Here is a 55,839-nt window from a genome sequence, read left to right on the forward strand (position 1 = left end):
GAGAGTGACAGGGCCGGCCACGCCGTCAAAACAACCTACGGTCGCGGGCCGGTGGCGCCCCTCCGCGGAACGCTTCCTCCGCCGTCGTCGTTCCCCGCTTGGCCCGGCCCGGAAACCCTGTCACCAGCATCGATTGCTCCGTACTTGTCGTTATGGGCGGCCTAAACGACAACTACGGAGCAATCGATGGGGTGAACCGGGTTAGAGGGTGGCGGCGCTGAAGGTGTCGCACTGCTTGATGTCCCCGGACTGGTAGCCGCGGGAGAACCAACGCTGCCGTTCTTCGCTGGAGCCGTGGGTCCAGCCTTCGGGGGAGACCCGCCCGGTGGCCGCCTTCTGGATCCGGTCGTCACCCACGGATGCTGCCGCAGACAACGCGTCGTTCACATCCTGCTGGGTGAGGGGCTCCAGGTAGGGCTTCCCGGTGGCGGGATCCGGAGTGGTGGAGGCGTACTTGGCCCAAAGGCCCGCGTAGCAGTCAGCCTGCAGCTCGGTGCGCACGGAGCCGGACTCGGGCCCCTGCGGATCCTGCTGCGCCCGCTGCAGGTCCCCCAGCAGGTTCTGGACGTGGTGGCCAAACTCGTGTGCCACCACGTACTCCTGGGCCAGCGGGCCGCCCGAGGAGCCGAACCGGTCCACGAGTTCCTGGAAGAAGCCGGGATCAAAGTAGGCGGTGGTGTCCGTGGGGCAGTAGAAGGGCCCCACCTCAGAAGTCGCGGCCCCGCACCCCGTATTGGTGCTGCCGCTGAAGATGACTGCCTCCGGGCGCGGGTACTGGACGTTGTACTGCTTCAGGTAGCCGGGCCAGAACGCGTTGAGGCTGTTCACGGTGCCGGTGATCCGGCAGTCGAGGCGGGCATCCGCATCCGCTCCCGTACTGCAGGCCGGCGCCGTGCCCTGCGACTGTCCGCCGGAACCGTTCTCCACCAGGCCGCCAAGCATGTTGGGGTTGATGCCCAGCAGGAGCGCAACGAGCAGCACCAGGCCGCCGCCGATGCCGCCGCCGACTTTCAGCCCCGTACCCATGCCCCGGCGGTCCTGGACCTGGCTGGGATCAAGCTGCACGTTGTCATTGAAACTCATAACGTCACAATACCCGCGGGCCGCCGGCTCAATCCGTGCCGGCCGGTAAAGTTGGTCCGTGCCTTTCCTCAACAGAATCCAGCGCTGGGCGGACATGCGGCCGCACCACACCGCCGTGGTCATCGCGGGGCAGCGACTGGACTGGGAGGAACTGCGGGATTCGGCCGCTGCGCTGGTGCCGGAGACGAAATCGGTCACCACCCTCTGCGAGTCCAACTCCGCGGCCTTCGCGGTGCAATTCACCGCCGCGGTGGCGGGAGCCCGGCAGTGCGCGGTCCTGGATCCGGCATGGCCCGTGCAGCTGCAGGAGGACATTGTCCGCCGGGTGGAGGCCTGCGCCGAAGCGGCCGCAGCCTCACCGGACGACGCCCTGGTGGACGGGCCGCCGGATTCCAGCTTCCTCATCGGACTCACCTCCGGGACCACATCCGTTCCCAAGGCCTTCACCCGCTCGCGGCAGTCCTGGCAGCGGTCCTTCGACGCCTCGATCGAATTCTTTGGGCTCCGCCAGGACGATGTCACCCTTGCCCCGGGGCCGCTGGCGGCGAGCCTCAACCTCTACGCCCTGGCCGAATGCCTGTACGCCGGATCCGAATTCCAGACGCTGGAAACGTTCGACGTCGGCGCCGTTCATGCGGCGATCACGCACGACCGGGTGACCCGGCTGGTGCTGGTACCCACCATGCTGCGGATGCTCAGCGAACGCGGAATGACCGGATGCGTCGATGCCTCCGGCGTCCGCACCATCATCTGCGCCGGATCAAAGCTGGACGCCCGGACCCTGGAGGCGGCCCGGCGCTGGGCACCGAACGCCACCATCTATGAGTACTACGGCGCCTCCGAACTGAGCTTCGTCTCCGGGCTGGGCCTGGCACCCGGCCAGGGAGCCACCGCAGGCGGCACCGGAATCGGCCGGCCCTTTCCCGGCGTCGACGTCCGCATCCTGGATGACCGGGGCAGGCAGGTCCCCGACGGCGGGTACGGCAACATCTGCGTCCGCAGCGGCATGGTCAGCAACGGCTACCTCTGGGGCGACGACGGCGAAGCGCTGCGCTCCTTCGGCCCCTGGTACTCGGTGGGGGACCAGGGGTTCCTGACGGACGGCGAGCTGCACATCCTGGGCCGGCGGGCGGACATGATCCTCACGGCCGGACGCAACGTCTATCCGCACGAGGTGGAACTGGCCCTCGCGGCAGTTCCCGGCGTCGCGGCAGCAGTCGCCGCGGGCATGCCGGACGACCTCCGCGGCCAGCGCGTGGTGGCCGGCGTGGTGCCCTCGCACGGCGGCCTCACAGCCACCCAACTGCGGGCGGGCCTGGAGGACATCCTGTCGCGGCACAAACGCCCGCTGCAGTACTACCTGCTGTCCGAGCTCCCCGCCACGGACCGTGGCAAGGTCAGCCGGAACCTGCTGCTGGATTGGATCGAAGCCCGGGACCCGAGGGTGCGTTCCCTTGGCGGATGAGCTGCTGCCGCCCGGACGCCAGCCGGTGATCATCGCCGCGCGCCGGACCCCGGTGTGCCCTGTTAACGGCGCCCTGCGGAGCCTGCGGGCCCATGAACTGCTGGCGCCGGTGCTGGGGGCGCTTGTTGACGGGCTGGAACTGGATCCGGCGTCCGTTGCCGACGTCGTCATTGGCAACGCGGTGGGTGGCGGCGGAAACGTGGCGAGGCTCTCCCTGCTGGAGGCGGGACTGCCGGCCGACGTGCCCGGCATCACGGTGGACCGGCAGTGCGGCTCGGGCCTGGATGCCATTGCGCTGGCCGCGCGGCTGGTGGCGGCCGGGGGCAGCGAGGTGTACCTGGCCGGGGGAGTGGAAAGCACCAGCACCGCTCCCGTGCGGGCGAACAGGACGGAGGACGGCGGCCTGGAGTTTTACCGCCGCGCCCAGTTTGTACCGGCGGACTTTGGGGATCCGGACATGGGTGTTGCCGCCGAAACGGTGGCAGGGGAGTACGGCGTGGGCCGGGACCGCCAGGACGAATTCGCCCTCGCCAGCCACAAGAAAGCCCTCACGGCCATCCGGGAGGGGCGCTTCGAGGCCGAGCTGGTGCCCATGGACACCGCAGCCGGCCCCGTCTCCGTTGATGCCGGGCCGAGGAGTGGCCTGACCCCGGCCATCATGGCCCGCTTTCCCGCCGCCTTCGTACCCGGAGGAACTGTCACCGCCGGAAACTCCTGCTTCGACGCTGACGGCGCCTCCGCCGTCGTCATCACCTCCCTGCAGCGGGCGCGCGAACTCGGGGCCCCTGACGGACTGCTGGTTCGGGGTACGGCGACCGCGGGGGTCGATCCGCAGCTGCTGGGGATCGGGGCTGTCCCGGCGGCACGCCAGGTGCTGGCCGGCGCCGGAGTATCAGCCGGCGACGTGGAGCTGGTGGAGTTCAACGAGGCGTTCGCGTCGCAGACACTAGCCTGCCTGGACCAGCTGGCCGTTGACCCCGCCAGGGTGAACCTTGACGGCGGTGCCCTCGCGCTGGGCCACGCCTACGGCGCCTCCGGGGCGGTCCTGGTCACCCGGCTCCTGGCACAGGCCCGGAGAACCGCGAATCCAGGGGCCCTGGCGCTGGCGATGATCAGCATGGCGGGCGGCATGGGAACCGCGGCGCTGCTGGAGTACCGGTTGCTGGCGGACGCCTGACCATCGGCGCATTCGTCCCCGGAATGCGTCGGCCCCTTCCGCGCTTCACTCCTCTGGTTCGCCCAGCCCGCGGGCTGCGAGCGCCTCACCGGTCTGGCGGGCGTAGGCAACAGACGCGATGAAGACCGGCAGGACCAGCGCCCGCGGATTCCGTTCCAGGCCGCGCGCCCTGGCCGAATCACGGACATCGGCGAAGGTTCCCGCGATGAAGGGGATGCTCCTGAGCATGATGCCGATGGTGAGGGCGAAACGCTCGGGATCGGCCCCAAACCTCGCGAAGGGACGGGATACCTGCACCACGCCATCCAGCAGCCGCTGCACCGGTGTGGTGGCCGTCAGCAGCGACGCCGCCGCGACGCAGACCAGGATGTTCAGGACAATGCGGGCGGCGGTCGGGCCGCCCAGCTGCCACCACTGGAACAGTCCGATGACCAGCAGTACCGGCACCAGGGGCCGCACGGCCCGCCAGAGCCGCTTCACCCCGGCGCCGCTTGCCAGGAACAGGCCGGTAAGGATGGCCAGGACGGCCGCGGAGATGCGCCAGTCAATAACGACGAAGGACACCAGGCCGCAGGCAAGCACCAGGATGAACTTCAGTGCCAGCGGCGCACGGTGCACCAGGGAGTCACCCGGCACATAGTTGGCCAGGAGGAACCCGTGGCCCCTCATTGCGTGTCCCGTCCTGCCGGGTCGAAAGACTGCAGGCACCACGCCCGGTACGCCGCCACCGCCTCGGCCGGGGCGCCGTCGAACGCCACCCGGCCCTCCTGGATGACCAGGACACGGTCCATCTCCAGGGCAAGGTCAAGGTCGTGGGTGGACATGATGATTTGCTGGTCCAGGTTTGCCAGGGTCCTGCGGAGCAGCTCGCGGTTGCGCAGGTCCAGCAGGGTGGAGGGCTCATCGAGAACCAGCACTGACGGGTTGACCGCGAGCACGGCGGCCAGTGCCATCAGCTGCCGTTCGCCCCCGGACAGCTCGTAGATGCTTTGGTCCGCCAAGTGCAGGAGGCCGAGGCGCTCCAGCGCCGCGTCGGCCTTGCTGCGCCGTTCGCTCCCGTTCCGGACCGAACGGCGCAGGGACAGTTCCACATCCTCCCGGCCGGTGGGCATCACCAGTTGGGAGAGGGGATCGGTGAACACGAAGCCAACCCTGCGCCTGACTTTGCGGACGGCACGCACTGTGTCGTCGCCGTCGACCGTGACCGTGCCGCTGGTGGGCTGGACGAGCCCATTGACCAGGCGCAGCAGGGTGGATTTACCGGAACCATTCGCCCCAATCACGCCGACGCGTGCTTCCGCCAGCCGGAGGCTGACGCCCTCAAGGAGGACTTTGGGGCGGCCGGAGTCTTCCCGTTCGACGGCGACGGCCACCTGGTCAAAAGCTACAGCTGGCATGGCGGGTTCCTAGGCGCTTTCAGCCGCTACGCCGCGGCGGCGTACCCGGCGCACCAGGACGTCCGGGAAGGCGCGGTGGAGGGCGACGGCAATTGCGGCGGCGAGAAGGTTCTTGATGATGTCGCCCGGGTAGAAAACCAGGTCGCTCAGGAAGGCCTGCTCCACAGTGGCCTTGGAGTTCAGCGCAATGCCAAGGATGCCCAGCGTGTGCACCACCACGATGCTGGTCAACGTGGCAGCCAGGAAGAACCAGAGCGCCCGGGCCTTCGTGGTGCGCCTGATGACGATGGTCGCGAGCCAACCCACCACGCCTGCGGCAATGGGGAAGGCGATGATGTAGCCGGCGGAGGGCCCGGCAAGGATGCCCAGGCCGCTGCGGCCCTGGCTGAAGATGGGCAGGCCGGCCAGGCCAAGGATCGTGTAAAGCCCGACGGCGGCGAACCCGCGGGCGGGGCCCAGCACCAGCCCGGTGAGCATGACCGCGAGGGTCTGGAAGGTGATGGGGACGCCGAAGCCGTTCAGTGCCAGTCCCGGCACCAGGGCTGCACCGGCAACGAGGGCGGCGAAAACGGCGATCAGCCCGAGGTCGGTGCCGTTCCAGTGGCGGCGCTCCGCCCGTGGGGTGTTCTTGGAAGTGGTGCCGGTGTTGCTCATGATGGTCCTGTCGGGGTTGTACAAGCGGAATCTAATGTACAGCCGACGCTACCGGGGCGGAACGGGTGCCATTTTGTAGGGGATCCACTAAAGCGGCGCCGGGCTGCGTTGGGCTGGGCACAACCGGCTTCTTCCGGTGGCGTGAAGGGGGCTGTAGCGTGATCGGGTGATCGTCCCCGATATCTCCTTGAGTGCCGTGGCGGTCGCGGACCACTACGACGAGCTTGATCCGGTTTACCGCAGGGTGTGGGGCGACCACGTCCACCACGGGCTGTGGGTGACCGGCCGGGAAACAGCCCGCGAGGCTGTCCAGGCGCTGATCGACACTGTCGGCGACCGGCTGGAACTGACGCCCGGGCAGGCATGCGTCGACATAGGCTGCGGCTACGGCTCCACCGCGCGACGGCTGGCGGAGAAACGCGGGGTCCGTGTAACTGGCTTCACGCTTTCGCAGGAACAGGCCCATTACGCCGCTGCCCGTCCATTACCAGGGGTGGACATCAAAGCCCGCGACTGGCTCGACAACGGGCTGGACGATGCCTCCGCCGATGCGGCCTGGGCGATCGAGTCGAGCGAACATATGGTCGATAAACCCAGGTTCTTCGCGGAGGCGAACCGGGTGCTGTCGCCTGGCGGCCGCTTCGTCGTCTGCGCCTGGCTGGCGGCGGATGATGCCACCGGGTGGAAGGTCCGCCACCTGCTCGAGCCCATCTGCCGTGAAGGGCGCCTGCCCTCGATGGGCACGCGTGCGGAATATGAGGCGATGGCGGCGGCGGCCGGCCTTACCGTCACCGGCTATGAGGATGCAAGCCGCCGTGTGGCACGGACATGGACGATCTGCGCCGGCCGGCTGCTGAAATCCTTGGTGGTCGATCAGGAAACGCGCCGCCTCGCCCGGACCGCACGTAACCGCATCTTCGTCCTGAGCATTCCGCGCCTGATCCTGGCCTACCGGACCGGTGCCATGCGGTACGGAATCTTCGTCCTGTCCAAAGAGGATGGGCCGGCCTTGGGTGCCCCGCCGCAGCCGCCTTGGTAACGTGTGCCGCATGCCCATCAAACTGGAAAACGTCGGTATTGCAGTCCGGGACCTGGAGGAGGCTATTTCCTTCTTCACCGACCTGGGGCTTACCGTCCTGGGCCGTGAGACGGTCAGCGGAGAGTGGGCGGACACCGCCGTAGGCCTCGACGGGAACCACGCCAGGATCGCGTTGCTTCAAACGCCCGACGGCAACGGCCGGCTCGAACTCTTCGAATACATCCACCCGGACGCAATCGAAACTTCCCCCACCCTGCCCAACGAAATCGGCATGCACCGCGTGGCCTTCTCCGTTGACGACATCGACGAGGCACTTGTAATCGCTGCGAGGCACGGCTGCCACCCCCTCCGGGGAGTCGCGACCTACGGCGACGTCTACAAGCTCAGCTATGTCCGCGGCCCCAGCGGCATCATTGTGATGTTCGCCGAGGAACTGAAGAAGGGCTGAGCCTGCGGGCGGGCTGCAATATACTCCGAACATGCCCATCACGCACCCTTCCCTCGATACCCAACGCTCCGGCCACAAGCTCCGTGGGGTTCAACTGTGAGCGGCGGCCTCGTCGCCCTGCTGGATGACGTCGCGGCGCTCGCCCGCATCGCTGCCGCTTCGGTGGATGACGTCGCGGCCGGCGCCGCCAAGGCCGGGGCCAAGGCTGCCGGCGTCGTGATCGACGATGCAGCGGTCACGCCGCAGTACGTCTCGGGTGCGGACCCGTCACGGGAACTGCCCATGATCAAGAAGATCTTCTGGGGCTCCATCCGCAACAAGCTCCTGGTCATCCTCCCGGCCCTGCTGCTGATCAGCGCCTTCGTTCCGGGGATCATTCCGTTCATCCTGATGCTGGGCGGCACGTACCTCTGCTATGAAGGCGCGGAAAAGGTGTGGCACAAGTTCCGCGGCGGCCACCATGAGGAGGACGAGGCACCCGCGGTGGAGCGGGGACCCGACGCAGAGGCAAAGGTGGTCAAGGGTGCCATCACCACCGACTTCATCCTGTCCTGCGAAATCATGGTCATCTCCATGAACGAGGTGTCGGCCGAATCGATCTGGGTCCGCGCATTCATCCTGGTCCTGGTGGCGTTCGCCATCACGGTGCTCGTGTACGGTGCCGTCGGGCTGATCGTCAAGATGGACGACATCGGCGTGCACCTGGCCGCCAAGGAGTCGGCCCGTTCCCAGCGTCTCGGGTCACTGCTGGTGCGGGGAATGCCGGCCGTGCTGGCCGCGATCACCTTCGTTGGAACCATCGCCATGCTGTGGGTCGGTGGGCACATCATGGTGCAGGGCGCGCACGACCTCGGCTGGCATGCGCCGTATGACCTGATCCATGCCATCGAACACCCGGTTGCGGAGGTCGCGGTGGTTGGCGGTCTCCTGGCCTGGCTGGTCGACACGCTGTGCTCCTCGGTCGTGGGCCTCGCCTGGGGCCTCGTTGTCCTTGCGGTCGTGGGCCCGCTCCTGAAAGTGCTGCCGTTCGGCAAGTCGAAGGGCGGGCATCAGGAAACCGCCGAGCCGGCCGGGAACGCCGGACATGGGAGCGAAGAGCAGAGGCACTGACGGTGCCGCGCCGCTGTGCGCTTCAGAACGCGTAGCGGATGCGGCAGTACGGGGTGATGTCCTCGATGAGCCGGGTCAGCTGCCGGATGTAGCCGGCCTTGGCGCGCGACCGGTAGCGCACGTTGTTGAAGCCGTTCTCTGAGGTCTTTGATTCCTGCAGTCCGGGCCGCCACAGGACTTCCTCCGCCTGCGGATGCCAGCCAAGATTGACCTCGTGCAGCTGCTCGTTGTGGGTCAGGAAAATGACCTCGGCCGCGAGCTGGGCCTTCGCCGCGGGGGTCAGCGTTGCGTCGAGCCGGCGGAGCAGCTCCTCCCAGTCGGCAAGCCAGGTGTCGGTGATGATGACAGGGGAGAAGTTCACGTGCACTTCGTAACCGGCGGCAACGAAATCATTGATGGCCGCCATGCGTTCCGCTACGGGTGACGTCCGGATATCGATGGATTTTGCCAGACCGGCAGGCATCAGGGAAAAACGGATCCGGGTATGGCCCCCGTGGTCCCAGGCCAGTATGGCCGGGTTGACGAACTTGGTGGCAAAGGACAGCTTGGCGTTGGGCAGTTCTCGAAAGAGCCCCACAAGTTCCTCGACATTGTCACTGATCAGTGCATCCACGGAGCAGTCGCTGTTTTCGCCGATGTCGTAGACCCAGAGTTCGGGGTCGCACTGGTTGGGCTCCAGCTTCAACCCCTGCCGGGCCGCGTGCCGTTCGAGCGTCCCGGCGATCTGGTCGATATTGGCGAAAACGGTCACCGGATTGCTGTATCCCTTGTGCCGTGGGACGTAGCAGTACGCGCAGGCCATGGCGCAACCGTTGGCGGTGGAGGGTGCAATGAAGTCCGCCGAGCGGCCATTGGGCTTGACGGCCAGCGACTTCTTCACGCCCAGGACCAGCGCTTCCGTCTTGATCCGGGACCAGCGCGGCACGTTGGTCTCGTCACCATGCAGGTCCGGGATGTTCCAGTGGTTGTCCACCAGCACCACCTCGGCATCCGGCCAGCGTGCGGCGATCTCCCGGCCGCGCGGCAGTTCCAGTGCGGCCGGCTGCGCGTAGATACGCCGGATCTGGAGCAGCCGATCAAATTCCATCACCCTATTCTGCTTGAACGTCCGGCCGGCAGGCGGCAGTTAAGCCCACGGCACCATGCTTGGCTGCCGCACGTCGTCACTGCTGGGACTGCCGCGGTCCACTGGACGGTAGACTGGATTGTGCCGTTCTCCGGCCACTCTGCCCGGCGTCCCTTCGCACCCAGTGCGCGGACCGTGGCGTTCCCTGTTGTGAAAGGCCTTACCTGCTGTGATTACTGTCCAGGATCTTGAACTGCGCGCCGGTGCCCGGCTCCTCATGGACCAGGTGAGCTTCCGCATCGACAAAGGGGACAAGATCGGCCTGGTGGGCCGGAACGGTGCCGGCAAGACGACGCTGACCCGTGTACTCGCAGGGGAAGGCCTGCCCGCCGCCGGCAAGGTGACGCGCAGCGGCGAAATCGGCTACCTCCCACAGGATCCGCGCACCCCTGACATGGAGCAGCTGGCGCGGGACCGCATCCTGTCCGCCCGGGGCCTGGACATCGTCGTCGGAAAACTCCGCAAGGCCCACGATGAGATGGCCAGCACAGACCCCGAAACCCAGCGCAAGGCCATGAACCGCTACGACCGGCTGGAATCCGAATTCCTGGCCGCCGGCGGTTACGCCGCCGAAGCCGAGGCAGCATCCATCTGTTCCAACCTGGCACTTCCGGACCGCCTGCTGAACCAGCCGCTCAAGACGCTCTCCGGCGGCCAGCGGCGCCGTGTGGAGCTGGCCCGCATCCTCTACTCCGATGCCGAAACCATGCTCCTGGACGAACCCACCAACCACCTCGATGCCGATTCCATCGCCTGGCTGCGTGACTTCCTGAAGAACCACCAGGGCGGCCTGATCGTGATCAGCCACGACACGGACCTGCTCGAAGCCACCGTCAACAAGGTGTTCCTGCTGGATGCGAACCGGGCCCAGATCGACTTCTACAACATGGACTGGAAGCGCTACCTGCTGCAGCGCGAAACAGATGAGCGTGCCCGGAAGCGTGAACGGGCCAACGCCGAGAAGAAGGCCCAGGTCCTCATGGACCAGGCCAACAAGATGCGTGCCAAGGCCACCAAGGCCGTCGCCGCACAGAACATGGCCAAGCGCGCCGAGCGGCTGCTCAGCGGACTGGAAGCCGTCCGCGAGCAGGACCGCGTGGCAGCGCTGCGTTTCCCGGACCCGGCGCCCTGCGGCAGGACTCCGCTCACGGCCGATGGGCTCAGCAAGTCCTACGGTTCCCTGGAGATCTTCACCGATGTGGACCTGGCCATCGACCGCGGCTCCAAAGTGGTCATCCTGGGCCTGAACGGTGCAGGCAAGACCACGCTCCTGCGCATGCTCGCCGGCGTGGACGCTCCCGACACCGGCGAGGTCATCCCGGGCCATGGGCTTAAGGTCGGCTACTACGCCCAGGAGCACGAGACCCTGGACCACGACCGCACCGTGCTCGAGAACATGCGCTCCGCCGCACCCGACATGAAGGACGCGGAGGTCCGTGGCATCCTGGGCTCGTTCCTGTTCTCCGGGGATGACGTCGACAAGCCCGCAGGAGTGCTCTCCGGCGGTGAGAAGACCCGCCTGGCCCTGGCCACCATCGTGGCCTCCAGCGCAAACGTCCTGCTCCTGGACGAGCCCACCAACAACCTGGACCCCGCCAGCCGCGCCGAAATCCTGGGTGCGCTCCGCAACTACACCGGCGCCGTCGTCCTGGTCAGCCACGACGAGGGCGCGGTTGAGGCCCTCAACCCCGAACGCGTGGTCATGCTTCCCGACGGCGTGGAAGACCTCTGGAACGAGGACTACCTGGACCTGATCACCCTCGCCTGATCCTCGTCGGTGCTTCCTTCACTTCGCGACGCAGGCGATTCCCGCGTGCTGGCTCGTTCCCCGCCTTTGACGCACGCTCCATGAATCGCCCACGCCGCTTCGCTTGTGCCTTTGTCGCCTCTGCGTCAGCGGACCTGTAGTTCCAGTGCGCCCGTGATTCTGCGCAGTTCGGTGTAGCTGATACTGAACATCGAGTGGTGGTCACCCGCTCCTGCCCACAGCAGCCCGTGGGCCTGCAGGGACTCGTCCAGCAGCGTCCTGATCTTTTTAGGGTGGCCTACCGGGGCTACGCCGCCCACCTCCTGGCCCGTGTGTTCCAGGACGAAGCCCGGGGTGGCACGGCGGATTTTGCCGGTGCAGAGCTGCGCTGCCACCAGCGCAGTGTCCACCCTGGCGGCGCCGCTGGCGAGGATCAGCAGAGGCTCTCCGCTGAGGTCAAAGATGAGGCTGTTGGTGATGGCGGCAAGATCGCATTCCAGCGCCTGGGCTGCTGCGGCCGCTGTGGGTACCCCGGCCGGAAAACTCCGCACGGTGTCGCCGACGCCAGCCGCCACCAGGGCTGAGCGCACCAGGGCGACCGGGCCGCCGTCGTACTCCGTCACGTCTCAGTACCCCTGCGCGTCCAGGAGGGCATCTTCCTCCTCCTCGGCGGTCGCCTTCTTCCGCCTGCGCGGTTCCGGGCGGCGGCGGGCGGCCGGAACGGCGGAGTGCACGGTGCCGTCCGGCAGCGCCTCTTCCTCGTCCTCGGCGTCGATTGCAGCGTTGCGCGCCTGCTGCCGGGCCGCGTAGCCGAAGCCCACGAACATGAGCACGCCGAAGGCGAACCACTGCAGCGAATACGACAGGTGTGTCCCTTCGTCCGTCGAAGGCTTGGGGAACGCGACGGGCATCTCCGCCGCCGGTGGCGTCTCCGAGGCGAGCTGGCCGTAGGCGCCGGTCAGCAGGGGGTACCCAAGCTGCGCGGCGTAGGTTGGAAGGTCGATGGACGCCAGCTGCCCTTCAGGCGCCCCGCGCTGAAGTTCCGGCTCGCCGTGCTTCAGGCGCACGACGGCGGTCACCTCACCGGAAGGAGGGGCCGGCACGGAGTCGGGACTGCCCGGATTCCTGTTGCCGATGGGCAACCAGCCACGGTCGATCACGACGGTTTCGCCCGTGGTGAGGCGGAAGGGGACCACTACCTCGTACCCGGGCTGCCCGTTGAGCGGGCGGTTGCGGACGATCCTCTGGCCGGTGGCATCGTAGGAGCCCTGCAGCTCAACCTGCGTCCACTCCTTGGCCGGGTCCAGCTGGCTGAACTGGTCCCGTGCCTGCGCGAAGGGGATGGGCGTTGCCGAGTAGTTGCTCACCACACGGTTGATTTCCGCGAGGGTCTCGGCCCGGCGGTCCATCTGCCAGCGGCCCAGGAAAACGCATGCGGTGGCAAAGATGGCGGCCAGCAGGAGATAGCCCAGCCACTTGCTGGAAAAAAGAAAACGGTACATTCAGATGTCCTGCTCCACGGTATCTGCGCCGCCGTGGTCCAGGGCGCGGGTCTCCTTCCACAGGCCGCGGGTCTGCAGGTAGTCTTCCAGCCACCCACGGTGCTCGGGGCAGGCCAGCCAGCTCTTGCGCCGCTCGGGGGAGTGGATCTTGGGATTGTTCCAGAGGAGCTCCCAGGATGCCTGCGCGCGGCACGCCTTCCGTGAGCAGATGGCGCCGGTTTCCGATGCCAGGTCCGAACCTGCTGCAAAATCGAAGATGCTCATGGCGCCTGCCGCTCCTCTTCCGGCTCTGTTTCCTCATCCTTGACCAGCTCGCCCTGCAGCACGGCGCTTCCCGGTTCGTCGTCGCCGGTGTCTTGTTGGACGGGGCTTTCAATTTCAGCCAGGGGAGCGGAATCCAGGAGGAGGTCGCTGGGTGTTTCCGCCTTGTCACTGCCGTTGGCGATCACCACGGCGATCCAGGGCAGGAAGACGGCGCCGGCCACCGCAATAATCTTGAACCAGCCGTCAACCACGAAGATCATGATCAGGCACACCATGCGGATGCCCATCGCCAGGGCGTATTTGATCATCCGCTGGCGCATGTCTTCCGAGTGCGCGCCTGCAGCGTCCGTAATGCTGTGGACCTCGGTGTCGCCCGAGAACCGGCCCGGTTCTTCGGACGCGGAATGTCCCGCATGGTTTTCAAGGGTCACGGTGATTGATCACGCTCCAAAGGCTTCCCTTAATTCTCGCACCATCGGCAGTGCCGCCCAAACCCGCTGTACGGCTGCGGCCAAGGTTGTGCCGCTGCCGCTAAGATCGGAGGCAGCCCAAACCACACCCTTCCTACCGCGGCGCAGCCTGCCGCAGAACAATGGAGCCCTTCTATGACTGAAACAGCTTCCGCACCCCGCAGCGTCCTGGTTACCGGCGGCAACCGCGGAATCGGCCTGGCCATCGCGGAGGCGTTCCTTGCCAACGGCGACAAGGTGGCGGTCACCTACCGCAGCGCGGCGCAGCTCCCCGAGGGAATCCTCGGCGTCAAGGCGGATGTCACCGACGAAGCTTCCATCGACGCCGCGTTCAAGGAAGTGGAAGCTGCCCACGGCCCCGTTGAAGTCCTGGTGGCCAACGCTGGCATCACCAAGGACACCCTGCTGCTGCGCATGAGCGAGGACGACTTCACCTCCGTCATCGACACCAACCTCACCGGCGCCTTCCGCGTCATCAAGCGGGCCTCGAAAGGAATGATCCGGCTCCGCAAGGGCCGCGTGGTCCTCATCTCATCGGTTTCCGGCCTCTACGGCGCACCGGGCCAGATCAACTACTCAGCCTCAAAGGCCGGCCTGGTGGGCATCGCCCGCTCGCTGACCCGCGAACTGGGCTCCCGAGGCATCACCGCCAACGTGGTGGCCCCGGGATTCATCAACACCGACATGACCGCCGAACTCCCGGAAGCCACCCAAAAGGACTACCTGTCCAGCATCCCCGCCGGCCGCTTCGCCGAAGCCTCCGAGGTAGCCAATGTGGTCCGCTGGGTCGCCAGCGACGAGGCCGCCTACATCTCCGGAGCCGTCATCCCGGTGGACGGTGGCCTGGGCATGGGCCACTGACCACTGCCGCCGCGAACCTGCAGCGAACTAGCAGCCGGATCCTTATTTGTGGACGTTGGACAAAGGATTCGGCAATGCCCGCTGGCATGATGGACTGCAGGCCATACCGATTTAGACGTTTCGAACAAAGGAAGCATGCATGGGACTGCTGGACAACAAGACCGCCATTGTCACCGGATCCTCCCGGGGCATCGGCGCGGACGTAGCAAAGATCCTCGCCGCAGAGGGCGCCGCCGTCGTGGTGAACTACCGCCAGAAGGCGCCCCGCGCCAACAAGGTGGTCCAGGGCATCGAAGCTGCCGGCGGACGCGCCGTTGCCGTCGGCGCCGACCTCACCACCCAGGAGGGCGTGCAGGCGCTGGCCAGCGCCGCCATGGAGAACTTCGGATCCCTGGACCTCCTGGTCCTGAACGCCTCCGGCGGCATGGAGACCGGAATGGGCGAGGATTACGCCCTCAAGCTGAACCGCGACGCGCAGATCAACATGCTCAACGCAGCCGTTCCGCTGATGAAGGAAGGTTCCCGCGTGGTGTTCGTCACCAGCCACCAGGCCCACTTCATCAACACCGTTCCCACCATGCCGGCCTACGAGCCGGTGGCCCGCAGCAAGCGCGCCGGTGAGGACGCCCTGCGCGAACTCATCCCCAACCTGGCGGAGAAGGGCATCTCCCTGGTGGTGGTGTCCGGCGACATGATCGAGGGCACGGTCACGGCCACGCTGCTGGACCGCTCCACCCCGGGAGCCATCGAGGCCCGCCGTGCCGAAGCCGGCAAGCTGTACTCCGTGGAGGAATTCGCCCAGGTGGTGGCGGGCATGGCCACGGCCGACGTCGAGTCCGGCCACACCGAATACGCCGGCGGAGCCGACTACTTCGGCAAGGGCGCCCAGGAGTCGTCCAACTGAGATTCGCCCACGAATTGGCAGTTCGCGGCAATGTTCCTTTTCGGGACACTGCCGCGAACTGCCATTTCGCGGTTAAGGGGCGGTGCGGGCTCAGACCCCGGCGACGTGGCGGACCGCGTCCAGGTACGGCATGTTCAGCGCGGCGTCGGCCACGGCGCGTACGGCAGGCTTGGCGTTGAACGCCACCCCGATGCCCGCGGCGCCCAGCATGTCCAGGTCGTTGGCGCCGTCGCCCACGGCAATGGTGTGCTCAAGCGCAATGCCCTCGGCGGCGGCCCACTCCCGCAGGTACTTTTCCTTGGCAGCCCTGTCCACGACGGCGCCCAGCACCTTGCCGGTCAGAGCACCGTCGACGATTTCCAGTTCATTGGCCTGCCAGTAGTCCAGGGCCAGGTCCGCGGCGATCGGTTCAAGGATCTGGTTGAAGCCGCCGGAGACCACCGCCACGGCGTGCCCTGCGGCCTTGAAGGCGGCTACCAGCTCATCGGCCCCTTCGCTGAGCTTCACTTCCTGGCGCACGGAATGGACGACGTCGGCCGGCAGCCCCGCGAGCACCGCTACCCGGGCGTGCAGGCTCTGCGCGAAGTCCAGTTCCCCCCGCATGGCCGCTTCCGTAACGGCGGCCACTTCCTCCCGCTTCCCGGCATAGGCGGCCAGGAGTTCGATGACCTCCTGCTGGATCAGGGTGGAGTCCACATCCATGATCAGCAGCTTCCGGGACGCCGCCCGAAGCGCGGCCGGAACAAGGGCGGTATCAAAGCCGGGATCCGCCGCTTCCGCCACGGCATGACGGAGCGCGGCCAGTCCGGCCGCGGTTGCGTCCTGAAGGGCCAGGTCAAGGACCCGGACCTGGTACCGGTCGTCACCGGAAGCGGACTCGGACAGCACCTGCGCGCCATGGGCTGCAAGGGTGGAACGCAGCTGGTCCAGCCCGGTCGGGGTCACATTCAGGCCATAGCTGACCGCAGTCACGTTCGAAGTCATGCCTGCAATCTTAGTCAGCGGTGGCGGGCCCGCCTGAATTCATTGCGCGGCCGCCGCCATGGGGCAGTCCGGCCGCCTTCCCGCCGGTTATCAGTCATCTTCCGTTTTGTCCTAGTGTCTACTCCTATGAGTGATGTTCTGGAACTGGACTCCGTCAGCGTTGTCCGAGGTAAGAAGACCCTGCTGGACAAGGTTGACTGGCAGGTCAACGAAGGCGAACGGTGGGTCATCCTGGGCCCCAACGGCGCCGGCAAGACCACCCTCCTCCAGATCGCGGCAGCCCGCCTCCACCCGAGCAGCGGCACCGCCGGCATCCTCGATGAAGTCCTTGGCCGTGTTGACGTCTTTGAACTCCGGCCGCGCATCGGCCTGTCCTCGGCCGCCCTTGCCACCCAGATTCCCGAGCACGAGAACGTCCTCAACGTGGTGGTCACCGCCGCCTACGGCGTCACCGGCCGCTGGCGGGAAGGCTACGAGCGCGACGACGAACGGCGCGCCTTCCGGCTCCTGAACGACTGGGGCATGGGGCCGCTGCTGAACCGGACGTTCGCCACACTGTCCGAAGGTGAGCGCAAGCGCGTCCAGATCGCCCGGGCCCTGATGACAGACCCCGAACTGCTGCTCCTGGACGAACCGGGCGCCGGGCTGGACCTCGGCGGCCGCGAGGAACTCGTCCACAAGCTGGGCGAGCTGGCGCGTGACGAGGCAGCCCCGGCCATGGTGCTGGTCACGCACCACCTGGAAGAAGTCCCGCCGGGCTTCACGCATGCCATGCTCCTGCGCGACGGCGGCGTGGTGGCTGCCGGTCCCATTACCGAGGTCCTGACCGAAGAGCACCTGAGCACCACCTTCGGGATGCCGCTTGCCGTCACCGAAAACGCGGGACGCTACACCGCCACCGCACGCCGCTAGAACAGGCCTGCGCTACTCCCTTGGAACTCTTCAGCAGCATCATTGTGTTCATCGCCGGCCTGTGGGCCGGCACTATCAACGCGGTAGTCGGCTCGGGCACCCTGGTGACCTTCCCGGTGCTCATCGCGCTGGGCGTGGCCCCGGTGGTTGCCTCCATGAGCAATGCCATGGGCCTCGTGGCCGGTACCGCCGCCGGGGCCTTCGGCTACCGCCGGGAACTCGCCGGCCGGGGCCGGCAGGTGCTGCGGCTGCTGCCGGCGTCTGTCCTTGGGGGCGTCTCCGGGGCCTGGCTCCTGCTTCACCTGCCGGAGAAGGTCTTCCACTATGTCGCCCCGGTCCTGCTCGTCCTTGCCCTGCTGATGGTGGTGTTCCAACCGCGCCTGCAGGACTGGGTGCGCAACCGCGAGGCCAACCCCGAACACGCCGTCCGGGACAAGCGCCATGGCGTCCTCCTGGTGGTCATGGTCTACCTGGCCGGCGTCTACGGCGGCTACTTCGTGGCCGCCCAGGGGATTCTGCTGGTCGGCATCCTGGGCGTCTTCCTCACCGGCACCATCCAGAACGCCAATGCCATGAAGAACATCCTGGTCCTCGGCGTGAACATGGTGGCGGCCATCTCCTACCTCCTGTTCGCCTTCGACCGGATCAACTGGCTGGTGGTGCTGCTGATCGCCGTCAGTTCCACCATCGGCGGCATCCTGGGCTCCAAGGTGGGCCGGAAGCTCTCGCCCCGCGTCCTCCGCGCGGTGATCTTCAGCCTGGGCATTGTGGCCCTTGGCGTCATGATCGCCAACCTGCTGAAATAATCACCCGGTGACTTTCCACTACCTCGAATCCGCGGATGACCCGCGCGTCAGTGACTACACCACCCTTACCGATGTGCACCTGCGCAAGCTGCGGGAACCGGCCGAGGGCATGTACATTGCCGAGTCCTCGCGGGTCCTGCGCCGTGCCCTTGCGGCGGGGCACCGGCCGCGTTCCTTCTTCCTCGCCGAGAAATGGATGGCGGACCTTGAAGATGTCTTCCAGGAGTATCCGGATGTGCCTGCCTTCATTGGTTCCGCGGCACTGCTGGAGGAAATCACCGGGTTCCACCTGCACCGCGGAGCCATGGCGGCGATGCAGCGTCCCGCCCCGGTTCCGCTGCCGGACCTGCTCGCGGTGGCGCGCCGCGTGGCCGGGCTGGAGGACATCGTGGACCATAGCAATGTCAGTGGTCGCAAAATACAAGAGTCTGATCGAGACCGTATGCCGGGACGATCAAGGATCGCGGTCCTGGAGAACCTTACCGACCATACAAACGTTGGGGCGATTTTCCGCAGCGCCGCAGCCATTGGCGTCGACGCTGTCCTGGTCTCTCCACAGTGCGCCGACCCGCTCTACCGACGCTCCATCCGGGTGTCGATGGGGACTGTGTTCCAAGTGCCATGGACCAGAATCGAGTCGTGGCCTGGGGACCTTGAGGTACTCAAGGACGCAGGCTACTTCGTGGCCGGCATGTCGCTCGGCGAAGGTGCCATCACACTCGATGAGCTGGTCGCCCAGGACCACCCGAACCTGGCGCTGGTCTTCGGCACGGAGGGAGAGGGGCTGAGGCCTGAGACTGATCAGGTGCTCGACGCGCGCGTGACGATTCCGATGATGAACGGCGTCGACTCCCTCAATGTGGCTGCCTCGTCGGCTGTTGCGTTTTATGCGACGAGGTAGCGGCTGAGCGTGACGTACCCGCCCGACCGGCGGTGGCAGGAGCAATTGAAGAGCTGGATTAGCGCATCAATGCCAGCGGCGACTCCCCAGGAACGTCACAGCGGCGGTGATGGCGATGCCGAGGCCGATCGGGACGCTGAAATGGATCTGGAGCAGGAGTACTCCGGTAGCAGCCCCGGCGAACATAGCGAGGACAGCGCCCAGCCGTCGGTTGAGTAACCGGGGCCGGTGCCTGCCCACAAGTGACTCTCCGGCCAGGGAAGTCATGGTGGAAGTAATGACCACTGTGGTCATGTCCCGTACGCCCAAATGCCGCGCAATAAGGGCCTGGGAGCCCATGTGCATGGCGATAACGGCGGCAACAATGACACCAGTGGACTGCCGGCCGACGTCTTCCACGATGAGCGAGATGGCGGCGGTTCCCGTCAACGCGATACAACCCGCTGTGAGAAGCAGCGTGACCCTGCGGTTCCAGCCTTTCGGGCTTGACTGGAGCGTAAATCCGGCAACCGCCGCGCCGAGGAGAAAGGCGCCAAGTGCTACCAGTGGGCCCAACGTTGGCAGGTTCGCCGCCCCGGCCAGCGCCATCGCAAGAATCACCACGTTGCCGGTCATGTTTCCGGTGAAGACGTGATCGAGTCCAAGGTAGCCGACCGCGTCAACCACACCTGTAACGAGCGTGAGGGCCGTCATGAGCATCAGTCGGAACTTTTCCGGAGACGACACATTTTCTTGTGGGGTAGAGGCGGTTTTGATACCTGAGCCGGCTACAGCTGATGTCATGGTTTAAGGGATCCTTCATCATGAGGGGTGGTCTCTATGACCACCCCTCGGACATGCTTGTTGGTGGTTTTAGATGGACTGGCAGGCAACTAAGGCGCTGCCAGTCCTCCGGGGATCTGCGCCGGCGACTAGGGCGCCATCGTAGCGGCGACGCGCAATCATTGTTGGCGCGGCGCTCAGGCTTCAAGCTTGGAATGCTGGCCCAGACGGTGCCATGAACGGTTGTGGTAGACCAGAGCGTCGCCGGGTTCGCCCGATTGGACGTCACGCATCACGCGGGACTCCAGGGCGTGAACGGCGATGATGGTGGAGGTCCCCACCTCCATGCGATTGATGACGGCGCAGCGCACCCAGGCGCGGACATCGTCATACACCGCTTCGCCGGTTGCAAGGGCCGACCAGCGGTGCGTCTGGTCAAAGCGGTCGGCGCCGGGGGTCGCTCCAAACTTGGCCAAGTCGACGTCGTGCGCGTCCAGCAGGTGCACGACGACGGTTTCGGCGCGCGACAGCACCTCGGACGCAGAAGACAGTGCCGAGACCGAGAAGATCAGCAACGGAGGGTCCGCACTAACCGACACGACCGAAGATACCGTCAGCGCCACAGGCCCTTCGCCGGCATCGGCCGTGATGACGGCGACACCTCCCGGGTGCCCACGGAACAGTGCTTTGAATTCGTCGGCCGAGAGGGAGGACGGGAAGCTTTGCCGCGGAGCCTCGAGCCAGGTGTCTGTGGGGTAGGCGTGAAACACCGTTATGACACCCTGGGGGCGGAGCGGGCGAGTTCCTCGCGGACGATGGTCGTCCCTGCACTGAGGGCACTCAGCTTGGCCAGTGCGACGTCCCGGGGGAACGGTGCCATGCCGCAGTTGGAGCTGGGGATGAGCTTGTCCGCATCGACGAACTGCAGGGCCTTGCGGAGGGTGTCGGCGACCTCCTCCGGGGTCTCGACGGTCTCGCTTGCGACGTCGATTGCCCCGAGCATGACTTTCTTGCCGCGGAGGAGCTCGATGAGGTCCATGGGCACGTGGGAGTTCTGGGATTCCAGCGAGATGATGTCGATGCTGGAGCTTTGCAGCAGCGGGAACGTTTCCTCATACTGCCGCCACTGTGAGCCGAGCGTCGCCTTCCAGTCATTGTTCGCCTTGATCCCGTAGCCGTAGCAGATATGCACGGCGGTCTCCGCGCGCAGTCCTTCTGCCGCTCTCTCAAGCGCAGCCACTCCCCAATCCTTGACCTCATCGAGGAAGACATTGAACGCGGGCTCGTCGAACTGGATGATGTCAACGCCGGCCGCCTCCAGTTCTTTCGCCTCCTGGTTCAGGATCGTGGCGAACTCCCAGGCCAGCTTCTCGCGGCTCTTGTAGTGGTCATCGTAGAGCGTATCCACCATCGTCATTGGACCGGGAAGAGTCCATTTGATCGGCCGGTCCGTGGTTGCGCGGAGGAACTTCGCGTCTTCCACGAATACCGGCCGCTCGCGGCGCACCGGTCCGACGACGGTCGGTACGCTCGCGTCGTAGCGGTTGCGGATGCGCACGGTCTTGCGTTGTTCAAAGTCGACCCCGCTGAGATTCTCGATGAAGGTCGTGACGAAGTGCTGGCGGGTTTGCTCGCCGTCGCTGACGATGTCGATGCCGCGCAGGCTCTGCTCGTGGATGGCGATGCGCAGCGCATCCTGTTTGCCCTCGAGCAGCGCATCTCCCTCCAGCTTCCACGGGGACCAAAGAGTCTCCGGCTGTGCGAGCCACGATGGTTTCGGCAGGCTTCCGACAAGGGTGGTGGGCAAAAGTGTGTTCATGATTGACGATTCTCCGTGGGTCAGTTGACGAGAGCGGGGTAGTTGGCGGTCCACCGGTCCAACAGATCCTTGTGGGGCGTGATGAAGTGCTCCTCCGTGTACTTTGCCTGCGTGATCGCGAGCTGACTGCGCTCGACGCGGTCGTAAGCGATCTGGGTCCGCGAGTAATCCTCCTCGCCCAGGCTCGGCTGGTAGACGGCGGCGGCGGCGGAGTTCGCGTTGTAGATCTCCGGGCGGTAGATCTTCTGGAACGTCTCCATGGTGCTGATCGTGCCGATGAGCTGCAGGTTGGAGTAGTCATTGAGCAGGTCGCCGCGGAAATAGAAGGCGAGGGGAGCCACGCTGCCGCGGGGCATGAAGTAGCGGACCTTCAGCCCCATCTTTGCGAAGTAAGCGTCCGTCAGCGAGAACTCGTCCTGCTGGTACTCGACGCCCAGGACCGGGTGACGGTTCCCGGTTCGCCGGTACGTTTTGCTCGTGGAGACGCTGATGCAGACCACTGGCGGCTGCGGGAAGCGTTCCTGGCATTCGGGGGAATCGAGGAAGTGCTGGAACAGCTTGCCGTGAAGGTCGCCGAAGTCCTCGGGGACGGTGGGCTTGCCTGAGTCCCCTGCTGCCGCCGGCAGTACGACGCTGAAGTCGAAGTCGCGGACGTAGGAGGAGAAGTTGTTCCCGACGATTCCTTGGTGGCGGACCCCGTTCAGCAGGTCGACGATCTGGATGTCGAGAACCTCGAACAGGGGGAACTGCTGATCCGTGCCGTCCGCAGTGAACTGTATCTGCACGGAGACGATATTAAGCTCGAGCGTGTAGCGGTCCCGGTCCGGGTTGTCCCAGTCTGCGAGATCGTTGAAGCGGCGCCGGATCATGGTCAAGGCGTTGCGGAGGTTCTCCTGGCGGTGCTCGCCCCGTGCGAGGTTGGCGAAGTTCGTCGTGATCCGGGAGCCTTCGGACGGGGAGTAGTCCTCGTCGAAGCGGGTGGTGGTGATACTGAACGTAAAGTCGTCTGCCATGTGCTGCCAATCCGTTGTCGATGGGCCGGAGACGGCCTTCCTGAAGGGGTTGAGTCCATGGTGCAACCTTTCCGCTGGTATCGGGTAACTAGGCGCTACTATGCATTCATATAGACTCTTCCTATGGCCCAAATTTCGAGCGGACTGACCCTGCAGCAGCTCCGCTACTTCATAGAAGTTGCAGCCGAGGGATCGATCTCCGCGGCTGCCGATCTTCTCTACGTAGCGCAGCCAACGATGTCCGCAGCGATGAAGGACCTTGAGGCCCGGGTGGGCCGCGCGCTCCTGGTTCGCTCCGCCCGCGGGGTCACCCTCACCGCCGACGGGGCAGAGTTCCTCGGCTATGCGAGGCAGGTCGTCGAGCAGTTCGCTCTCCTCGAGCAGCGCTACCTCGGCAGGCCACCGATGCGACGTCTGCTCGGGGTGTCAACGCAGCACTACTCGTTCGCGGTGGACGCCTTCGTCCGGATGGTCAAGGCCACTGAGGTGGCCGAATACGAGTTCTCGCTCCGTGAGTCCCGCACCTGGGACATCATCGAGGATGTCCGGACGCTCCGCAGCGAGATAGGCATCCTCTACCGGAACGATTTCAACCGGAAGGTCATCGACAAGCTGCTCCGGGAATCCGGGCTCGCGTTCACTCCGCTTTTCCTCGCCGATCCGCACATTTTCATTGCACGGAATAACCCGCTCGCCTCAAAAGAGCGTGCAACTCTCGCCGATCTCGCCGGCTTGCCTCGCCTAACTTTCGATCAAGGTGCGAACAACTCTTTCTACTTCGCCGAGGAGATTCTCTCCACCTTGTCCAGCAAGCAGGAGATCCGGGTCTCTGACCGGGCGACGATCTTCAACCTCATGATCGGGCTCCACGGCTACACGATCTCGACGGGTATCATCAGCGGGCAGCTCGACCCGGAGATCGTCGCCATCCCGCTCGATGTAGACGAACGCATCGAGATCGGCTGGATCGGTCACGCCGCGATTCCGCTTACCGACCAGGCGCAGCGCTACCTCAGGGAATTGCGGGCCGTCGTCGCCGAGTTCGGCGTAGCGCTACTCGGCTGACTGCAGTTGAGCGGGCGGTTCTTTACCCCGTGGGTGACTGGACGTGTTTGTTGCAGCCGAGCGGGTTGTCGTCTCCCGCAACCTGGACAGGCCCGCCCTGGTGCTTGGCACCGAAGGCGCGGGCATGGTCGCGGAGACCCTCGCCGCCGTCGACCTCGCCGTGAAGATCCCCATGCGCAACGGCGTGGATTCGCTCAACGTGGCGGCAGCCTCGGCGGTGGCGTTCTGGGAGCTGCGCGCCCGGGACTGACGCGGCACGCAGCCGGGCGGCCGTTCGTCAGGCCCCTCCGGATCGGCTATGATGGATAGCTGGTTGTCCTGCTTTTTCAGCTTCGGCTGATGCATCAGTGCCCAGCCATCCCATTCATACCTGGCAACTGGCAAAATCCAGCTGCGCGAACAAAGGTCCAATTATGAAGTCTGATACCCACCCGAAGTACGAAGCTGTTGTCTTCAACGACCTGGCCTCCGGCACCAAGTTCCTGACCCGCTCCACCGTGTCTTCCAACAAGACTATTGAGTGGGAAGACGGCAACACCTACCCGGTCATCGACGTCGAAATCTCTTCCGAGTCCCACCCGTTCTACACGGGCAAGCAGCGCATCATGGACTCTGCAGGCCGCGTCGAGCGCTTCAACGCTCGCTTCAAGGGCTTCGGCGGCAAGAAGTAATTCCCTTCGCCCAAGCTTGTTGCAGAAAGCCCGCACCGGTCCCGGTGCGGGCTTTTCCGCGTTAACGGCGTCCCGGATTTCTGGGGCAGGATGGGACGTATGACCGAATCTGCCTTTCCTGCCAACCACGCCACCAGCCAGCGCCTGCACGGGGAGTACAAGGTTCCCGGCGGCAAACTGGTGGTGGTGGACCTCTCGGTGGTGGACGGGGCCCTGGCGGACGTGTCCGTCAGCGGCGACTTTTTCCTTGAACCGGACGAGGCCCTGGCGGACATTAACCGGGCGCTGACCGGGCTGCCTGATTCCACGCCTGCCGCCGACCTGGCCGCCGCCGTCACCGCCGCCCTGCCCGCCGGTGCCGTGCTGTTCGGCTTCTCCGCCGACGCCGTGGCGGTGACAGTCCGCCGCGCGCTGGCCAAGGCAACGTCCTGGGGCGACCACGAGTGGAACATCATCGCGCCCACCGTGCTGCCCACCCAGATCAACGTCGCCCTCGATGAGGTGTTGACCGAGGCCGTCGGCGCCGGGGCGCGTACCCCCACCCTGCGGTTCTGGGACTGGCAGGAACCGTCCGTGGTCATCGGCAGCTTCCAGTCCGTGCAGAACGAGGTGGACCCGCACGGCGTCGCCCGGCACGGCATCAACGTGGTCCGGCGGATCAGCGGCGGTGGCGCGATGTTCATGGAGGCCGGCAACTGCATCACGTACTCGCTTTACCTGCCGCAGACCCTGGTGGACGGGCTGAGCTTCGCCGATTCCTACCCTTTCCTGGACGCGTGGGTGATGGCGGCACTGGAACGCCTCGGCATCAATGCCTTCTATATCCCGCTGAACGATATTGCCACGGACCAGGGGAAGATCGGCGGTGCCGCCCAGAAGCGGCTGGCCAACGGCGGCATGCTCCACCATGTCACCATGAGCTATGACATCGACGCCGACAAGATGGTGGAGGTCCTGCGGATCGGCAAGGAAAAACTGTCCGACAAGGGCGCCCGAAGCGCCAAGAAGCGGGTGGATCCCCTGCGCCGCCAAACCGGCCTGGCCCGGACCGCGATCATCGAGGCCATGATGGACGTTTTCAGTGAACGGTACGGCGCCACGCCGTCCACCCTGGCCGGCCACGAACTGGCGGCGGCAGAGGAACGGGTGGCGGCCAAGTTCGGCACCGACGAATGGCTATACCGGGTCCCGTAAACCATGCGTTATCGGGTCCCCTGGACTCATCGACTGCTGAGTAACTGTCGTTTTGGGCAGGGAAAACGACAGCTACGGAGCAACCGATGAGTGGTGGGCGGCCCACGCCGGTAGGGTTCCCTGGCCGAGCGCAGCGAGGTTAGGGGGCCGGTGGGGAACGACGGCGGCCTGCGCCGTGAGCGCCCGCAGCAGGTGGCTGCGCTGCTCCACGATGATCCGGCGGAGTGCGTGCGGTGCGTCCGGGTTGGCGGCCAGCCAGGTATCCGTCCGCCGGACCACAGGGTGGCCTTCCGGCCGCATGCCGTCCGCCAGGTCCTGCGCGGCGGGATAGAGGCCGCGGACAATCCGGCTGGCGATCTCGATGCTGCGACCATCCCAGACGCTCTGCAGGCACTCGAAGTATGGCTCTACATAGGGGGCCAGCAGTTCCGGCGGCGCGGTGGTGAAGCCGCTGATGGTGGCTGTGAGGAGTTGGTTGGACAGCTCATTACCTTGCACCGCCGCGCTCCACGCTGCAGCCTTGACGGCAGCCTCCGGCCGGGCGGCCATCGCCGTCGCATGACCGGCCCGGCCGGACGCGGTGGTGTCCCGCGCCAGTTCAGCGTCGAGCTCGGCGGCAGTGGCCTGCCCGTGCGCGGCCAGTGCATGCCACAGCTGCCAGCGCAGGTCGGCGTCCACGGCCAGGCCTGCCACCGGCGCCGTGCCGTCGAGCAGGCCGCGGAGCCGGGGGAGTGCGGTGCTGTCGTGCCTGCCCAAGGCGGCAAGGGTGCGCGCCCAGGCAAGCTGCGCGTCCGATCCCGGGGCGGCCCGGTCCAGTTCGGCGGCGGCAGCAGAGATGAAGGTTGACCGCACGGTGTTCCTTGCGGCTGCGGGGGTGTAACGCTCAATGGCGGTGGCGGCGTTGTCCAGGATGTTCAGCAGGACACCGATGCCGGTCTCCGCCGGTGCGAAGGCGGCCACCGCGTCGACGTACTGCGCGGCAGGGCTTTCGCCGTCGCGGGCGGAGTTCCACAGCGCCGTCCAGCACAGGGCGCGCGCCATGGGGTCGGAGATCCGGTCCAGGGCCCGCCGGACGGTCGCCTCGGAGACCGGGTCCAGCCGGACCTTGGCGTACGCCAGGTCGTCGTCATTGACCAGCAGGAGCGGCGGCCGCGGCTGCCCCGCGAGCTGGGGGAGTTCGGTCCGGCCGCCAACCACATCAGCCTCCATGCTTCCGGTCCGCACCAGCGCACCGGAAGCGTCAAAGTCGTAGGAACCCACGCGGAGGCGGTGCGGGCGCAGCTCCTCCCGTCCCGTGACCGGGTCCACCGCGTCCTGGACGATCGCCACCTGCCCCAGGATGCCGTCGTCGCCCGCTTCCGGAGCAATGTCCACGGACAGCGTGGAAATCCCCGAGGTCTGCAGCCACTGCCGGGCCCAGCCGGACAGGTCGCGGCCCGAGGCCGCGCCCAGGGCCGCCAGCAGGTCCTGGAGCGTGGTGTTCCCGTAGGCGTGCGTCCTGAAGTACTCCCGGGACCCGGCAATGAAGGCGTCAAAGCCCACGTATGCCACCAGCTGCTTCAGCACGGATGCGCCCTTGGCGTAGGTGATGCCGTCGAAGTTCTGTTTCGCCGCTTCCAGATCGGGAATGTCCGCGACGATGGGATGGGTGGTGGGCAGCTGGTCCTGGACGTAGGCCCACGCCTTGCGCTTGTTGGCGAAGTTGACCCATGCCGTGTCCCAGTCCGTGGCCCGGTCGACGGCGAGCGTTCCCATGTAGTCGGCAAACGATTCCTTCAACCACAGGTCGTCCCACCACTGCATGGTCACCAGGTCGCCGAACCACATGTGGGCCATCTCGTGCATCAAGGTGTTGGCCCGCGCCTGGTACTGCGCGTCCGTGGCGCGGGAGGTGAACACGTAGCTTTCCGTGAAGGTGACCAGCCCGGGGTTCTCCATGGCGCCAAGGTTGTATTCGGGGACGAACGCCTGGTCGTATTTGCCCCAGGGGTACGGGAAGCCGAAGAGGCGGTTAAAGAAGTCCAGGCCCTGCTTGGTGAGGCGGAACAATTCTTCCGTGTCGAAGGATTCGGCCATGGATGCCCGGCAGTACAGGGCCAGCGGCACGTCCAGCCGGGTGCCGTCGCCGAGCGTGCCCTCCCAGCGGTCCTCGGCCTTGAAGTAGGGCCCGGCCAGGATGGTGGTGATGTAGGTGGACATGGGCAGCGTGGTGGCGAAGTCCCAGCATGCCGTGGCCGGGTCGCTGGTCAGCAGGGTGCGGCCCACCCCGGCCCCGTTGGATGCCACCTGCCACCCGGCGGGTGCCATGACATGGAACGTGTAGGTGGCCTTCAGGTCCGGCTGTTCGAAGTTGGCGAACACCCGGCGGGCATCAGCCGGTTCATATTGCGTGTAGAGGTAGCACTGCCCGTCCGCGGGATCCACGAACCGGTGCATGCCCTCGCCCGACCGGCTGTACAGCGCCGTCCCGGTCACGGTGACCTGGTTTTCGGCCTGGAGGTTGTCCAGCCTGATGCGTGCACCGTCCACCACGTCCTCCACGGGCAGGCTTTTGCCGTTGAGGAACACGCTGTGGACACTGCCGGCAACGAAGTCCAGGAAGGTGCTGGCACCGGGTGCGGCCGTGAAGGTGATGACGCTGCGGCTCGTGTAGCCGGGGACGGCTGGATCGGCGGCCTGGCGCACATCCAGGGAGACATCGTAGCTGGTGGTGCTGATCAGGGCTGAACGTTCGGCGGCTTCACGGCGCTGCAGATTCTCATGTGACACCCGGCTATCTAATCACGGCGCCGCTTCATCGCTTCAGTGCACAATCAGGAAGGCGGCCCCGAGGCCCAGCACGGCTATCAGGAGCCACGCGGCCAGGGCGGCAAGGACAGCCTGACCTCCGGTATGGAGCAGCGTCCGGATCCGCACGGCCGAGCCCAGTCCGAACAGGGCGGCGCCCAGGAGGATGTCCTGCGCCATGGCGCCGGCGTCGAGCCAGCCGGGGGACAGCCAACCCGTGGAGCGCAACCCCACCATGGCCACGAACCCGACGACGAACAGCGGCACCACCGGCGGCATCGCCGACGACGTGCCGTCCGCGGTCCCAAGGGCCCGGACCTCCCGGCGGTGGTGCACCCCCGCCACGGCGGCGACGGGTGCCAACAGCAGCACGCGGGTGAGCTTGACGACGACGGCGATCGCCAGGGCAGCGGTTCCGGCGGTTTGCGCTGTGGCCACCACCTGGCCCACGTCGTGGACCGAGGCTCCGGTCCAGGCCCCGAAAACCCCGGCGCTCAGGCCCAGGGGGTGCGCCAGCAGGGGGAGGACACCGATGGCAAGTGTTCCGCAAAGGGTCACGAGCGCCACGGGCAGGACGGTGTCCGCGTGCCGGATGCGGCGGACGGCGGCCACCGCACCGATCGCGGACGCGCCGCAGATGGAGAAGCCCGAAGCCACCAGCAGCGAGGTCACCGGCGTCAGCCGGAACAGCCGCGCAATCGCGTACGTGCCGCCGAAACTTGCTGCCACCACGGCCACGATCAGGACCAGCGCCAGCCATCCAAGGTCCAGGATGTCCCCGATGCCCACCTTCAGGCCCAGAAGCACGATCCCGCCGCGCATCAGGTGCTTGCCTGCGAAGTCCAGGCCCGGCCTGGCGCGGCCTGCGGTCCAGCCGGCCGCTCCCGGCAGGTTTGCGGCGAGGACACCAAGGACCACTGCCATGGTCATGGCGGGAAGGGCAGGCAGCAGCCCGTGCACCAGGAATGCCGCCGCCACCGCAGCCGCGGCGGTCACCAGGCCCGGCATCAGCCATGCCGGCCCGTGGCGGGAACTGCCGTGGCCCGGCGCGGGGATGCTGTTGCTGACTGGCACTCACCTACTGTGCCCGACGGGGCCCGTAAAGTACGAACCGGGCCATCGGCGCCAACACGCCAGAATGGATGGCAGTAATGAATTCGAAACAAAAAGATGGTTGGCTATTGGACATGTCAGACCTATTCCAGGATTACTCCGAGGCCGCGGGCCGCACCGGAGCCTACGACGAGATGTTTGCCCCCGGGCAACAGGCCAGGGAGTCGTACGGGCAGGTGGCGGAGGCACTCCGGAAGCTGTCGCTGGCGGACGTCAGCGCCCGTGCCGATTCGATGGCGCGCACGTTCCTGGACCGCGGCGTGACGTTCGACTACGCAGGCGAGGAGCGGCCCTTCCCGCTCGATATCGTCCCCCGGGTCATTCCCGCGGCGGAGTGGGATGTGCTGGAGAGCGGCGTGGCGCAGCGTGTGCGCGCCCTGGAGGCCTTCCTCAACGACGTGTACGACAAGATGACCGTGGTGTCCGACGGCGTGATCCCGCGCCAGCTGGTGACCACCAGCGCCCATTTCCACCGCCAGGTCCACGGCTTCGAGCCGGCGGGCGGGGTCCGGGTGCACATCTCGGGCATCGACGTCATCCGCGACGCCGCCGGGACCTTCCGGGTCCTGGAGGACAACGTCCGGGTACCGTCCGGCGTCAGCTACGTCCTGGAGAACCGGCGCGCCATGGCCAAGGGCCTGCCGGAGGCCTTCGGCCAGCAGCTCATCCGGCCCGTCGAGGAATACCCGCGCCGGCTGCTCTCGGCCCTGCGCAAGACCGCACCGGCCGGCGTCGATGATCCCACCGTCGTCGTCCTGACCCCCGGCGTGTTCAACAGCGCCTACTTCGAACACACGTTGCTGGCCGGCCTCATGGGCGTCGAGCTGGTGGAAGGCCGCGACTTGATCTGCCGCGGCAACCGCGTGTACATGCGCACCACCGCCGGTGAGCAGCGCGTGGACGTGATCTACAAGCGGATCGATGACGACTTCCTCGACCCGCTGCAATTCCGGTCCGACTCCATGCTCGGTTGCCCGGGCCTGGTCAACGCCGCCCGGGCCGGCGGCGTCACCATCGCCAACGCCGTGGGCAATGGCGTTGCCGACGACAAACTGGTTTACAGTTACGTCCCTGACCTGATCCGCTACTACCTCAGCGAGGAGCCCATCATCGCCAACGTGGACACCTTCCGCCTTGAGGAGAAGGAGGCCCGGGAATACACCCTGGACAACCTCGCGGACCTGGTGGTCAAGCCGGTGGATGGTTCGGGCGGCAAAGGCCTGGTCATCGGCCCCGACGCGTCCAGGGACGAACTGGACGCCCTCCGGCAGCGGATCATCGCCGATCCCCGGGGCTGGATCGCCCAGCCCGTGCTGCAGCTCTCCACCGTGCCCACGCTGGGCGGTGACAAGTTCGGCCCCCGCCACGTGGACCTCCGGCCTTTTGCCGTCAACGACGGCGACAACGTCTGGGTGCTTCCGGGCGGCCTGACCCGGGTGGCGTTGAAGGAAGGGTCGCTGATCGTCAACTCCAGCCAGGGCGGCGGTTCCAAGGACACCTGGGTCCTGGCCAATTCGCCCCAGATGCCGGTGGAAACCGTTCCCCGCCAGTCCGTCACGGTCCGTGAACGGGTCTCCGTGTGGCCTGTGGAAAGCAACTGGCGTGACCGCCAGTCGGAGCAGCAGCAGTGACCCGGACACGTGGATACGTGGCCGCCGTCGTGCATTTTTTTGACACCGTCCCGGTCGCGCAGGAGGTAGCCGCGAATGCTTAGCCGTATAGCCGAGTCCCTGTTCTGGATCGGCCGCTATGTGGAGCGGGCGGATGGAACTGCCCGCATCCTTGACGTGCACCTGGAACGCCTGAACCACCTTCCCATGGAGGAACGCAAAAGCGTGGCCCAGGAACTCCTGGCCGTCATGGGCGCCAGGCCGCAGAGCGAGGACTTCGGCCTTCCGGAACTCCTCCATGCGCTGGCCTACGACAAGACCAGCGCCACGTCCATCGCGGGCTCCCTGGGGGCGGCCCGGGAAAATGCCCGCCGGGCCCGCGAAACCGTGTCCTCCGGACTGTGGGAGAGCCTGAACACCACCTACTACGGCCTGAGCCAGCACCGCAAGGACGTGGTGGGGACCTACCGCTTCTGCAACTGGACGCTGGAACGCACCGCCATGGTCAGCGGGCTCGCCGACACCACGGTGAGCCACGACGAGAGCTGGCTGTTCCTGGTCCTGGGCCGTTCCCTGGAGCGTGCCGACATGACCGCCCGCATGCTCTCCACCCGCGACGTGCTCTCCGCCGGCATGTCCTGGGTGAACATGCTGCGGTGCGCCGGCGCCTACGAGTCCTTCCTCCGGACCCGCCGCGCAGCGTTCGGCGACCAGCACGCAGCCGAGTTCCTGCTGCTGGACCGCCTCTTTCCGCGCTCGATCGTGTATGCACTGCGGGACGCCGACGAGTGCCTGGCCAAGTTGGACCCCTCTGCCCAGCGCGTGGGCTTCATCAACGACGCCCGCCGCATTGTGGGGCAGGCCCGTACCTTCCTGGAGTTCCACAGGACGGACGACCTCATGTCCGAACTGCCCGAGCACATGGAGCGGGTGCAGAAGGCCGTGTCGCAGGCCTCGGACGCCATTTCCCGTAAGTACTTCAATCAGGCTGACGAACTTGCCTGGGTGGGAGAGCTGTCATGACCCGGCTGAGCATCGTCCACAGGACGGCCTACAAGTACAACAAGCGCGTGACACTGTCCTACAACGAGGCCCGGATGACACCGCTGACAGATTCGCAGCAGGTGGTCCTTGAATCAGTGGTGAAGGTGTCCCCGTCACAGGCCGCTGTCAGCACCTACCGCGATTACTGGGGGACCAGGGTTACGGCCTTCGACATGCAGATGCCGCACGAGAACCTCGAGGTGGTCTCCAACATCACGGTGGAGGTGCACCGCGCGGAGAAGATCCCCGCGGAGGCGGACATCGTGGGCTGGGACGTCCTGAGGTCTCCGGAGACGCTCGACGCGTTCAGCGACTGGCTCCCGCAGTCCCGGCTCAGTGGCCCGGGCGGGGAAGTCCTGGGCATCATTCCCGGCGTGGTGGCCGGAAAGAACCCGCACGAGGCAGCCATGGCGGTCTTCGCTTGGATGCGCGGGGAAATGACCTACATGTCCGGCTCCACCGCCGTCACCACCAACGCCGAAGAAGCGTGGACCCAGCGCCAAGGGGTATGCCAGGACCTGGCCCACCTGGCCATCGGCTCACTGCGGAGCTGCGGTATCCCGGCGCGTTACGTCTCCGGCTACCTGCACCCGCGCTCCAGCGCCGGCATCGGCGAAACCGTGGCCGGGCAGTCGCACGCCTGGCTCGAGTGGTGGGACGGCGAGTGGCGCAGCTGGGATCCCACCAACCACAAACCGGCAGGGGACTTCCACGTCACCGTGGCCAGGGGCCGGGACTACCGCGACGTGTCGCCGCTGAAGGGCATCCTGTCCGGAGGCGGCGGGTCCGCGCTGAACGTCAGCGTGGAAATCACCCAGCTCGCCTAGGGCCTACTCCGGTGCGGTCCTGGCGGAACTGCTGATCTGGGTCCACCAGGTCATGGGGTCGGTGACCTTGAAGCGCCGGCCCGTGATCGAGTCCGGAGTGATGCGGACAAACGCGTCCTTCCGGCCGGACTGCCAGGGGAACAGGTACAGGCGCGACGTTTCCAGCACGTCCTCCGTGCTCTTGACCAGGGCGGCGGTGCCCTTGATCACCACGCTCCATGCCAGTCCGGTGTCCGGGTCCACGCCGTCAGCTTCGACGGCGACGGCGGCGTCCTCACCGGTGGCTGCGGACAGTTTGGTGCCCTGGCCGGTGCGGAAGACCAGGGTGCCGCCGTCCACCGTGTAGTTGACCGGAAAGATATCCGGGCGCCCGTCCGCCAGCACGGCCAGCCTGCCCACGGAGACGGTCCGCAGCAAAGCCCAGCATTCGTGGTGTTCCAGGTTCTCCACCTGCGGAGATGACTCGTTGCTCATGCCGTGAGCATACGCCCTTCACCAGGGGCTGGGCTTGTAATCCTTCAGGAAGACCCCGTACTGGTCCTCACCTTGTTCGCCCATGACGATGGGATCATAGACCCGGGCCGCGCCGTCCACCAGGTCCAGGGGGGCGTGGAAGCCTTCCTCCATGAGCCGGACCTTGGTGAAGTGGGGGCGTTCGTCCGTAATCCAGCCCGTGTCCACGGCCGTCATCAGGATGCCGTCCGTGTCCAGCATTTCCTGGGCGCTTGTGCGCGTCATCATGTTCAGGGCCGCCTTGGCCATGTTGGTGTGCGGATGCCCCGGACCCTTGTAGGCACGGGAGAACTGGCCTTCCATGGCGGAGACGTTCACGATGTACTTCCGGCGCGCGGTGGAACGCCGCATGGCCCCGCGCAGCCGGCTGACCAGCAGGAACGGGGCTGTGACGTTGCACAGCTGGACCTCCAGCATCTCCAGCGGGTCCACCTCGTCCACCACTTGGGTCCAGCTGTTGATGGTGGCAAGGTCCGGAACCAGGCCGCCGGCATCGATCGCCGTTCCCGAGGCGATCCGTTCCAGGGACGCGGACCCGGTGGACAGGGCAAGGGAGGTGATGGCGTCCCCGGCCAGGACCGGGTGCTCCGTAACGCTGCCGGCAAGCGCCAGGGGGTGCTTGTCATGGGCGTGGCCGAAGGTCAGCAGTTCGGGGCCGCCGTTCGCCTGCTCCAGTGCTGCGGGCAGCGGCTCGTCCTCGGCGTCCACGAGCGGCTTGTAAGCGTTCCCGGAGCGCCGGACCGTCTGTGCCGCGTTGTTGATGATGATGTCCAGCGGGCCGGCCTCGTTGAGTGAGTCCGTCAGCGCCATCACCTGCGCGGGGTCGCGCAGGTCGATGCCGACAATCCGGAGCCGGTGCAGCCAGTCGCCGCTGTCTTCCATGGCCGCGAAGCGGCGGGCGGCGTCCTTGGGGAACCGGGTGGTGATGGTGGTGTGCGCGCCGTCGCGCAGCAGCCGGAGCGCAATGTACATACCGATCTTGGCCCGGCCCCCGGTGAGCAGTGCCCGCCGCCCCGTCAGGTCCGTGCGGGCGTCACGCTTGCTGTGGCTGAATGCCGCGCATTCGGGGCAGAGCTGGTGGTAGAACGCATCCACCTGGGTGTAGTGCTGCTTGCAGATGTAGCAGGGCCGGGACCGGATGAGGTGCCCCGCAACTTTGCCGGTGGCGGATGGCGCCAGCTTGTTGCCCCGGGTTTCGTCATCAATCCGGTCCGGTGCCGCGGTGGCCGTCTGGGCGATGACAGCGCGGTCGGCCTCTGCGATCGAATCGCGCTTAGTGACCCTGCGGTGGCGCTTAACGGCCTTGAACATCTTGCCGGTGGCACGGCGCACCGAGATGTAGTCCGGGTGCTCCTCGTCGTAGGCGTGGATGGTGTTCAGGACCTTGAGGCAGGCCTGGATGTCCTCAGGGGTCAGATCGGGGGAGCTCATTGGGAAAATTTTACAGCGTACGCCGCAGGCCGGGTCACCACCAGCGGTGACCCGGCCTGCAGGATGCCTTGGAAGGATGAGGAGCAGGTCAGGAAACCCGGGCTCCGGGCGTGGCTTCAGCTGCGGCTGCAGCATGGGTGCCCGCAACCTTGTCCACGGTGTCCCGCACCTCCGGGTACTGCTCGGCGGCTGCCTTCACGGCGCTGGGCAGCAGGCTCAGGTGCTTTGCGGCCAGCTGCCGTTCCTCGTCACCGGGTTCCGGGACTTCCTGGCCCTTGGCGAGGACGGTGATGCCGGAGTCGGTGACCTTGAATCCGCGTGCCCGGTCCAGGTCGGGGTCCAGCCCGATGGCTGCGCCGGCAGGAACCTTGACGTTCTTGTCCAGGATGGCGCGGTTGATGACCGCTCCTTCACCCACCTGCACCTTGTCCATCAGGACGGAGTCGATGACCCGGCTGCTGGAGGCCACGTAGACATCGTTGGACAGCACGGAGCCTTCCACGATGCCGCCGGAGATCACCACGCCGCTGGAGACAATCGAGTCCAGGGCCGTGCCCACGGTGTTGTTCTGGCCGCGGACGAACTTGGCCGGCGGGGAAATGCTCTGCCGGGTGTAGATGGGCCACTCGGAGTTGTACAGGTTGAAGACCGGCAGCGGGGAGATGAGGTCCATGTGGGCGTCGTAGAACGAATCGATGGTGCCCACGTCGCGCCAGTAGGTGCGGTCGCGTTCGGTGGAGCCGGGGATGTCGTTGAGGGTGAAGTCGTAGACTCCGGCCTCGCCGCGGTTGACGAAGTAGGGGATGATGTCGCCGCCCATATCGTGCTTGGTGTCCAGGCGCTCGGCGTCAACGTGCAGCGCTGACACAAGGGCGTCGGCATCAAAGACGTAGTTGCCCATGGAGGCCAGGAACTGGGAAGGGTCGGCGGCCAGGCCGGGCGTGGAAGACGGCTTCTCCACGAACGCTGCGATCTTCTGCGGATCGTCCTGGTCCACCTCGATGACACCGAACTGGTCTGCCATGTGCAGCGGCTGCCGGACGGCAGCCACCGTGGCCTTCGCGCCGCTGTTCACATGCTGGGCCACCATCTGGGCAAAGTCCATCCGGTACACGTGGTCCGCGCCGACCACCACAACAATGTCCGGGTTGGCGTCATGGATGAGGTTCAGCGACTGGTAGATGGCGTTGGCGCTGCCCAGGAACCAGCTCTTGCCCACGCGCTGCTGCGCCGGCACCGATGCGATGTAGTTGCCCAGCTGCGTGGACATCCGCCAGGTCTCGGAGATGTGCCGGTCGAGGCTGTGCGACTTGTACTGCGTCAACACCACGATCTGCAGGTAGCGGGAATTGACCAGGTTGGACAGCGCGAAGTCGATGAGGCGGTAGCTGCCGGCGAAGGGCACGGCGGGCTTGGCCCGGTCTGCCGTCAGTGGCATCAGTCTGTTTCCCTCGCCACCTGCGAGGACAATGGCCAGGACTTTTTTCGTTAACGGCATGATGGTCGCTCCTGTACGCCTTCGTAACTCCCCAAGACAGTCCGGTTCGCCCGGACCCCTTCACACTAGAACAGTTATGCGTGAAGGACTACCTTGGGTCTTGTGCGTATAGACATTGTGACTAAAGAGTTCCCGCCGGAGATCTACGGTGGCGCCGGGGTGCATGTGGCCGAATTGAGCAGGGTGCTTAGTAAGCACGTTGACCTGCAGGTTCGTGCTTTTGGCGCTCCCCGCGATGCCGATTACCATGGCGCGACGGTGACGTCCTACCAGGTCCCGGAGGACCTGGGCGGGGCCAATGCCGCTGTGCAGACGCTGGGTGTGGACCTGCGCATTGTGCCGGACGTGCAGGGCGCGGACCTGGTCCATTCGCACACCTGGTACGCCAACATGGCCGGCCACCTGGCCTCTCTCCTGCACGGGATTCCGCACGTGCTGAGCGCCCACAGCCTGGAGCCGCTGCGGCCGTGGAAGGCTGAGCAGCTGGGCGGCGGTTACGCCTTGTCCTCCTGGGTGGAGAAGACGGCCTACGAAGCGGCCGCGGCGATCATCGCCGTTTCCGAAGGCATGCGCCAGGACATCCTGCGCAGCTACCCCAATGTGGACCCCGCAAAGGTCCGGGTGGTCCACAACGGCATCGACGTGGAGCTTTGGCAGCGTGATGAAAATGACGACGCCGTCCGCGCCCTGGGGATTGACCCCGCCAAGCCAAGCGTCGTCTTTGTGGGCAGAAACACACGCCAGAAGGGCGTCCCCTACCTTCTGCGGGCCGCGGCAAAACTTCCCGCCGACGTCCAGCTGGTGCTGTGCCTAGGTGCCGCGGACACCCCGGAACTGGCTGCCGAAACAGCGGCGTTGATCGAGGACCTCCAGACGCAGCGCACGGGCGTGGTGCTCATCGAGCGGATGCTGCCGCGCCATGAACTGATCCAGGTCCTCAGCCACGCCACCGCGTTTGCCTGCCCCTCCATCTACGAACCGCTCGGCATCGTCAACCTGGAAGCCATGGCCTGCGGTGCAGCTGTGGTGGCCAGCGCTACTGGCGGCATCCCCGAGGTGGTGGAGCACGGCCGCACAGGACTCCTGGTGGACCTGGAGCAGGTCACCGACGGCACCGGCACGCCCCTGGACCCGGAGAAGTTCGTCAAGGAATTTGCCGCCGCGCTCACCGAAGTGGTGTCCGATCCGGAACGCGCCCGCGCCATGGGGCAGGCCGGCCGCGAGCGCGCCGAGAAGCACTTCTCCTGGGAGTCGATCACCGAGACCACCCTTGAGGTGTACCGCTCGGTGCTGCCGGCAGCCGGCTGAGCCCACTGCCCGGCGTGACACGCGCCGGGACGTTGGGCGCCAGCACGACCAACGACGGCGCCGCTCCCCATGGAAGGGGAGCGGCGCCGTCGTGGTTTCACACTAAGTCCGGCAATGCCGGCAGGTCAGCCCTTCCGTGCCCCCGCTGCCCTGGCGATCATGACCTTCTCGTCCACGGGCGAGGCACCGCTGGCCCGCTGGGCCCGGAAATAGGCCCTGGCCTCATCCTGCCGGGCTTTCTCGGCGCCGGTGGCGATCGCTGCCCGGACATGGTCGTCGCCGTATCCGAACGCGTCCACCAGGTCCAGGGCATGGGGGCGGATCTTCTCCAGCAGCCGGTTGATGTAGCCTCCCACGGTCCGTGCCCGCTGCATGGAGAGCCGGCCGTTCATGAGGTACCAGGACAGGTTCTTCTCGATCAGGGACAGGCCGAACAGGTCGCGGAGCCAGGTAAGGACGGTCTTGGTGCCCGGATCGGCGACGTTCTCCAGGGCTTCGGTGAACGCTTCCCACTGCAGCAGCTCTGCGTGGGCCTGGGCCGCGTCGATGAGTTCGTTCTGGTGCCGGTTGAACAGGGCTGCGCCCTTGTCCTGCGGCAGCCGCCTGCTGCCCTTAAGGGCCGCCCCCGCCTCGGCGACCATGGTCTGCACCCTGTCGGTGAGGAGGGCGCGCTGCGCTTCCCCGTCCCGGAGCGCGATCGCGGCCTTCTGGACTGAGCCGGTGTCTGCCACGAACTGGGCCACCTGGCGCAGGCCGGTGCGGTGGACAGCAGCGCCGGCCGCCTGGTTCACCACGTAGCGGGCCAGCACCCCGAAGTCGACGTTGCGGAATTCCTTGGCGTAATCAGCCAGCAGGCGCTTGGCCACCAGCTGCAGCAGCACGGTGTTGTCGCCTTCGAAGGTGGCATAGACGTCCAGGTCCGCGCGGAGTGAGGCGAAACGGTTCTCGATCAGGAAGCCGGCACCGCCGCAGGCCTCGCGGCATTCCTGGAGGGTATCCAAGGCGTGCCAGGTGCTCAGCGGCTTCAATGCCGCTGCCAGTGTCTCCAGGTCCTGGCGGTCGGCGTCGGTATCGTGGGCGCCCGAGAAGACGTCGTCGAACTTCTGCAGCAGCTGCTCATGGGCAAAGCCGGCGGCGTAGGTGGTGGCGAGCCGCGTGAACAGCCGGCGCTGGTGCCGCTGGTAGTCGAGCAGGACCTCCTCGTCAGTGTGCGAGGATGCGTTGAACTGGCGCCGTTCGGTGGCGTACTGGATGGCGGCCTTCAGGGCCACCTTTGACGCCGCGACCGCGGCTCCGTCCAGTGACACACGCCCCTGCACCAGGGTTCCGAGCATGGTGAAGAAGCGCCGGCCGGGGCTGGCGATAGGGGAGGTGTACGTGCCGTCAGCGTCCACATTGCCGTACCGGTTCAGCAGGTTGGTCCTGGGAATGCGGACGTTGGAGAAGTGCAGCCGGCCGTTGTCGATGCCGTTCAGGCCGCCCTTGATGCCGTCGTCCTCGCCGCCGATCCCGGGCAGGAACTCCCTGGTGTCCGGATCCCGCAGGTCGACATAGAAGGCGTGCACGCCGTGGTTGACGCCGCGGGTCACGAGTTGGGCGAACACGACGGCGCCGAGTCCGTCCGTTGCGGCGTTGCCGATGTAGTCCTTCCAGGCGGCGCGGAAGGGGGTGTGGATGATGAATTCTTCGGTGTCCGGGTCATATGTGGCGGTGGTGGCGATGCTTGCCACGTCCGAGCCGTGGCCGGTTTCCGTCATGGCGAAGCAGCCCGGGATGTCCAGGTTCATGATTCCCGGCAGCCACTTGGCGTGGTGTTCCGCCGTCCCCAGGTGCATCACGGCGGATCCGAAGAGACCCCACTGGACTCCGGCCTTAATTTGCAGAGACGGGTCTGCCACGACCAGTTCCTCGAACCCCGCGATGTTCCCGCCGTGGTCGTCCGAACCGCCCAGTTCCGCCGGGAAGGCGCGGTGCACGGCTTCGTTGTCCACGAGGTACTTCAGCTGGCCGAATACCTGGGCACGGTGTTCCGTGTGAGTCTGCCCCTCGATCTTGTGCAGTTCGGGGCTGGCTGCCAGCTCCCGCGCCTGGAGCCGGACATCGGCCCACTTGCCCAGCAACTGGCGGCCCAGAGCTTCGACGTCGACGGCGGGGGCGGGGCCGGCGCCCGGGGCACCGGCGGCTGCAGGGGTTGCTGCGGGCCGAAGCCCTTTGCGGGCGGGGCGGTCCACTACGTCAGTCATGTCACAGTCCTTCTTTGGCGGATAACTTGGTGTTCTGTGGGGCGGGAGTGAGTTCGGGGGCAATGCCTACGCACAGCCAGGCGGTGATTTGGCGGGCCATGGTTTCCTGGTCCGGTTTCGTGGGGGAGTCCGGGGTGCCGAGCCACTGTTCGCCGGCGTTCCGCACCAGTCCAATGGCTGCCTTGGGCCAGTAGCCGATCAGGGTTTCCGTCGCCCCGGCCAGGTGTGAGCGCATGGGCGTGGCAATCATGTCCGCAATGGCGTCAAAGAAGTGGCCCAGGGGACCGCCGGCAGCGGCGGGGTGGGGCGGGCCTGCGGGGTCCGCCTGGGCGTAGCTGGTGACGAATGTATAGACGTTGGGGCTGGTGTCCGCCATCTGGAGATAGGCCGAGACCATCGCCAGCAGGCCTTCCCGGGGCGTGAGTGCACTTTGGGCTGCTTCCTGGATGCGGTGCTGCATCTGGCGGAGGACCACTTCGCCCACCGCCTGCTGCAGCCCGGCTTTGTCCCCGAAGTAGCGGTAAAAGACCGACTTTGACGTTCCGGCGGCGCTGGCGATGTCCTCCATGGACGCATCGCTGCCCAGGACGTGTACGGCACGGCGGGCCTGCCTGATCAGTTCCCTGCGCCGTTCCTCGCGGTGGCTCTGCCAGCGGGCCGAGCGCCCGTCCGGACTTGCCGGGGAGGGCAGCTCAATGCTCAAGGGGAGGCTTGTGTCCTGAAAGTTCACGATACCCAGCGTATCAGGTACGCTGGGTATCGGTAACCGCATGTGACCAAAGGAGCCATCCATGTCCACAACCGGACAGTCCACGCCCGCATCCGACGAAGCTGTCCGCCGCGCTCCGGCGACGCGCAGGGCGGTGATCGTCGGCGGCAACAGGATTCCGTTCGCCCGCGCCGGCGGCGCCTATGCCAAGTCGTCCAACCAGGACATGCTGACCGCAGCCCTGGACGGCTTGATCGCACGGTTCGGCCTGCAGGACGAACGGATCGGCCAGGTGGCGGCAGGGGCCGTTCTTAAGCACTCCCGCGACTTCAACCTCACCAGGGAAGCAGTCCTCGGATCGGCCCTTTCTGCCGAGACTCCGGTGTACGACCTGCAGCAGGCATGCGCCACCGGCCTTGAAACGGTGGTGGGACTGTCCAACAAGATCAAACTCGGGCAGATCGAATCGGGGATAGCCGGCGGCGTGGATTCCGCCTCGGACGCGCCGGTAGTGGTCAGCGAGGGTCTCCGTGAGGTCATCCTGGACCTCAGCCGGGCCAAGGCGCTGCCCCAGCGGCTCCAGATCCTCAGCCGGTTGCGGCCAAAGGACTTGGCACCACTGGCCCCCGGGACGGCGGAACCACGGACCGGGCTGAGCATGGGTGAGCACCAGGCCCTCACCACGGCGCAGTGGAAGATTTCCCGGGAAGCACAGGACGAACTGGCGCTGAACAGCCACCGCAACCTCGCTGCCGCCTACGATTCGGGGTTCTTTGATGACCTCCTTACCCCCTACCGCGGGCTGACGCGCGACGGCAATCTGCGGGCGGACACGTCCGCGGAGAAACTCGCCGGACTGAAGCCGGTCTTCGGCCGCAACCTTGGTGCCGACGCAACCATGACTGCGGGTAACTCCACCCCGCTGACCGACGGTGCTTCCACGGTGCTGCTGGCCTCCGACGAATGGGCTGATGCCCGCGACCTGCCCAAGCTGGCAGCCGTGGTGGATGCGGAAGCCGCGGCCGTCGACTTTGTCCATGGCAAGGACGGGCTGCTGATGGCCCCCGTGTTCGCCGTGCCCCGGCTCCTGGCCCGCCATGACCTGACCCTGGCAGACTTTGACTTCTTCGAGATCCATGAGGCCTTTGCGGCCACCGTGCTCAGTACGTTGGCTGCCTGGGAAGACGAGGAGTTTGGCCGTACCCGCCTGGGCCTGGAGGGCGCGTTCGGCAGCATTGACCGTTCCCGCCTCAACGTCAACGGCTCATCGCTGGCAGCAGGCCATCCGTTTGCCGCCACCGGCGGACGCATCGTCGCCACACTGGCCAAGATGCTCCACGCTAAGGCGGCCTCCACCGGCCGTCCTGCCCGGGGGCTGGTATCGGTGTGCGCAGCAGGCGGCCAGGGCGTCGTCGCGATCCTTGAATCTCTGTAGGGGGGACAGCTATGGCAGATACGTATTCGCAATTGGTCAACAGCGGCCTGGGCAGGAACGTCGCAAAGAAACTCGGACTCCCGCAACCTGCCGTCCTGCGCCGTTACCAGCCAGGCGGGCCGCTGGTTACCGGACCCGTCGTCGTCCTGGGTGACACCACCGGCGCGGACAAGCTCGCCGCGGAACTGTTGTCGTGGGACCTTGACGTCAGGAGGCACGCCGTCCCGGCCGAAAAGCTCGGCGGCATCATCCTGGTCCTCGACGAACTCGGGCACCCCGCGGACCTGGAAAAGCCCGTTCTCGCAGCGGCAGGATCCCTCCGGGACCTGCGTCCGGGCGGCAGGGTCATCACCATCTCCCGCCCGGCAGCGGAGGCAACCACTCCGGACGCGGCGGCGGCCCGGCAGGGGGTCGACGGCTTCCTGCGCTCACTGGCCAAGGAACTCCGTGCGGGCGCCACCGGCAACGGCGTGCTCCTGGCAGACGGCACCACCGCCACGAGCCCCAGCGTCCTGGCCGCCACCCGGTTCTTCCTCTCCGGCCGTTCAGCCTTCGTGGACGGGCAGTTCCTGGCCGTGTCGACCGGAGACGGGGTGTTGCCCGGGAACCCGGAGCAGCCGCTTGCCGGGAAGATTGCCGTCGTCACCGGTGCGGCCCGGGGCATCGGCGCCCAGATCGCCCGGACCCTGCACCGCGATGGCGCAACCCTGGTCCTGGTGGACATTCCTGCGGCAGGCGACCAGCTGGCAGCCGTAGCCAACCAGGTGCACGGCACGGCCCTGCAACTGGACATCACCCGGACCGACGCGGGCCAGCGCATCATCGATCACGCCGTGCAGCGGCACGGACGGCTGGACGTCGTGGTGCACAACGCAGGGGTCACGCGGGACAAGCTCCTCGCCAACATGGACCCGGCGCGGTGGAACACCGTCATCAACATCAACATCGCCGCCCAGCTGCGCATCAACGAGGCGCTGCTGTCATCCGACCACTTCCAGCCTTCGCCACGTATTGTTTCAGTTGCCTCCACCAGCGGCATTGCCGGCAACCGGGGGCAGACGAACTACGCAGCATCCAAGGGAGGTGTCATGGGAATGGTGCGGGCCACAGCCCCGCTGATCGCCTCCCGCGGCGGCACCATCAACGCCGTTGCCCCCGGATTCATCGAAACAGAGATGACGGCGCGCATTCCCTTCGCCGTGCGCGAAGTGGCCCGTCGGCTGAACTCCCTGCAGCAGGGGGGACTGCCGTCCGACGTCGCCGAAACCATCGCGTTCCTGGCCAGCGACGCCGCAGGCGGAATTAACGGGGAGGTGCTGCGGGTGTGTGGTCAAAACCTGGTGGGGGCATGACGCACCAGCAACCGGTAATCCTGGCCGAGATGCCGTCCTTGTCGAAGCTCTATGTCAACGCCGCAGCCCAGGCAGCCCGCCGCCGGCTCCTGGGAACGCATGACGCCGCCGTCCTCCCCACGGACAGCCATGAAGTCAGGGGGGTGACCGTTGCGGTGGAGAACCTCACCGCGTACCAGCATCTGATCGGCGAGACGGCCAGTGACGTGCTGCCCGCAGGCTTTATACACGCCATTGCGTTTCCACTGGCAATGAGTGTCCTGAACCGCGACGACTTCCCGCTGCCGCTGCTCGGGATGATCCACCTCCGCAACAGTGTTGAGCAACGGTCGCCCCTCGTCTTCACCGACGTCCTCGACATGACGGCCCGGGTGGACAACCTTCGCGGCCACCGTGCAGGCACGCAGGTGGACGTCATCGCCGAAGTGCGCCGCTCCGGCTCTTCCGAGGTGCATTGGCGGGGGGTCTCCACCTACCTGGCAAAGGGGGTATTCCTGCCGGGAATCGACAAACCCACAGCACAGGCACCCAGGGGGGAGTTCTCAGCACCTGACCCAACAGCCTTGTGGCATCTGGGCGTGGACACGGGGCGCGCCTACGCGGCGGTCTCGGGCGATTTTAACCCGATCCACCTCAGCGTCCTCTCGGCCAAGGCCTTGGGCATGCGCCGTTCCATCGCCCACGGCATGTACCTCGCATCCCGTGCGCTCGCAGACGTAGGCCCGGCCCGCGGCGACTCCTTTACCTGGGATGTGGAGTTCGATGCCCCGGTATTCCTGCCGTCCCGGGTTGCTTTGGAAATCGCCACCGACCACAGCGGCTCAGGGGCGTGGAAACACTCCAGCTTCGTGGCGTGGAACCCGGGGTCCGGCCGGCGCCACTTCAGCGGGACGGTCGCGGCGCTGCCGGCGCAGGATTGCGGCTAGTCCCGGGGACGGATGGCCCGCAGGATCCGGTGGAGGCTCAGCAGCACCGACTCTGATGCAGGGACGGTGCCCTGGGCCGCCGGCCGGCCGGCGGTGGCGGCCATGCAGGCTTCCACCGCCACCCTGGCAGTCTCGAAGGCATCGTTCCGTTCCTGTTCGTCCCCCTCGGTATGGACCGACAGCAGCTTGCCGGTGGCGGTGACGGCGTCCGCCAGTGGCCCATTGTCCTGCAACGGTATGGCGTACGGCGCATCGTCCTCATAGATCACGTCGGACAGGACATCCGTCATGTCCTGGATGTGGAAGGTAACGCGTTCCAGGTTCTGCAGGTCGCGGTAGTCCTGGTCGATGTCACGCGGATGCAGCTTCCGGCGCGGGTTGGCCCTGCGGCTTGCGTCCGCTTCCTTCACCAAATGGCGCACCGATCGGGCCGCCTCGGCCAGTTCATCCGACCTGCGCGACCAGTCCTCGTGTTCGGGCGGCCACTTTTCCTTGAGGGCTGCGCCCATATCAGTGAGCTGCCGCCCAAGGGCCTGGCGCAGGTCGGCCATGCTGGACGCGGCGGCGTTGAGGTGCAGGGGCGGAAAGATCAGGAAGTTCACGGCAATGCCCACGGCCACGCCGGCGGCCATTTGCACCAGGTATCCGTACGAGAAATCTTCGGCGTTACTGCCGCCCACCAGCAGAACCAGCAGGGCCGCCGTCGGAATCCAGTCACTGCCTGAACCGATGCCCGGCAAGCCGCCCAGCAGGACGCCCACCCCCATGAACACGGCAACCGTAAGAGGGGAAGGATCGCTGATGCTCACCAGCAGGAAGGCGAGGCCGATTCCCATTGCCAACCCGGCAAGGGCCTGGGCGCCCTGCTTCACGGACCCGGCGACGTTGTGGTACATGGCCACCAGGGCACCCAGCGGTGCGTAGTACGCGTAGTGCGAGGCGGCGCCCGGCATGAGGGGAGCGATGGCGAACGCCAGCCCTGCAGCCACGGCCGCTTTCCCTGCCAGTTGCAGCCGCTGTGCTGCGAAGGCGGCGGAGAGTCCCGCCACCGATTGTTTGAGTAGTTGGGTCCCCCGAGCCCACCGTGCATCCGGACGTGCTTGAGTATTGCCCATCCGGCCACAGTAGGGCCGGCTGACCGTCAGGACAAGCCGGCTGCGGAACGCCGCACTTCGGCTGCCAGGCGGTGGGCGCGGCCCGGGGTACGCCCCTCTTCCGCGCGCCGCGGGATGTAGCCGAAGCCCAGGCCATAGGACGGGTCGGCAAAACCAAGGGCCGCGTTGGCCCCTTCATGGCCGAACGCCCGGTAGCTGCCGAAGTTCCGCGAGGGGTGGGGCTTCATGAAGACGACGGCGAATGCGTTGTCCAGCCCGGAGGACCGGTCCAGGCCCCAGACCTGTTCACGTGCCATGGCTTCCAGGGTCCGCGCCTCAAGGAACGGCGCACCACCCTCGACGCCTGTTGTTGCCGCCGCGTACAGGCGCGCAAGGCCGTCGGCGGACCCCACGCCGCCGGCCGCGGACATGCCTGCCGCCCGGACGGACCGGATGTTCGGCAGTTCCATGATGGTGCTGACCGGGGCGTTGCTGTTCATGCCCTCCACGCTGAGCGGGTCAACCCAGCCCTGGTCCGGGGCGTCGTCGTAAAGGACGTCGCGGTAACGCGGCTCAAGGTCTGCCGGCAGCCCGAGGAAGAAATCCACGTCCTGCGCCTTTCGGATCCGCCGGTCGTAGATGTCCTGGAGCGCCTCGCCTGCAGTCCGCCGGCACAGCTCCTCCATGAGGATGCCGATGGTGAGGGCGTGGTAGCCGAACTGCCGCCCCGGCTCCCACGAGGGATGGGCCGCAGCGAGCCGTGCGGCGGCGGCTGGGGTGGTGAATTCGTCCAAGCCAAACCCGCCCTCAATGCCCATCAGCCCCGCCTGGTGGGACAGCGCCTCCCTGACCAGCAGCCGGTCTTTCCCGTGCACGCCGAATTCCGGCCAATAGTGCGCCACGATCTTATCCAGGTCGAGGACGCCGTCCTGGACCAGCAGGGCTACGACCATTGCCGCGGCCCCCTTTGAGCACGAGTAGGCACCGGTCAGCGTATCCCGGGCCATGTCCGGGCCGCCGGTCAGCTGCACCACCGGGACGCCGCGGTGGTACGCCGCGAGCTGTGAGCTGTAGCCGGGATCATCGGCGAGGAACGACTCGAACAGGGCCAGGACGTTTTCGTACCCGGGCGCCACGAAACCAAGGGAAGTCTGCATGGCCTTCAGTGTAGTAGGAAAGCGATTTCCTGTAGTGGTCAGCGGGCGGCACCATGGCCCGGCGCAACTTCCTCGCCCGGCTTGACCGGGCCGGGTGGCGTGCCGTCGCCGAACGGCCGGCCGCCAAGGGACTCCCGGCCGTGGTCTTCCAGCCAGTTACTGAGGTCCGGCCCTGCGGGAACGATGCCCGTGGGATTGATGTCCTCGTGGACTATGTAGTAGTGCCGCTTGATCTGCACAAAATCGATCGTGTCCCCAAAACCGGGCGTCTGGAACAAATCACGCGCGTATCCCCACAGGTTGGGCATCTCGCTCAACTTCTGCCGGTTGCACTTGAAGTGTCCGTGATAGACGGAATCGAACCTGGCCAGGGTGGTGAAGAGGCGCACGTCCGCCTCCGTGATGGTGTCGCCCACCAGGTAGCGCTGGCGTGACAGGCGGTCCTCAAGCCAGTCCATCGCAGCCCAAAGCCGCCCGTACGCTGCGTTGTAGGCCTCCTGCGAGCCTGCGAAACCGCAGCGGTAGACGCCGTTGTTGACTTCGGTGAAGACTCGCTTGTTGACCTGGTCGATGTCCGCGCGGAGGTGCTCGGGGTAGAGCTGCGGTGCGCCCGGGCGGTGGAACTCTGTCCACTCCGTCGAAAAGTCCAGGGTGATCTGGGGGAAGTTGTTGGTCACTACTTGACCGCTGGGCACGTCCACTATGGCAGGTACTGTTATTCCGCGCGGGTAGCCGGGGAACCGCTTGAAGTAGGCCTCCTGCAGGCGCTCTATGCCAAGGACAGGGTCCATGCCGCCGGGATCAAGGTCGAACGTCCATGAGCGGGCGTCGTGCGTTGGACCTGGCTGGCCCAGGGAGATGGCATCCTCCAGCCCCAGCAGGCGCCTGACGATCACCGTGCGGTTTGCCCAGGGGCAGGCCCGTGCTGCGACGAGGCGGTAGCGCCCGGCTTCCACCGGCCACCCTGGCTCGCCGTTGCTCCCCGGAGAGGCGTTCCGGGTGATTCGGTCTTCGATGTAATTAGTGTCGCGGGTGAACTCAGCGCCGCCTGTGACGTAGGCGCCGCGGGTGCTGTAGCCGTCGGCGGTACCGGTCGCTGCGGGAGTGTTTTCCGTTTCCTGGCTCATGTCCCAAGCCTAAACGCCACCCCCACGATCTAGGCGCCGGCCAGCAGGATTGCCGAGATGGGCTGCCAGGCCGCGAGCCAGGATCCCGCCACGAGGAGTGTGAACAACATGATCCAGATGGCTGACGGCACAGCCGTGGCACGGTACAGGAGATAGGCGTCCGAGCTGGCGAGGCGGTCGCGGCGACGGGTGTGGACCTGGGCAAGTTTCAGCAGGTCGCGGACGGCCGCCACCAGCAGGGCAACTCCCAGGATGACGGCCATGTGCCCTACAGCCGCCGGGGGTGCAAGGACCGCTGGCAAGGCAGTGGCGGCGATGGCGGTCGCGGTGATGGCGAAACCGGCAAGGTTCCGAAGGAAGAGGAGGGAAACAGCCAGGACCAGCGCGCTGGCCGCCATCGCTGCCGTTCCCCAGCCGTTGAGACCGCACCAGACGAATGCTGCGCCGACCAGCGCAGGGACCGGGTACCCCCAAAAACAGGACCAGGCGGCCGCCAACCTGCTGCGGCCGTACGTGGTGGTAGTCCCGGAATGGTCGAGCCGCAGCCGGATTCCGGACAACCGCTGCCCCGTGGTTACAGCCGCAAAAGCATGGCCAAGTTCATGGGTGGCGGTGGCAATCAGGCCGAAGTAGCGCCAGCTTCGGGCGGGAATGGACAGGACGACGGCGGCTGCCAGGGACAGCAGCATTTCCTGCCACGTGATGTTGGGCACGTCTGCATGCCTGAAGACTGAACCAAGGATGTTCCCTACGCTCGCGGCGCCGTCCATCGCTGCCTCCTGGCTGTTGCTTGGCGTCATGGGTTCCGCCCAACGTTATGCCCCGCAGCTGGGTGGAACCTCAAGGTGAACCCACCGGACCGGGACTCCCAAGGGGGCTGGGGCTATTAACAAGGAATGGCACGCCGGGTGCGGCGTGCCCTTCCATAGGGGGAGTATTCGTCCCCTGCTGACGCTTGTTGGTCAGCCTTCGCACTCGGTGCAGTAGCTGTGTCCATCTTTCTGCCGGGCAATCTGGGACCGGTGGCGGACCAGGAAGCAGGAGTAGCAGGTGAACTCATCCTCAGCCTGCGGGATGACCTGGACTACGAGCTCCTCGGCGACGAATTCGCCGCCAGGGACGCCGGCGCCGTCCAGCCCGTCAGCTTCGTCCAACTCCTGCACAACACTGCGGGCGTCGGGAGCATTTGCTGACTGGAGCTGCTCGAGAGAGTTGTCCTGCGATTCCTTGACGTCGGAACGCAGTTCATCGTAATCGGTTGCCACTTTAGGTGCTTCTCTTTTCTTTGATTGGCTGTCGGGTATGAAACGTACAGCATCAGGCCGGTATTCCCCAACAGGAAGCGTAGATCTGTCGGGTATTGGGTACAGGTTCAAGGGAGCAGACGCACGTTGGCGGCGTCGGTGCGGCTGGAGGGGCAGCGGGGTGCTGTCTCCTGTGCATGACGGAAGGGGCAGGTTTTGGAGCAACTGACCGCGGAATTCGGTGGTGCGGCACAGGTTGGTATTGGTGTCGGTCCCGTGCTGGAGAAGTTCAACTCCGTTTCCAGGATTGCCGTGCTGCGCGGAGGCGGCCTGGGGGACCTGATCTTCGCTGTCCCGGCAATGGCTGCGTTGAAGGCCGCCTATCCGGCAGCCAGTATCACACTGCTGGGCACTCCCATTCACAAGGCGCTGCTGGGTGCCGTGAAGAGTCCGGTGGATGACGTCGTTGTCCTCCCATTTGCGGAAGGAGTCCGGCCAGGGGAAGAGGATGAGGCCGGACTGGACCGCTTCTTCACTGACATGCGTGCCCGGAACTTCGATCTTGCGGTCCAGCTTCACGGCGGGGGACGGTACTCCAACCCCTTCCTGCTTCGGCTGGGCGCCCGCCATACGGTCGGTACCCGTACGGCAGACGCAGCAAGCCTTGAGCGCACCGTTCCCTACCTGTATTACCAGCACGAACCTTTGAGGGCGCTCGAGGTTGCCGGGTTCGCGGGAGCCTTCCCTGTCGACCTGGAGGCCCGGCTGGCCCCGGCAGACACGGCAGCGCCGGATGTTGCAGATGGGGACGGCACTCAGCCGCTGGTGGTCATCCACCCGGGCGCCACCGACCCACGTCGCCGCTGGCCCGCGGAAAAGTTCGCCGAACTCGCGGCGGCCTGTGCGGCGGACGGCTCCCACGTGGCCATCATCGGCGACGCGAGCGAACAGGAGTTGGCGGAGGGGGTCGCGGCGCGGGCGGCGTCAGCGGACGTCCGGTCCGTGGCTGGTGCCCTGGACATGCGGGGCCTTGTGGGGCTGCTGGCGGGAGCTGACGTTGTGGTGGCGAACGACAGCGGCCCCCGGCATCTTGCGCAGGCGCTGGGCGTGCCCACTGTCGGCATATTTTGGGCGGGCAACGTGATCAACGCGGGAGCCCTGGGCAGGAGCCTGCACCGCGTACACGCTTCATGGGTCACGGTCTGTCCCACATGCGGCATCGACGTGACCCAGGTCGGTTGGACGGCGCCGCGCTGCGTACATGACGATTCGGTCGTTGCAGGAATAGATGTGCAGGATGTCTACGAAGATGTGCGCAGCCTGGCGGCCACGGCGTTCGCAAGGCAGGATGCATGAGCCGCACCGGAACCATGGCGGCGTCCAGTGAACCTGTTGCCGCTGATGGCAAGCCCGAGCTCCTGGTGCTGCGCGCGCTGAAACTGGGGGACCTCCTCGTCGCCGTACCTGCCCTGAAAGGAATCCGGCGCGCTTTTCCGGAGCACCGGCTCCGGTACGCGGCGCAAGGGTGGCTGTCGGAGGCTCTGGGGCTGGTGGGCGGCTATGAGCTGCTGCCCACGCATGGCCTGGACGAACCGCTGGCGATGGATCCCGGTGTGGTGGACGTGGCCATCAACCTCCACGGCAGCGGCCCGGAGAGCCAGGGACGGATTGAGGCTTTGAAGGCGCGCCGGACCGTGGGTCACCTGAGCAAGCACCGGGACGGACCGCCGTGGCGCCCGGAACTGCACGAGCGCGAACGCTGGGTAAGGCTGCTGGAATGGCACGGCATCGACGCGGATCCGCTGGACGTCCAGTTGAACATGCCCCATGTGCCCAGCCCGGTCCCGGGCGCAACTGTCCTGCATGTGGGGGCGGCGTACGGCAGCAGGCTCTGGCCGGCGGAGCGTTTTGCAGCGGTGGCGTCCGCCCTCGCCGAAGCCGGACACCAAGTGGTGTTCACCGGCGGAAAGTCCGAACGGGAACGCGCCGTCGAAGTGTGCCGCCTGGCGGGACTTCCGGGTACAGCGATGCTGGCCGGCGTCCTGGGCCTTGGCGAGTTCGCTGCCACGGTCGCCGGTGCGCGCCTGGTGGTCTCCGCTGACACAGGTGCCGCACACCTGGCATCCGCCTACGGGACCCCCTCGGTGGTTCTTTTTGGTCCGGCGCCGCCGGAAATCTGGGGGCCGCCGCCGGGGCCGCATGTTGTCCTGACGCGCGAGGATCTTCGGCGCGGCGATACCTTCGCCGCCGACCCGGATCCCGCCCTGCTCGCCGTGCAGGTGCCGGATGTCATGGCTGCCGTCAGGGGCCTGGGAGTGCTGTAGGGGCTGGGTTTGGCCTGATTTATGTGGGTCTGCGGGGGTCTGGTGGAGGTGTTGGGGCCTAAAATTGGTGCATGGGCACTGAGCTGGAAATCGCTTTGGTGTTGGGGACGGCGTTCCTGTGGATGGCCGTCACGTTAACGATCCTGTCCGCCATCGACCGCTCGGAACGGAAGGCGCGCCGGCAGGAACGGCATGAGCTCCGCAGGGAGAAGCGGCGGATTGAATACCGTCCGGTTGCCGCAGGCTCCCATCTGCAGGGACGGACCCGCCATCCACGGTCGCACAGGTTCCACCTGCACTGACGACGACGGGTCCCGCCGCGGGTGCCTCGGCGTGGGCCACGTGGCTGGGCGGGCACGGGAGGGCCCGCCCGCCGTCGTCCAGTCGCTCCTGTCACGCCAACCCTGTGGCACCCGCTTCGTCAAGTCTTGACGGGCGGGACCGGAAGCCAGACACTTTCCCGATGGGAGTGAACGAAGAGTTGCGGGCGCTTAGCGACGTCGTTGACCGGCTTGCGGCAAAGTTTCCTGCCCTGCCGCGGGAGCACATCGAGGATGTGGTCCAGGAGGAGCACAGCCTCCTGGACGCGGGCAGGGTCCGGGCGTTTGTTCCCGTCCTGGTGGAGCACGCCGCGAGGGACCGCTTGTCCCGCTGAGGCGGGGGTTTGTCAGGGCGCCGGCGCGACGTCGATGAGCACCTTCCCCACCGTTCCCCGTTCCACTGCGTCGTGCGCGGCGGCAGTGTCGTCAAGGCTGAACCGTGTCAGCGGGAGTCCGTGTTCTTCGCCAACCTGCAGGGCGCCGGCGGCGAGCGCTTCGCCCACAGCGGCCACAGCGTCGTGTTTCTGCCGGTCGGACACTGTATAGGTGAGGATGAACTGGAAGCGGACGTTCCCGGTCATGCTCTCGCGGATCGGAACAGTCAGGGATTCCCCCGGGTTGGCCGCGTAGATCGAGATTGTTCCCCCGGGCTTGAGCACCTGCAGGTCGGTCTGGAGGTTGGCGGGGGCGTTCACGTCCACGATGATGTCAACGCCGTCCGGTGCGGCATCACGGACCGACCGGACGACGTCGTCGGCCCGGTAATTGATCACTGTCTGCGCGCCGGCCCGGCGGGCAAGGTCCGCTTTACGGTCTCCGCTGACGGTGGTGATGACGTTGGCTCCTGCCCAGCGGGCGAGCTGGATGGCGGCGTGGCCGACGGCTCCTGCGCCCCCGGTGACCAGGACGGCACGCCCGGCCAGCGACCCTGGGGAGAGCCTGGCAGGTCCATCCTCCAACGCGGTCAAGGCCCGGTGCGCGGTCAGCGCCGGAATTCCCAGCGATGCCCCCGTATCGAAGGACTCCGTAACGGGGAGCGGGACGGCTTTGTGCGCTGGCACCGTGACATATTCCTGGGCTGTTCCTTCGTTGCCGCCCCAGGCCACATCCCAAAGCCACACGCGGTCGCCCGCCCTGGGATTCTCCACTCCCGGCCCCACTGCATCAATGACACCGGCACCGTCCTGGTTGGGGACTTTGGGGGCGTCCAGCTTCTTGTTTCCGCCCCCGGCCCGCGACTTCCAGTCGGTGGGGTTGACTCCGGACACCACCATGCGGACGCGGACTTCGCCGGGGCCGGGACCCGTCAGCGCCTTCTCCTGGAGCGTAAGGACGGATGAAGGACCCGTTGCCTCGTACACCACTGCTTTCATGATTTCTCCCCGGTCCCGATGTGAGCTGCCGTTACGCCTCCAACCTACCCAAACCCAGGCCCGGGGTATGCACCCCCGCCGGCGTGGGTACCGGCCTGGCCGCATCCGGCCGGGCTAGAAGCGGTCTGTCCGGCGGAGTTTGCGGGGACGGCCGTCCGGGTCAACGATGAACCGGCACAGGGGGTCGGCCCAGAGCCGCTGGATGACCGGAACGGCCTGGGGAACGTGATGGCGCACCTGGCCTGCCGGGCGCGTCCCACGGCCGCTCCGGTGCCACTCGTCCAGGGCGTCAGCAGTCCTGTTCCACAGTTCCAGCCCCGGCCAGGCGGACTGGAGCTCCGGGCCGTCCTGCTCAAGGCCAAGGTGTTCGGCCCACAGCTGCAGCCTCAGTTCCCTGGCCAGCGGCCGGGGCCGGGAATCGCCGCTGCCTGCCGTGGCCGGGTCTTCACCGGACGTGTCGACCACAGCGCAGGTGAGCTCGCTGTCGGTGGTCCAGGACCGGCGGTTGAAGTTGTCAGATCCGCAGGTGAACCAGGTGTCGTCGATGATGCAGATCTTGGCGTGGACGTAGATGGGGGTTCCCTGGCTGTTTTCCAGGTCGAACACCCCTACCCTCCCTGGCGCGGCTTGGCGGAGCATGCCGATCGCCCTGTTTTGCGCCAGCCGCTTGGGCGGCCCGCTCAGGAAGCCATCGGAGTCCGGGTACCTGGGAACCACGATGATCACGTTCAGGCCGGGGTTGTCCTTCAGCGCGGATGCGATTCCCGCTGCGACCTCCGTGGACCACAGGTACTGGTCCTCAATGTAGATCAGTGACCGGGCCTGGGCGAAGGCTTTGGCGTAGGCGCGCGCTATGGATCGTTCTCCTCCGGGCGCGAAAGGGAACGGCGGGTGCTTGTGGCCGTAGGTGCGCAGCAACTGGACGGCGTGGGGACCTGCCGGCGGCGGCGGGGGAGCGGTTTCGGGCAGCGGCTTGGGATGCCGGGGCATGCGGGCCAGGCGCTGCAGCAGCATCCTGTAGGGCGTGTGCCGGTCCAGCGGATGGGGGTCGTTCCACCGTTCCGCAAAGACCGCCAGGACGTCGGCAACCACCGGGCCCCGCAGTTCGAGGGCTGCGTCGTGCCACGGGGGCCTCTTGCCATACCGGGCATCCATTTCGACCGCCTGCGGATCCCCGGCATGCCCCGCATCGTCCCGGCGGCTGTGGGACAGGTCGAGCCCACCAACAAAAGCCACATCCCGCGAGGGGTCGTCACGTCGGCGGATCACCAGCAGTTTCTGGTGATGACAGCCGAAAAGACGGACGCGCTGGTCCAGGAGTGCTTCGCCGCCGGAGTCGTTGATGTGCCGGCTGAGGTGCTCGTTGGAGCGTCCGCTGATGGGGGCGGACACGCGCTCGCCGTGGGACCGCCAGACCAGGCCCCGTACTTCGACGCCGGAACGGGCCAACTGTCCCAGCAAGCCCCCGATGGTGGTGCCGCCGGGTTCCAGCTGCTCATCGGCATCACCCCGCCAGTCGGTGAACCACACCCGGTCTCCGGGCTGCAGGGCCGACAGCTCCTCGTACAGTCGTGAAAAGTAGGTTGTGCCGTGGACCAGGGGGCGCACCAGGTTGCCTTCAGACCACGAGGGGGATCCTGCACCGCCCCTTTGGACGTCGGATGCAGGGTTTCCCCGCTCAGTCCGGTCCAGGAACCACTTACCAGCGGTGCTGTCCACCTGGCGCTCCTTCCGGGCCCGTGGAATCAGGCCGCTGCGGATTCCAAACTAGCCTATGAAGACGGGGGCCGGTCCGTCCGGCAGCGATTCCACAACTCCCGCAAACCTCAAGAGGAGCAGAACCATGGCACTGAAGGACAAACTCAAAGGCGATGTCGTCGCCCACATGAAGGCAGGCAACAAAGTGGCGCTGACTACCGTGCGCAACGTCCTGGGCGAAATCGAAACCCGGGAGAAGTCCGGCAAAACACCGGTGGAACTCGATGACCTCCAAGTGACGGCGCTGCTCCAAAAAGAGGCCGCCAAGCGGCGTGACACCGCTGCCACCTACACAGCGGCGGGACACCAGGAGCGGGCCCAGGCCGAGATCGCGGAGGCAGAAATTATCGAGGCCTACCTGCCCAAAGCCCTCAGCAGGGACGAAGCCGAAGCCATCGTGGACGAGGTCATTGCCGGCCTTCGAGCAGGGGGCAGCGATCTGTCAATGCGCTCCATGGGAGTGGTCATGAAGTCGGTGACCCCCAAAATCGGCGGGCGCTTCGACGGCAAGGCTGTCAGCGACATGGTGAAGGAGCGGCTGGGGTAGGCGGGCAGGGCCCCGGGCCGGACCTGGACCGCTTTGCCTCCGACGGCCACGGGCATGGACAACCGCCACGGCCAGACGCTTTGCTTGATTGCGGGGCATTCTTCATGGTGAAACGGGCTTCAGTGTGGGACAGTGGCCCGATCAGCAGGAGTGGCCCGATCAGCAGGTAAAGCGAGGAAAAGGTGAAGCAGTTACCCATCTCCGGCGCCGCCGCCGGGTCGTTGACGATCGACGAATTGCTGCTTGAAAGCCGCCGGGGGCTCGACCGCGTCCACCCTTCGGCTCTTGAACAGGAAATGGCGGCGGGCGCCCTTGTTATTGACACCAGGCCGGTCGATCAGCGGGACCGCGACGGCGAGCTGCCCGGTGCCGTCGTTATTGACCGAAACGTTCTCGAATGGCGGCTCGATCCCTCCAGCCCCCATCGGCTGCCGATGGCAGGCGACTACACCCGGCGGATCGTCGTCGTCTGCAATGAGGGCTACAGCTCCAGCCTCGCTGCACACACCCTGCAGCGCCTCGGACTGACCCGCGCCACCGACCTCATCGGCGGATTCCAGGCCTGGGCGGCCCTGCACCGCGGTCCGTGAAAGTACCGGGTCCGGGCGGAAGCCGCCGGCCGCGGGGATCCGGGACCTTCGTCCCTGTTGGCCGCGCACCGGTTCCCGTTGAATTGTTGATCGGAGCGGGCAGCAATCCGCATCCGGCCAGGTCCATACCCGCCG

55 protein-coding genes and 1 pseudogene are annotated in these 55,839 nt (G+C 66.5%); 28 read left to right on the forward strand and 28 right to left on the reverse strand.

The genetic code is table 11. The features are described from left to right. Positions 1–201 precede the first annotated feature (201 nt). On the reverse strand, positions 202–1,083 hold the full coding sequence (ypfJ, locus tag PUN71_RS17565; protein ID WP_043456220.1) for a KPN_02809 family neutral zinc metallopeptidase: 882 nt from the start codon (positions 1,081–1,083) through the stop codon (positions 202–204). Between the two features lie 58 nt (positions 1,084–1,141). On the opposite strand from ypfJ, the gene PUN71_RS17570 reads away from it, so the two are divergent. Together PUN71_RS17570 and PUN71_RS17575 are read left to right on the forward strand one after the other, a co-directional pair. Next, positions 1,142–2,548: a class I adenylate-forming enzyme family protein gene (locus PUN71_RS17570; protein ID WP_277799445.1), complete on the forward strand. Its 1,407-nt coding sequence runs from the start codon at positions 1,142–1,144 to the stop codon at positions 2,546–2,548. Next, positions 2,538–3,725, forward strand: coding sequence for a thiolase family protein (locus PUN71_RS17575; RefSeq protein ID WP_277799446.1), 1,188 nt, complete (start codon positions 2,538–2,540; stop codon positions 3,723–3,725). Before PUN71_RS17570 ends, PUN71_RS17575 begins: the two co-directional genes overlap by 11 nt. A gap of 45 nt (positions 3,726–3,770) precedes the next feature. Here PUN71_RS17575 and PUN71_RS17580 read toward each other — a convergent pair whose 3' ends face one another. From PUN71_RS17580 to PUN71_RS17590, 3 genes are read right to left on the reverse strand one after another with little or no spacing between them, the layout of a single operon-like run. Next, complete coding sequence (locus PUN71_RS17580) at positions 3,771–4,394, reverse strand: energy-coupling factor transporter transmembrane component T family protein (protein ID WP_277799447.1); 624 nt, start codon at positions 4,392–4,394, stop codon at positions 3,771–3,773. Beyond that, positions 4,391–5,122, reverse strand: coding sequence for an energy-coupling factor ABC transporter ATP-binding protein (locus tag PUN71_RS17585; protein ID WP_277799448.1), 732 nt, complete (start codon positions 5,120–5,122; stop codon positions 4,391–4,393). The genes PUN71_RS17580 and PUN71_RS17585 overlap by 4 nt, the downstream gene beginning before the upstream one ends. A gap of 9 nt (positions 5,123–5,131) precedes the next feature. Further along, on the reverse strand, positions 5,132–5,776 hold the full coding sequence (locus tag PUN71_RS17590) for a biotin transporter BioY (RefSeq protein WP_277799449.1): 645 nt from the start codon (positions 5,774–5,776) through the stop codon (positions 5,132–5,134). 166 nt (positions 5,777–5,942) lie between these two features. Between PUN71_RS17590 and PUN71_RS17595 the strand changes: the two genes are divergently transcribed. From PUN71_RS17595 to PUN71_RS17605, 3 genes are all read left to right on the forward strand, one after another. Next, positions 5,943–6,815 carry an SAM-dependent methyltransferase gene (locus PUN71_RS17595; RefSeq protein ID WP_277799450.1) on the forward strand — a complete coding sequence of 291 codons (873 nt, stop codon included), beginning with the start codon at positions 5,943–5,945 and terminating at the stop codon, positions 6,813–6,815. A gap of 10 nt (positions 6,816–6,825) precedes the next feature. Next, positions 6,826–7,263: a VOC family protein gene (locus tag PUN71_RS17600; protein WP_043456221.1), complete on the forward strand. Its 438-nt coding sequence runs from the start codon at positions 6,826–6,828 to the stop codon at positions 7,261–7,263. 96 nt (positions 7,264–7,359) lie between these two features. Continuing rightward, the gene (locus tag PUN71_RS17605) at positions 7,360–8,373 is read left to right on the forward strand and encodes a DUF808 domain-containing protein (protein WP_277799451.1); all 1,014 of its coding nucleotides are present in this window, start codon (positions 7,360–7,362) and stop codon (positions 8,371–8,373) included. Positions 8,374–8,395: 22 nt separating this feature from the next. Here PUN71_RS17605 and PUN71_RS17610 read toward each other — a convergent pair whose 3' ends face one another. After that, a complete protein-coding gene (locus PUN71_RS17610) occupies positions 8,396–9,460 on the reverse strand; it encodes a spore photoproduct lyase family protein (protein ID WP_277799452.1) in 1,065 nt (354 codons plus the stop codon). A 208-nt stretch (positions 9,461–9,668) separates the two neighbouring features. Here PUN71_RS17610 and PUN71_RS17615 point away from each other — a divergent pair, with 208 nt between their 5' ends. Next, entirely contained in the window at positions 9,669–11,267 is a 1,599-nt protein-coding gene (locus PUN71_RS17615) for an ABC-F family ATP-binding cassette domain-containing protein (RefSeq protein ID WP_277799453.1), read from the forward strand. 125 nt (positions 11,268–11,392) lie between these two features. On the opposite strand, the gene PUN71_RS17620 is transcribed toward PUN71_RS17615, so the two are convergent. The 4 genes from PUN71_RS17620 to PUN71_RS17635 are packed head-to-tail and all read right to left on the reverse strand — an operon-like array spanning position 11,393 to position 13,443. Then, on the reverse strand, positions 11,393–11,869 hold the full coding sequence (locus PUN71_RS17620; protein WP_043456201.1) for a YbaK/EbsC family protein: 477 nt from the start codon (positions 11,867–11,869) through the stop codon (positions 11,393–11,395). 3 nt (positions 11,870–11,872) lie between these two features. Continuing rightward, on the reverse strand, positions 11,873–12,748 hold the full coding sequence (locus PUN71_RS17625) for an SURF1 family cytochrome oxidase biogenesis protein (protein WP_277799454.1): 876 nt from the start codon (positions 12,746–12,748) through the stop codon (positions 11,873–11,875). Next, positions 12,749–13,012, reverse strand: coding sequence for a hypothetical protein (locus PUN71_RS17630; RefSeq protein ID WP_043456197.1), 264 nt, complete (start codon positions 13,010–13,012; stop codon positions 12,749–12,751). Further along, positions 13,009–13,443, reverse strand: a complete 435-nt coding sequence (locus PUN71_RS17635; RefSeq protein ID WP_043456196.1) for a DUF3099 domain-containing protein — start codon at positions 13,441–13,443, stop codon at positions 13,009–13,011. Before PUN71_RS17635 ends, PUN71_RS17630 begins: the two co-directional genes overlap by 4 nt. 174 nt (positions 13,444–13,617) lie before the next feature. On the opposite strand from PUN71_RS17635, the gene PUN71_RS17640 reads away from it, so the two are divergent. Beyond that, entirely contained in the window at positions 13,618–14,343 is a 726-nt protein-coding gene (locus tag PUN71_RS17640) for a beta-ketoacyl-ACP reductase (RefSeq protein ID WP_043456194.1), read from the forward strand. A gap of 139 nt (positions 14,344–14,482) precedes the next feature. After that, positions 14,483–15,247, forward strand: a complete 765-nt coding sequence (locus PUN71_RS17645) for an SDR family oxidoreductase (protein WP_043456193.1) — start codon at positions 14,483–14,485, stop codon at positions 15,245–15,247. 90 nt (positions 15,248–15,337) lie between these two features. Here the strand turns inward: PUN71_RS17645 and serB are convergent, their stop codons facing one another. Continuing rightward, positions 15,338–16,231: a phosphoserine phosphatase SerB gene (gene serB, locus PUN71_RS17650; protein ID WP_277799455.1), complete on the reverse strand. Its 894-nt coding sequence runs from the start codon at positions 16,229–16,231 to the stop codon at positions 15,338–15,340. A 126-nt stretch (positions 16,232–16,357) separates the two neighbouring features. Between serB and PUN71_RS17655 the strand changes: the two genes are divergently transcribed. Genes PUN71_RS17655 through PUN71_RS17665 form a run of 3 tightly spaced genes read left to right on the forward strand, consistent with a single transcriptional unit; the run spans position 16,358 to position 18,850 of the window. After that, positions 16,358–17,143: an ABC transporter ATP-binding protein gene (locus tag PUN71_RS17655; protein WP_043455873.1), complete on the forward strand. Its 786-nt coding sequence runs from the start codon at positions 16,358–16,360 to the stop codon at positions 17,141–17,143. A gap of 20 nt (positions 17,144–17,163) precedes the next feature. Beyond that, entirely contained in the window at positions 17,164–17,949 is a 786-nt protein-coding gene (locus PUN71_RS17660; protein ID WP_277799456.1) for a sulfite exporter TauE/SafE family protein, read from the forward strand. Positions 17,950–17,956: 7 nt separating this feature from the next. Beyond that, complete coding sequence (locus PUN71_RS17665; protein WP_277799457.1) at positions 17,957–18,850, forward strand: TrmH family RNA methyltransferase; 894 nt, start codon at positions 17,957–17,959, stop codon at positions 18,848–18,850. A 66-nt stretch (positions 18,851–18,916) separates the two neighbouring features. Here PUN71_RS17665 and PUN71_RS17670 read toward each other — a convergent pair whose 3' ends face one another. The 4 genes from PUN71_RS17670 to PUN71_RS17685 form a co-directional block, all read right to left on the reverse strand. Next, positions 18,917–19,543, reverse strand: coding sequence for a YoaK family protein (locus PUN71_RS17670; RefSeq protein ID WP_277799458.1), 627 nt, complete (start codon positions 19,541–19,543; stop codon positions 18,917–18,919). Between the two features lie 266 nt (positions 19,544–19,809). Then, positions 19,810–20,382: a flavin reductase family protein gene (locus PUN71_RS17675; protein ID WP_043455880.1), complete on the reverse strand. Its 573-nt coding sequence runs from the start codon at positions 20,380–20,382 to the stop codon at positions 19,810–19,812. Between the two features lie 2 nt (positions 20,383–20,384). Continuing rightward, positions 20,385–21,431 (reverse strand): methionine synthase, encoded by a 1,047-nt coding sequence (locus PUN71_RS17680; RefSeq protein WP_277799459.1) that lies wholly within the window; start codon positions 21,429–21,431, stop codon positions 20,385–20,387. A 20-nt stretch (positions 21,432–21,451) separates the two neighbouring features. Beyond that, positions 21,452–22,444 (reverse strand): DUF1852 domain-containing protein, encoded by a 993-nt coding sequence (locus PUN71_RS17685; protein WP_277799460.1) that lies wholly within the window; start codon positions 22,442–22,444, stop codon positions 21,452–21,454. A 123-nt stretch (positions 22,445–22,567) separates the two neighbouring features. Between PUN71_RS17685 and PUN71_RS17690 the strand changes: the two genes are divergently transcribed. The 4 genes and pseudogenes from PUN71_RS17690 to lplAB all read left to right on the forward strand — a co-directional run bounded on the left by PUN71_RS17690 (position 22,568) and on the right by lplAB (position 25,374). Beyond that, positions 22,568–23,509: a LysR family transcriptional regulator gene (locus PUN71_RS17690; RefSeq protein WP_043455884.1), complete on the forward strand. Its 942-nt coding sequence runs from the start codon at positions 22,568–22,570 to the stop codon at positions 23,507–23,509. Between the two features lie 67 nt (positions 23,510–23,576). Continuing rightward, positions 23,577–23,759 (forward strand): annotated as a pseudogene (locus PUN71_RS17695) (TrmH family RNA methyltransferase); the annotation flags it as partial. Between the two features lie 163 nt (positions 23,760–23,922). After that, positions 23,923–24,180 (forward strand): type B 50S ribosomal protein L31, encoded by a 258-nt coding sequence (locus PUN71_RS17700; RefSeq protein ID WP_018771158.1) that lies wholly within the window; start codon positions 23,923–23,925, stop codon positions 24,178–24,180. A 90-nt stretch (positions 24,181–24,270) separates the two neighbouring features. Further along, positions 24,271–25,374 (forward strand): lipoate-protein ligase LplAB, encoded by a 1,104-nt coding sequence (gene lplAB, locus PUN71_RS17705; RefSeq protein WP_502860977.1) that lies wholly within the window; start codon positions 24,271–24,273, stop codon positions 25,372–25,374. Positions 25,375–25,446: 72 nt separating this feature from the next. On the opposite strand, the gene pepN is transcribed toward lplAB, so the two are convergent. Both pepN and PUN71_RS17715 read right to left on the reverse strand, forming a co-directional pair. After that, the gene (pepN, locus tag PUN71_RS17710; RefSeq protein ID WP_277799462.1) at positions 25,447–28,143 is read right to left on the reverse strand and encodes an aminopeptidase N; all 2,697 of its coding nucleotides are present in this window, start codon (positions 28,141–28,143) and stop codon (positions 25,447–25,449) included. A 33-nt stretch (positions 28,144–28,176) separates the two neighbouring features. Beyond that, entirely contained in the window at positions 28,177–29,169 is a 993-nt protein-coding gene (locus tag PUN71_RS17715) for a YeiH family protein (RefSeq protein WP_277799493.1), read from the reverse strand. Positions 29,170–29,348: 179 nt separating this feature from the next. Here PUN71_RS17715 and PUN71_RS17720 point away from each other — a divergent pair, with 179 nt between their 5' ends. From PUN71_RS17720 to PUN71_RS17730, 3 genes are all read left to right on the forward strand, one after another. Continuing rightward, positions 29,349–30,905, forward strand: coding sequence for a circularly permuted type 2 ATP-grasp protein (locus PUN71_RS17720; RefSeq protein ID WP_043455888.1), 1,557 nt, complete (start codon positions 29,349–29,351; stop codon positions 30,903–30,905). 75 nt (positions 30,906–30,980) lie between these two features. After that, positions 30,981–31,907 (forward strand): alpha-E domain-containing protein, encoded by a 927-nt coding sequence (locus PUN71_RS17725; protein WP_043455889.1) that lies wholly within the window; start codon positions 30,981–30,983, stop codon positions 31,905–31,907. Then, positions 31,904–32,755, forward strand: a complete 852-nt coding sequence (locus PUN71_RS17730; RefSeq protein WP_277799463.1) for a transglutaminase family protein — start codon at positions 31,904–31,906, stop codon at positions 32,753–32,755. The genes PUN71_RS17725 and PUN71_RS17730 overlap by 4 nt, the downstream gene beginning before the upstream one ends. Positions 32,756–32,758: 3 nt before the next feature. Here the strand turns inward: PUN71_RS17730 and PUN71_RS17735 are convergent, their stop codons facing one another. The 3 genes from PUN71_RS17735 to glgC form a co-directional block, all read right to left on the reverse strand. Then, positions 32,759–33,229, reverse strand: a complete 471-nt coding sequence (locus tag PUN71_RS17735) for a pyridoxamine 5'-phosphate oxidase family protein (RefSeq protein ID WP_043455891.1) — start codon at positions 33,227–33,229, stop codon at positions 32,759–32,761. Between the two features lie 18 nt (positions 33,230–33,247). Next, positions 33,248–34,699 carry an SDR family NAD(P)-dependent oxidoreductase gene (locus PUN71_RS17740; protein ID WP_043455892.1) on the reverse strand — a complete coding sequence of 484 codons (1,452 nt, stop codon included), beginning with the start codon at positions 34,697–34,699 and terminating at the stop codon, positions 33,248–33,250. 88 nt (positions 34,700–34,787) lie between these two features. Next, a complete protein-coding gene (glgC, locus tag PUN71_RS17745; RefSeq protein ID WP_043455894.1) occupies positions 34,788–36,197 on the reverse strand; it encodes a glucose-1-phosphate adenylyltransferase in 1,410 nt (469 codons plus the stop codon). Between the two features lie 102 nt (positions 36,198–36,299). On the opposite strand from glgC, the gene glgA reads away from it, so the two are divergent. Then, complete coding sequence (gene glgA, locus PUN71_RS17750) at positions 36,300–37,505, forward strand: glycogen synthase (protein ID WP_277799464.1); 1,206 nt, start codon at positions 36,300–36,302, stop codon at positions 37,503–37,505. 125 nt (positions 37,506–37,630) lie between these two features. On the opposite strand, the gene PUN71_RS17755 is transcribed toward glgA, so the two are convergent. Together PUN71_RS17755 and PUN71_RS17760 are read right to left on the reverse strand one after the other, a co-directional pair. After that, the gene (locus PUN71_RS17755; RefSeq protein WP_277799465.1) at positions 37,631–39,748 is read right to left on the reverse strand and encodes an acyl-CoA dehydrogenase family protein; all 2,118 of its coding nucleotides are present in this window, start codon (positions 39,746–39,748) and stop codon (positions 37,631–37,633) included. A gap of 1 nt (position 39,749) precedes the next feature. Continuing rightward, a complete protein-coding gene (locus tag PUN71_RS17760; protein ID WP_277799466.1) occupies positions 39,750–40,478 on the reverse strand; it encodes a TetR/AcrR family transcriptional regulator in 729 nt (242 codons plus the stop codon). 61 nt (positions 40,479–40,539) lie between these two features. On the opposite strand from PUN71_RS17760, the gene PUN71_RS17765 reads away from it, so the two are divergent. The 3 genes from PUN71_RS17765 to PUN71_RS17775 are packed head-to-tail and all read left to right on the forward strand — an operon-like array spanning position 40,540 to position 44,170. Further along, positions 40,540–41,892 carry an acetyl-CoA C-acetyltransferase gene (locus tag PUN71_RS17765; protein ID WP_043455900.1) on the forward strand — a complete coding sequence of 451 codons (1,353 nt, stop codon included), beginning with the start codon at positions 40,540–40,542 and terminating at the stop codon, positions 41,890–41,892. 11 nt (positions 41,893–41,903) lie between these two features. Next, a complete protein-coding gene (locus PUN71_RS17770) occupies positions 41,904–43,244 on the forward strand; it encodes a 3-oxoacyl-ACP reductase (RefSeq protein WP_277799467.1) in 1,341 nt (446 codons plus the stop codon). Next, a complete protein-coding gene (locus PUN71_RS17775) occupies positions 43,241–44,170 on the forward strand; it encodes a MaoC family dehydratase (protein ID WP_277799468.1) in 930 nt (309 codons plus the stop codon). Before PUN71_RS17770 ends, PUN71_RS17775 begins: the two co-directional genes overlap by 4 nt. Here the strand turns inward: PUN71_RS17775 and PUN71_RS17780 are convergent. The 5 genes from PUN71_RS17780 to PUN71_RS17800 form a co-directional block, all read right to left on the reverse strand. Beyond that, positions 44,167–45,219, reverse strand: a complete 1,053-nt coding sequence (locus PUN71_RS17780; RefSeq protein WP_043455905.1) for an FUSC family protein — start codon at positions 45,217–45,219, stop codon at positions 44,167–44,169. The genes PUN71_RS17775 and PUN71_RS17780 overlap by 4 nt on opposite strands. A 92-nt stretch (positions 45,220–45,311) precedes the next feature. Then, a complete protein-coding gene (locus PUN71_RS17785) occupies positions 45,312–46,421 on the reverse strand; it encodes a serine hydrolase domain-containing protein (RefSeq protein WP_277799469.1) in 1,110 nt (369 codons plus the stop codon). Positions 46,422–46,459: 38 nt separating this feature from the next. Next, the gene (locus tag PUN71_RS17790; RefSeq protein ID WP_277799470.1) at positions 46,460–47,548 is read right to left on the reverse strand and encodes a glutathione S-transferase family protein; all 1,089 of its coding nucleotides are present in this window, start codon (positions 47,546–47,548) and stop codon (positions 46,460–46,462) included. A gap of 29 nt (positions 47,549–47,577) precedes the next feature. Then, entirely contained in the window at positions 47,578–48,318 is a 741-nt protein-coding gene (locus PUN71_RS17795) for a M50 family metallopeptidase (RefSeq protein WP_277799494.1), read from the reverse strand. Between the two features lie 192 nt (positions 48,319–48,510). Further along, a complete protein-coding gene (locus tag PUN71_RS17800; RefSeq protein WP_018761323.1) occupies positions 48,511–48,813 on the reverse strand; it encodes a DUF4193 domain-containing protein in 303 nt (100 codons plus the stop codon). 195 nt (positions 48,814–49,008) lie between these two features. On the opposite strand from PUN71_RS17800, the gene PUN71_RS17805 reads away from it, so the two are divergent. From PUN71_RS17805 to PUN71_RS17820, 4 genes are all read left to right on the forward strand, one after another. Beyond that, positions 49,009–50,148, forward strand: a complete 1,140-nt coding sequence (locus PUN71_RS17805) for a glycosyltransferase family 9 protein (protein WP_277799471.1) — start codon at positions 49,009–49,011, stop codon at positions 50,146–50,148. Continuing rightward, the gene (locus PUN71_RS17810; protein ID WP_277799472.1) at positions 50,145–51,116 is read left to right on the forward strand and encodes a glycosyltransferase family 9 protein; all 972 of its coding nucleotides are present in this window, start codon (positions 50,145–50,147) and stop codon (positions 51,114–51,116) included. The genes PUN71_RS17805 and PUN71_RS17810 overlap by 4 nt, the downstream gene beginning before the upstream one ends. Before the next feature lie 71 nt (positions 51,117–51,187). Then, a complete protein-coding gene (locus tag PUN71_RS17815) occupies positions 51,188–51,418 on the forward strand; it encodes a hypothetical protein (protein WP_043455913.1) in 231 nt (76 codons plus the stop codon). A gap of 161 nt (positions 51,419–51,579) precedes the next feature. After that, positions 51,580–51,771, forward strand: a complete 192-nt coding sequence (locus PUN71_RS17820; RefSeq protein WP_043455915.1) for a three-helix bundle dimerization domain-containing protein — start codon at positions 51,580–51,582, stop codon at positions 51,769–51,771. Between the two features lie 12 nt (positions 51,772–51,783). Here PUN71_RS17820 and PUN71_RS17825 read toward each other — a convergent pair whose 3' ends face one another. Beyond that, entirely contained in the window at positions 51,784–52,809 is a 1,026-nt protein-coding gene (locus tag PUN71_RS17825) for an NADPH:quinone reductase (protein WP_277799473.1), read from the reverse strand. Between the two features lie 114 nt (positions 52,810–52,923). Further along, on the reverse strand, positions 52,924–54,528 hold the full coding sequence (locus PUN71_RS17830) for a phospholipase D family protein (protein WP_277799474.1): 1,605 nt from the start codon (positions 54,526–54,528) through the stop codon (positions 52,924–52,926). A gap of 124 nt (positions 54,529–54,652) precedes the next feature. Between PUN71_RS17830 and PUN71_RS17835 the strand changes: the two genes are divergently transcribed. Together PUN71_RS17835 and PUN71_RS17840 are read left to right on the forward strand one after the other, a co-directional pair. Next, positions 54,653–55,114, forward strand: a complete 462-nt coding sequence (locus PUN71_RS17835) for a GatB/YqeY domain-containing protein (protein ID WP_277799475.1) — start codon at positions 54,653–54,655, stop codon at positions 55,112–55,114. Between the two features lie 182 nt (positions 55,115–55,296). Next, positions 55,297–55,704 carry a rhodanese-like domain-containing protein gene (locus PUN71_RS17840; RefSeq protein ID WP_277799476.1) on the forward strand — a complete coding sequence of 136 codons (408 nt, stop codon included), beginning with the start codon at positions 55,297–55,299 and terminating at the stop codon, positions 55,702–55,704. Positions 55,705–55,839 lie beyond the last annotated feature (135 nt).

The organism is Arthrobacter sp. NQ7 (genome assembly GCF_029581595.2).
Taxonomy (GTDB): Bacteria; Actinomycetota; Actinomycetes; order Actinomycetales; family Micrococcaceae; genus Arthrobacter; species Arthrobacter phenanthrenivorans_B.

Bases quoted from the DNA above. Each gene is read 5' to 3' on its own strand.
- PUN71_RS17755 (WP_277799465.1), bottom strand. From the start codon at position 39,748: ATGACTGACGTAGTGGACCGCCCCGCCCGCAAAGGGCTTCGGCCCGCA.
- PUN71_RS17825 (WP_277799473.1), bottom strand. From the start codon at position 52,809: ATGAAAGCAGTGGTGTACGAGGCAACGGGTCCTTCATCCGTCCTTACG.
- glgC (WP_043455894.1), bottom strand. From the start codon at position 36,197: ATGCCGTTAACGAAAAAAGTCCTGGCCATTGTCCTCGCAGGTGGCGAG.
- PUN71_RS17795 (WP_277799494.1), bottom strand. From the start codon at position 48,318: ATGGACGGCGCCGCGAGCGTAGGGAACATCCTTGGTTCAGTCTTCAGG.
- PUN71_RS17610 (WP_277799452.1), bottom strand. From the start codon at position 9,460: ATGGAATTTGATCGGCTGCTCCAGATCCGGCGTATCTACGCGCAGCCG.
- PUN71_RS17700 (WP_018771158.1), top strand. From the start codon at position 23,923: ATGAAGTCTGATACCCACCCGAAGTACGAAGCTGTTGTCTTCAACGAC.
- PUN71_RS17640 (WP_043456194.1), top strand. From the start codon at position 13,618: ATGACTGAAACAGCTTCCGCACCCCGCAGCGTCCTGGTTACCGGCGGC.
- PUN71_RS17735 (WP_043455891.1), bottom strand. From the start codon at position 33,229: ATGAGCAACGAGTCATCTCCGCAGGTGGAGAACCTGGAACACCACGAA.
- PUN71_RS17625 (WP_277799454.1), bottom strand. From the start codon at position 12,748: ATGTACCGTTTTCTTTTTTCCAGCAAGTGGCTGGGCTATCTCCTGCTG.
- serB (WP_277799455.1), bottom strand. From the start codon at position 16,231: ATGACTTCGAACGTGACTGCGGTCAGCTATGGCCTGAATGTGACCCCG.
- PUN71_RS17835 (WP_277799475.1), top strand. From the start codon at position 54,653: ATGGCACTGAAGGACAAACTCAAAGGCGATGTCGTCGCCCACATGAAG.
- PUN71_RS17725 (WP_043455889.1), top strand. From the start codon at position 30,981: ATGCTTAGCCGTATAGCCGAGTCCCTGTTCTGGATCGGCCGCTATGTG.
- PUN71_RS17655 (WP_043455873.1), top strand. From the start codon at position 16,358: ATGAGTGATGTTCTGGAACTGGACTCCGTCAGCGTTGTCCGAGGTAAG.
- PUN71_RS17630 (WP_043456197.1), bottom strand. From the start codon at position 13,012: ATGAGCATCTTCGATTTTGCAGCAGGTTCGGACCTGGCATCGGAAACC.
- PUN71_RS17600 (WP_043456221.1), top strand. From the start codon at position 6,826: ATGCCCATCAAACTGGAAAACGTCGGTATTGCAGTCCGGGACCTGGAG.
- PUN71_RS17720 (WP_043455888.1), top strand. From the start codon at position 29,349: ATGTCAGACCTATTCCAGGATTACTCCGAGGCCGCGGGCCGCACCGGA.
- PUN71_RS17785 (WP_277799469.1), bottom strand. From the start codon at position 46,421: ATGCAGACTTCCCTTGGTTTCGTGGCGCCCGGGTACGAAAACGTCCTG.
- PUN71_RS17765 (WP_043455900.1), top strand. From the start codon at position 40,540: ATGTCCACAACCGGACAGTCCACGCCCGCATCCGACGAAGCTGTCCGC.
- ypfJ (WP_043456220.1), bottom strand. From the start codon at position 1,083: ATGAGTTTCAATGACAACGTGCAGCTTGATCCCAGCCAGGTCCAGGAC.
- PUN71_RS17590 (WP_277799449.1), bottom strand. From the start codon at position 5,776: ATGAGCAACACCGGCACCACTTCCAAGAACACCCCACGGGCGGAGCGC.
- PUN71_RS17815 (WP_043455913.1), top strand. From the start codon at position 51,188: ATGGGCACTGAGCTGGAAATCGCTTTGGTGTTGGGGACGGCGTTCCTG.
- PUN71_RS17585 (WP_277799448.1), bottom strand. From the start codon at position 5,122: ATGCCAGCTGTAGCTTTTGACCAGGTGGCCGTCGCCGTCGAACGGGAA.
- PUN71_RS17740 (WP_043455892.1), bottom strand. From the start codon at position 34,699: ATGAGCTCCCCCGATCTGACCCCTGAGGACATCCAGGCCTGCCTCAAG.
- PUN71_RS17685 (WP_277799460.1), bottom strand. From the start codon at position 22,444: ATGGCAGACGACTTTACGTTCAGTATCACCACCACCCGCTTCGACGAG.
- PUN71_RS17730 (WP_277799463.1), top strand. From the start codon at position 31,904: ATGACCCGGCTGAGCATCGTCCACAGGACGGCCTACAAGTACAACAAG.
- PUN71_RS17715 (WP_277799493.1), bottom strand. From the start codon at position 29,169: ATGCCGGGCCTGGTGACCGCCGCGGCTGCGGTGGCGGCGGCATTCCTG.
- PUN71_RS17775 (WP_277799468.1), top strand. From the start codon at position 43,241: ATGACGCACCAGCAACCGGTAATCCTGGCCGAGATGCCGTCCTTGTCG.
- PUN71_RS17645 (WP_043456193.1), top strand. From the start codon at position 14,483: ATGGGACTGCTGGACAACAAGACCGCCATTGTCACCGGATCCTCCCGG.
- PUN71_RS17580 (WP_277799447.1), bottom strand. From the start codon at position 4,394: ATGAGGGGCCACGGGTTCCTCCTGGCCAACTATGTGCCGGGTGACTCC.
- lplAB (WP_502860977.1), top strand. From the start codon at position 24,271: ATGGGACGTATGACCGAATCTGCCTTTCCTGCCAACCACGCCACCAGC.
- PUN71_RS17810 (WP_277799472.1), top strand. From the start codon at position 50,145: ATGAGCCGCACCGGAACCATGGCGGCGTCCAGTGAACCTGTTGCCGCT.
- PUN71_RS17820 (WP_043455915.1), top strand. From the start codon at position 51,580: ATGGGAGTGAACGAAGAGTTGCGGGCGCTTAGCGACGTCGTTGACCGG.
- PUN71_RS17690 (WP_043455884.1), top strand. From the start codon at position 22,568: ATGGCCCAAATTTCGAGCGGACTGACCCTGCAGCAGCTCCGCTACTTC.
- PUN71_RS17790 (WP_277799470.1), bottom strand. From the start codon at position 47,548: ATGAGCCAGGAAACGGAAAACACTCCCGCAGCGACCGGTACCGCCGAC.
- PUN71_RS17680 (WP_277799459.1), bottom strand. From the start codon at position 21,431: ATGAACACACTTTTGCCCACCACCCTTGTCGGAAGCCTGCCGAAACCA.
- PUN71_RS17770 (WP_277799467.1), top strand. From the start codon at position 41,904: ATGGCAGATACGTATTCGCAATTGGTCAACAGCGGCCTGGGCAGGAAC.
- PUN71_RS17670 (WP_277799458.1), bottom strand. From the start codon at position 19,543: ATGACGGCCCTCACGCTCGTTACAGGTGTGGTTGACGCGGTCGGCTAC.